Source organism: Achromobacter aloeverae (assembly GCF_004121055.1).
GTDB classification, from domain to species: domain Bacteria; phylum Pseudomonadota; class Gammaproteobacteria; order Burkholderiales; family Burkholderiaceae_B; genus Bordetella_C; species Bordetella_C aloeverae.
The window spans coordinates 1-56,667 of sequence record NZ_PYAL01000001.1; the positions used below are offsets into that span (position 1 = coordinate 1).

The 56,667-nt window shown below is 65.0% G+C and carries 55 protein-coding genes (1 of these 55 only partly in view); 30 read left to right on the plus strand and 25 right to left on the minus strand.

Annotated elements, in window-relative coordinates; genetic code table 11:
- On the plus strand, positions 1–2,303 hold a 2,303-nt coding region (locus C7R54_RS00005), incomplete at its 5' end, for an RHS repeat-associated core domain-containing protein (protein WP_275669675.1).
- A gap of 46 nt (positions 2,304–2,349) precedes the next feature.
- Here the strand turns inward: C7R54_RS00005 and C7R54_RS00010 are convergent.
- Positions 2,350–3,231 (minus strand): DMT family transporter, encoded by an 882-nt coding sequence (locus tag C7R54_RS00010; RefSeq protein ID WP_129149366.1) that lies wholly within the window; start codon positions 3,229–3,231, stop codon positions 2,350–2,352.
- Between the two features lie 175 nt (positions 3,232–3,406).
- Here C7R54_RS00010 and C7R54_RS00015 point away from each other — a divergent pair, with 175 nt between their 5' ends.
- Complete coding sequence (locus C7R54_RS00015) at positions 3,407–4,303, plus strand: alpha/beta fold hydrolase (protein ID WP_240039324.1); 897 nt, start codon at positions 3,407–3,409, stop codon at positions 4,301–4,303.
- A gap of 12 nt (positions 4,304–4,315) precedes the next feature.
- Here the strand turns inward: C7R54_RS00015 and C7R54_RS00020 are convergent, their stop codons facing one another.
- Positions 4,316–4,816, minus strand: a complete 501-nt coding sequence (locus C7R54_RS00020; RefSeq protein ID WP_129148156.1) for a hypothetical protein — start codon at positions 4,814–4,816, stop codon at positions 4,316–4,318.
- Between the two features lie 224 nt (positions 4,817–5,040).
- A complete protein-coding gene (locus C7R54_RS00025; protein WP_129148157.1) occupies positions 5,041–5,916 on the minus strand; it encodes a LysR substrate-binding domain-containing protein in 876 nt (291 codons plus the stop codon).
- A 160-nt stretch (positions 5,917–6,076) separates the two neighbouring features.
- On the opposite strand from C7R54_RS00025, the gene C7R54_RS00030 reads away from it, so the two are divergent.
- On the plus strand, positions 6,077–6,595 hold the full coding sequence (locus C7R54_RS00030) for a lipocalin-like domain-containing protein (protein WP_129148158.1): 519 nt from the start codon (positions 6,077–6,079) through the stop codon (positions 6,593–6,595).
- Here C7R54_RS00030 and C7R54_RS00035 read toward each other — a convergent pair.
- Complete coding sequence (locus C7R54_RS00035; RefSeq protein WP_129148159.1) at positions 6,572–8,614, minus strand: helix-turn-helix domain-containing protein; 2,043 nt, start codon at positions 8,612–8,614, stop codon at positions 6,572–6,574. The two genes, C7R54_RS00030 and C7R54_RS00035, sit on opposite strands and share 24 nt — an antisense overlap.
- 197 nt (positions 8,615–8,811) lie before the next feature.
- Between C7R54_RS00035 and C7R54_RS00040 the strand changes: the two genes are divergently transcribed.
- The 8 genes from C7R54_RS00040 (at position 8,812) to C7R54_RS00075 (ending at position 16,698) form a co-directional block, all read left to right on the plus strand.
- Positions 8,812–9,603 (plus strand): SDR family oxidoreductase, encoded by a 792-nt coding sequence (locus tag C7R54_RS00040; protein ID WP_129148160.1) that lies wholly within the window; start codon positions 8,812–8,814, stop codon positions 9,601–9,603.
- Positions 9,604–9,673: 70 nt separating this feature from the next.
- Complete coding sequence (locus C7R54_RS00045) at positions 9,674–10,921, plus strand: branched-chain amino acid ABC transporter substrate-binding protein (protein ID WP_129148161.1); 1,248 nt, start codon at positions 9,674–9,676, stop codon at positions 10,919–10,921.
- 92 nt (positions 10,922–11,013) lie between these two features.
- The gene (locus C7R54_RS00050) at positions 11,014–11,955 is read left to right on the plus strand and encodes a branched-chain amino acid ABC transporter permease (protein ID WP_129148162.1); all 942 of its coding nucleotides are present in this window, start codon (positions 11,014–11,016) and stop codon (positions 11,953–11,955) included.
- 4 nt (positions 11,956–11,959) lie between these two features.
- Positions 11,960–13,279: a branched-chain amino acid ABC transporter permease gene (locus tag C7R54_RS00055; RefSeq protein WP_129148163.1), complete on the plus strand. Its 1,320-nt coding sequence runs from the start codon at positions 11,960–11,962 to the stop codon at positions 13,277–13,279.
- Positions 13,276–14,031: an ABC transporter ATP-binding protein gene (locus tag C7R54_RS00060; protein WP_129148164.1), complete on the plus strand. Its 756-nt coding sequence runs from the start codon at positions 13,276–13,278 to the stop codon at positions 14,029–14,031. Before C7R54_RS00055 ends, C7R54_RS00060 begins: the two co-directional genes overlap by 4 nt.
- Positions 14,028–14,750 (plus strand): ABC transporter ATP-binding protein, encoded by a 723-nt coding sequence (locus tag C7R54_RS00065; RefSeq protein WP_129148165.1) that lies wholly within the window; start codon positions 14,028–14,030, stop codon positions 14,748–14,750. The genes C7R54_RS00060 and C7R54_RS00065 overlap by 4 nt, the downstream gene beginning before the upstream one ends.
- Before the next feature lie 70 nt (positions 14,751–14,820).
- Positions 14,821–15,762, plus strand: a complete 942-nt coding sequence (gene kce, locus C7R54_RS00070; RefSeq protein WP_129148166.1) for a 3,5-dioxohexanoate:acetyl-CoA acetone transferase — start codon at positions 14,821–14,823, stop codon at positions 15,760–15,762.
- Positions 15,763–15,792: 30 nt separating this feature from the next.
- The gene (locus tag C7R54_RS00075) at positions 15,793–16,698 is read left to right on the plus strand and encodes an SDR family NAD(P)-dependent oxidoreductase (RefSeq protein WP_129148167.1); all 906 of its coding nucleotides are present in this window, start codon (positions 15,793–15,795) and stop codon (positions 16,696–16,698) included.
- Positions 16,699–16,796: 98 nt separating this feature from the next.
- Here the strand turns inward: C7R54_RS00075 and C7R54_RS00080 are convergent, their stop codons facing one another.
- The 5 genes from C7R54_RS00080 to C7R54_RS29100 form a co-directional block, all read right to left on the minus strand.
- On the minus strand, positions 16,797–17,768 hold the full coding sequence (locus C7R54_RS00080) for an ATPase (protein ID WP_158021109.1): 972 nt from the start codon (positions 17,766–17,768) through the stop codon (positions 16,797–16,799).
- Positions 17,769–17,893: 125 nt separating this feature from the next.
- The gene (locus tag C7R54_RS00085; protein WP_129148169.1) at positions 17,894–18,112 is read right to left on the minus strand and encodes a hypothetical protein; all 219 of its coding nucleotides are present in this window, start codon (positions 18,110–18,112) and stop codon (positions 17,894–17,896) included.
- Between the two features lie 251 nt (positions 18,113–18,363).
- Positions 18,364–18,576 carry a hypothetical protein gene (locus C7R54_RS00090; RefSeq protein WP_129148170.1) on the minus strand — a complete coding sequence of 71 codons (213 nt, stop codon included), beginning with the start codon at positions 18,574–18,576 and terminating at the stop codon, positions 18,364–18,366.
- On the minus strand, positions 18,545–18,874 hold the full coding sequence (locus C7R54_RS29095; protein ID WP_240039325.1) for a hypothetical protein: 330 nt from the start codon (positions 18,872–18,874) through the stop codon (positions 18,545–18,547). Before C7R54_RS29095 ends, C7R54_RS00090 begins: the two co-directional genes overlap by 32 nt.
- A complete protein-coding gene (locus C7R54_RS29100; RefSeq protein WP_240039326.1) occupies positions 18,871–19,539 on the minus strand; it encodes a DJ-1/PfpI family protein in 669 nt (222 codons plus the stop codon). Before C7R54_RS29100 ends, C7R54_RS29095 begins: the two co-directional genes overlap by 4 nt.
- A 256-nt stretch (positions 19,540–19,795) precedes the next feature.
- Here C7R54_RS29100 and C7R54_RS00100 point away from each other — a divergent pair, with 256 nt between their 5' ends.
- A complete protein-coding gene (locus C7R54_RS00100) occupies positions 19,796–20,821 on the plus strand; it encodes a GlxA family transcriptional regulator (protein ID WP_129149368.1) in 1,026 nt (341 codons plus the stop codon).
- Between the two features lie 46 nt (positions 20,822–20,867).
- On the opposite strand, the gene C7R54_RS00105 is transcribed toward C7R54_RS00100, so the two are convergent.
- Positions 20,868–22,037 (minus strand): mechanosensitive ion channel family protein, encoded by a 1,170-nt coding sequence (locus C7R54_RS00105; protein WP_129148171.1) that lies wholly within the window; start codon positions 22,035–22,037, stop codon positions 20,868–20,870.
- A gap of 350 nt (positions 22,038–22,387) precedes the next feature.
- Here C7R54_RS00105 and C7R54_RS00110 point away from each other — a divergent pair, with 350 nt between their 5' ends.
- Positions 22,388–24,667 carry a heavy metal translocating P-type ATPase gene (locus C7R54_RS00110; RefSeq protein ID WP_129148172.1) on the plus strand — a complete coding sequence of 760 codons (2,280 nt, stop codon included), beginning with the start codon at positions 22,388–22,390 and terminating at the stop codon, positions 24,665–24,667.
- Between the two features lie 10 nt (positions 24,668–24,677).
- On the opposite strand, the gene C7R54_RS00115 is transcribed toward C7R54_RS00110, so the two are convergent.
- Complete coding sequence (locus tag C7R54_RS00115) at positions 24,678–25,541, minus strand: FRG domain-containing protein (RefSeq protein ID WP_129148173.1); 864 nt, start codon at positions 25,539–25,541, stop codon at positions 24,678–24,680.
- Positions 25,542–25,557: 16 nt separating this feature from the next.
- A complete protein-coding gene (locus C7R54_RS00120) occupies positions 25,558–25,755 on the minus strand; it encodes a hypothetical protein (protein ID WP_129148174.1) in 198 nt (65 codons plus the stop codon).
- A 115-nt stretch (positions 25,756–25,870) separates the two neighbouring features.
- Here C7R54_RS00120 and C7R54_RS00125 point away from each other — a divergent pair, with 115 nt between their 5' ends.
- Together C7R54_RS00125 and C7R54_RS00130 are read left to right on the plus strand one after the other, a co-directional pair.
- Positions 25,871–26,152, plus strand: a complete 282-nt coding sequence (locus C7R54_RS00125; protein WP_129148175.1) for a hypothetical protein — start codon at positions 25,871–25,873, stop codon at positions 26,150–26,152.
- Positions 26,153–26,166: 14 nt separating this feature from the next.
- Positions 26,167–27,036, plus strand: a complete 870-nt coding sequence (locus tag C7R54_RS00130; RefSeq protein ID WP_158021110.1) for a chemotaxis protein CheB — start codon at positions 26,167–26,169, stop codon at positions 27,034–27,036.
- Between the two features lie 299 nt (positions 27,037–27,335).
- On the opposite strand, the gene C7R54_RS00135 is transcribed toward C7R54_RS00130, so the two are convergent.
- From C7R54_RS00135 to C7R54_RS00150, 3 genes are all read right to left on the minus strand, one after another.
- Positions 27,336–27,698 (minus strand): response regulator, encoded by a 363-nt coding sequence (locus C7R54_RS00135; RefSeq protein ID WP_129148177.1) that lies wholly within the window; start codon positions 27,696–27,698, stop codon positions 27,336–27,338.
- A 51-nt stretch (positions 27,699–27,749) separates the two neighbouring features.
- The gene (locus C7R54_RS00140) at positions 27,750–29,156 is read right to left on the minus strand and encodes an ATPase domain-containing protein (protein WP_129148178.1); all 1,407 of its coding nucleotides are present in this window, start codon (positions 29,154–29,156) and stop codon (positions 27,750–27,752) included.
- Positions 29,157–29,565: 409 nt separating this feature from the next.
- Entirely contained in the window at positions 29,566–30,567 is a 1,002-nt protein-coding gene (locus C7R54_RS00150) for a Bug family tripartite tricarboxylate transporter substrate binding protein (RefSeq protein WP_129148180.1), read from the minus strand.
- A gap of 126 nt (positions 30,568–30,693) precedes the next feature.
- On the opposite strand from C7R54_RS00150, the gene C7R54_RS00155 reads away from it, so the two are divergent.
- The 3 genes from C7R54_RS00155 to C7R54_RS00165 all read left to right on the plus strand — a co-directional run bounded on the left by C7R54_RS00155 (position 30,694) and on the right by C7R54_RS00165 (position 35,736).
- Positions 30,694–31,638, plus strand: coding sequence for a LysR family transcriptional regulator (locus tag C7R54_RS00155; protein ID WP_129148181.1), 945 nt, complete (start codon positions 30,694–30,696; stop codon positions 31,636–31,638).
- A gap of 184 nt (positions 31,639–31,822) precedes the next feature.
- The gene (locus C7R54_RS00160; protein WP_129148182.1) at positions 31,823–33,898 is read left to right on the plus strand and encodes a hydantoinase/oxoprolinase family protein; all 2,076 of its coding nucleotides are present in this window, start codon (positions 31,823–31,825) and stop codon (positions 33,896–33,898) included.
- A 74-nt stretch (positions 33,899–33,972) separates the two neighbouring features.
- Positions 33,973–35,736, plus strand: a complete 1,764-nt coding sequence (locus tag C7R54_RS00165; protein WP_129148183.1) for a hydantoinase B/oxoprolinase family protein — start codon at positions 33,973–33,975, stop codon at positions 35,734–35,736.
- 26 nt (positions 35,737–35,762) lie between these two features.
- Here C7R54_RS00165 and C7R54_RS00170 read toward each other — a convergent pair whose 3' ends face one another.
- The 6 genes from C7R54_RS00170 to C7R54_RS00195 form a co-directional block, all read right to left on the minus strand.
- The gene (locus tag C7R54_RS00170; RefSeq protein WP_240039327.1) at positions 35,763–36,203 is read right to left on the minus strand and encodes a 2Fe-2S iron-sulfur cluster-binding protein; all 441 of its coding nucleotides are present in this window, start codon (positions 36,201–36,203) and stop codon (positions 35,763–35,765) included.
- On the minus strand, positions 36,200–37,966 hold the full coding sequence (locus C7R54_RS00175; protein WP_129149370.1) for an FAD-binding protein: 1,767 nt from the start codon (positions 37,964–37,966) through the stop codon (positions 36,200–36,202). Before C7R54_RS00175 ends, C7R54_RS00170 begins: the two co-directional genes overlap by 4 nt.
- A 15-nt stretch (positions 37,967–37,981) precedes the next feature.
- Positions 37,982–38,713: an ABC transporter ATP-binding protein gene (locus tag C7R54_RS00180; RefSeq protein WP_129148184.1), complete on the minus strand. Its 732-nt coding sequence runs from the start codon at positions 38,711–38,713 to the stop codon at positions 37,982–37,984.
- Between the two features lie 89 nt (positions 38,714–38,802).
- Complete coding sequence (locus tag C7R54_RS00185; RefSeq protein ID WP_129148185.1) at positions 38,803–39,705, minus strand: ABC transporter ATP-binding protein; 903 nt, start codon at positions 39,703–39,705, stop codon at positions 38,803–38,805.
- Positions 39,706–39,707: 2 nt separating this feature from the next.
- The gene (locus C7R54_RS00190; protein WP_129148186.1) at positions 39,708–41,588 is read right to left on the minus strand and encodes an ABC transporter permease; all 1,881 of its coding nucleotides are present in this window, start codon (positions 41,586–41,588) and stop codon (positions 39,708–39,710) included.
- Positions 41,588–42,709, minus strand: a complete 1,122-nt coding sequence (locus tag C7R54_RS00195; RefSeq protein ID WP_129148187.1) for an ABC transporter substrate-binding protein — start codon at positions 42,707–42,709, stop codon at positions 41,588–41,590. Before C7R54_RS00195 ends, C7R54_RS00190 begins: the two co-directional genes overlap by 1 nt.
- A 269-nt stretch (positions 42,710–42,978) precedes the next feature.
- Between C7R54_RS00195 and C7R54_RS00200 the strand changes: the two genes are divergently transcribed.
- From C7R54_RS00200 to C7R54_RS00215, 5 genes are read left to right on the plus strand one after another with little or no spacing between them, the layout of a single operon-like run.
- Complete coding sequence (locus C7R54_RS00200; protein ID WP_129148188.1) at positions 42,979–43,305, plus strand: ArsR/SmtB family transcription factor; 327 nt, start codon at positions 42,979–42,981, stop codon at positions 43,303–43,305.
- 11 nt (positions 43,306–43,316) lie between these two features.
- Positions 43,317–43,457 carry a hypothetical protein gene (locus C7R54_RS28765; RefSeq protein WP_158021111.1) on the plus strand — a complete coding sequence of 47 codons (141 nt, stop codon included), beginning with the start codon at positions 43,317–43,319 and terminating at the stop codon, positions 43,455–43,457.
- Entirely contained in the window at positions 43,454–44,245 is a 792-nt protein-coding gene (arsC, locus tag C7R54_RS00205) for an arsenate reductase (glutaredoxin) (RefSeq protein ID WP_129148189.1), read from the plus strand. The genes C7R54_RS28765 and arsC overlap by 4 nt, the downstream gene beginning before the upstream one ends.
- Entirely contained in the window at positions 44,242–44,970 is a 729-nt protein-coding gene (arsH, locus tag C7R54_RS00210; RefSeq protein WP_129148190.1) for an arsenical resistance protein ArsH, read from the plus strand. The genes arsC and arsH overlap by 4 nt, the downstream gene beginning before the upstream one ends.
- Positions 44,970–46,193 (plus strand): MFS transporter, encoded by a 1,224-nt coding sequence (locus tag C7R54_RS00215; protein WP_129148191.1) that lies wholly within the window; start codon positions 44,970–44,972, stop codon positions 46,191–46,193. The genes arsH and C7R54_RS00215 overlap by 1 nt, the downstream gene beginning before the upstream one ends.
- Positions 46,194–46,374: 181 nt before the next feature.
- Here the strand turns inward: C7R54_RS00215 and C7R54_RS00220 are convergent, their stop codons facing one another.
- From C7R54_RS00220 to C7R54_RS00235, 4 genes are all read right to left on the minus strand, one after another.
- Positions 46,375–47,787, minus strand: a complete 1,413-nt coding sequence (locus tag C7R54_RS00220; protein WP_129148192.1) for an MmgE/PrpD family protein — start codon at positions 47,785–47,787, stop codon at positions 46,375–46,377.
- 96 nt (positions 47,788–47,883) lie between these two features.
- Positions 47,884–48,864: a Bug family tripartite tricarboxylate transporter substrate binding protein gene (locus tag C7R54_RS00225; RefSeq protein ID WP_377814923.1), complete on the minus strand. Its 981-nt coding sequence runs from the start codon at positions 48,862–48,864 to the stop codon at positions 47,884–47,886.
- Positions 48,865–49,060: 196 nt separating this feature from the next.
- A complete protein-coding gene (locus C7R54_RS00230; RefSeq protein WP_129148193.1) occupies positions 49,061–49,375 on the minus strand; it encodes an AtuA-related protein in 315 nt (104 codons plus the stop codon).
- Complete coding sequence (locus C7R54_RS00235; protein WP_129148194.1) at positions 49,372–50,733, minus strand: acyclic terpene utilization AtuA family protein; 1,362 nt, start codon at positions 50,731–50,733, stop codon at positions 49,372–49,374. The genes C7R54_RS00230 and C7R54_RS00235 overlap by 4 nt, the downstream gene beginning before the upstream one ends.
- A 331-nt stretch (positions 50,734–51,064) precedes the next feature.
- Between C7R54_RS00235 and C7R54_RS00240 the strand changes: the two genes are divergently transcribed.
- The 7 genes from C7R54_RS00240 to C7R54_RS00270 all read left to right on the plus strand — a co-directional run.
- On the plus strand, positions 51,065–51,868 hold the full coding sequence (locus tag C7R54_RS00240) for an enoyl-CoA hydratase/isomerase family protein (protein ID WP_129148195.1): 804 nt from the start codon (positions 51,065–51,067) through the stop codon (positions 51,866–51,868).
- A gap of 44 nt (positions 51,869–51,912) precedes the next feature.
- A complete protein-coding gene (locus tag C7R54_RS00245; RefSeq protein WP_129148196.1) occupies positions 51,913–52,356 on the plus strand; it encodes a MaoC/PaaZ C-terminal domain-containing protein in 444 nt (147 codons plus the stop codon).
- Positions 52,357–52,397: 41 nt separating this feature from the next.
- Complete coding sequence (locus C7R54_RS00250; protein ID WP_129148197.1) at positions 52,398–53,537, plus strand: acyl-CoA dehydrogenase family protein; 1,140 nt, start codon at positions 52,398–52,400, stop codon at positions 53,535–53,537.
- A complete protein-coding gene (locus tag C7R54_RS00255) occupies positions 53,537–54,796 on the plus strand; it encodes a CaiB/BaiF CoA transferase family protein (RefSeq protein WP_129148198.1) in 1,260 nt (419 codons plus the stop codon). The genes C7R54_RS00250 and C7R54_RS00255 overlap by 1 nt, the downstream gene beginning before the upstream one ends.
- Complete coding sequence (locus C7R54_RS00260) at positions 54,793–55,296, plus strand: FAS1-like dehydratase domain-containing protein (RefSeq protein WP_129148199.1); 504 nt, start codon at positions 54,793–54,795, stop codon at positions 55,294–55,296. Before C7R54_RS00255 ends, C7R54_RS00260 begins: the two co-directional genes overlap by 4 nt.
- A gap of 34 nt (positions 55,297–55,330) precedes the next feature.
- Positions 55,331–56,347, plus strand: coding sequence for a Bug family tripartite tricarboxylate transporter substrate binding protein (locus C7R54_RS00265; RefSeq protein ID WP_129148200.1), 1,017 nt, complete (start codon positions 55,331–55,333; stop codon positions 56,345–56,347).
- A 95-nt stretch (positions 56,348–56,442) separates the two neighbouring features.
- A protein-coding gene (locus tag C7R54_RS00270) for a TetR/AcrR family transcriptional regulator (protein ID WP_192903560.1) crosses the window boundary here: on the plus strand, positions 56,443–56,667 show its start. 396 nt of this gene lie beyond the right edge of the window; the window shows 225 of its 621 coding nt (coding positions 1–225); its start codon is at positions 56,443–56,445; the stop codon falls past the right edge of the window.

Below are 56,667 nucleotides of genomic sequence, written 5' to 3' on the forward strand. Positions count from 1 at the left end.
CGTACACGCGGACCTACACCTACGACCTCGGCGGCAACCTCACTTCCCTAGGCAGCACCGATTGGACCGGTCCATCGGCCACGCGCAACCTGGTCGTGGGTCGAACCAGCAATCGCGCCGTGTCCACAGCCAGATACCCAGGCGCGACGCAGGACAACATCGACACCTATTTCGATGCGGCGGGCAAGAGCATCTGCGTGGATGGCAACGCCAACCAGCCCATGTACTGGACGCCCTTGCATCAGCTGTATTGCGTGGTCACCACCTATCGGACCTCAAGCGGGGGGAATGGCGCCTGGGACAACAGCGATCGCGAACAATACGCCTACGATGGCGATGGCCAGCGAGTGCGCAAGTACGGCAGCAGCCAGGCGGGCAGCGCCTGGAACCACGTCGACACCCGCTATCTTCCCGGCCTGGAGCTACGCAACGACACCGGCACGGGAGAGCAGCTGGAGGTCATCGTGCTGGACGACGGCGCGCGCGTGTTGAACTGGGCAGGCGGCGCCGGAAAACCCACGAACATCCCCAACCTGCAACTGCGCTATCAATACAACGACCGCCAGAACTCCTGCACGATCGAAACGGACCAGGACGGCGGCATCATCAGCCAGGAGGAGTATTACCCCTACGGCGGCACGGCGGTATTGGCATCGCGCACCACCAGCGAAGTCAATTACAAGTTCATCCGCTATTCCGGCAAGGAGCGTGATGCGACTGGCCTTTATTACTACGGCCTGCGCTATTACCAGCCCTGGATAGGGCGATGGATCAACCCCGACCCCGCGGGTACGGTAGACAGCCAGAATCTCTATTGCATGGTGAACAACAACTCCGTCACCATGGTCGACGCTTACGGAACCATCGGAGAAAAACCGCGATCCACCATTTCGCCTGTTCAGTCAGACGACGAAGGTGACGGCTCGAGTTCATGGTTGCACCCTGAGCCGGAGTTCGATCCAGAAGACGCCTGTCCCGGGCCAAGCTCGGCAGTATCGCCAACCGCCGACGATGACGTGCCGTCATACTACGCACCGGGATTCATTCCCCCTCTGTGCGCTCCCAGTACAAGCCGGGCAGCGGCATCGACCTTTGAGCAGATCCTGCCATTCCATGCACCTGGAGCGGACGCCAGTACGAGCGAATTCGAGGCAGAACGGGCAGTTGCCTTGAACGATGCGCGCGTCGCCGTCACGTCGGCGCCCGCGGATCCGCCGTCGCCCAATCCACTGTCGGCCGGTCGGGTCGCGGATGAGGAGAGAAGCTTAAGGACGCAAATGGGCGAGTTCGGCATCGATTGGGTACCTTATTACTCGCATTGGACGCGAGGGAAGGAGCCTTGGGCCTGGGCATTGCACCCTTCGGTCAGGCAAGCAATCGAAGAGGATCATGGGCGTGCCGCCGGAGAGGCATGGGACTCCTTGGTGTCCTATGTCTATGACCGTGAATTTCAAGCCTTGGATAAATCTTTCTCCGAAAGATGGGCGTTCAAATTGCTCTGCGAAATTGCAGGGATACAGGATGATAAGTGGGACGAGAAAGTGGCCTCACTTATCGAGCGCGGGATGCGCCAGGGGGGAACGGGATATGTTTCGACCCACGGCGATTTTGACGGGGCCGGCGAAAACTTTGAACAATGGATGACCGCGCAAGAAATCCGTTTTGGAACCTCGTCGCAACGGACTCCCCGCGAGCGCTATGAGTACGATTACGCAGCCGGGCTGCGCCAGACCCATATATCCAATGAACTGGTGCATTTGAAATCCATAGTCACCTCCGCGCGCTCGGAACGCGCGACTTATAGATACGAGACATTGGATCCACAGCGGCCTGGACACGAATTCAGAACCGAGATTTCCGAAAAGAAAATTCGGCTACTGACGGCGACCAGACCCCAGGACTCGCCTGAGTATTCCGCGGATGACGTTACGCTCTTTCATATGGGCAAGGCCAGGGGCCGGGGACTCTCGCTTAAAGAGGTCGATTTCCTGCAGATAGATAGCGACGCCACCGACGGTTCGTTAAAAGATCTGGTTGAGTACCGCGGCACCCATGTGCCTTTGCCCAGTCCGGCGTTCGGGATCTTTTGTGAGCGTTGGAGCCGCAACACGCCAGGGTTCGATGCCTTCATTTATCAGACGGATTTCGGAGCATACGTAAACACGTTAGTCGATCACATGGGGGCTTTTCCGACTGCGCTTTGGCGTCGTGACTACATGTTGAAGGATGATCCGAGACGCAGGACCGATCTATATATTTTTATAAAAAGGCGCGGAGGGGGCTGTCATTACTTAATGGCCTAGGGATCGCCGTTCCAACAAGCCAGAATATTCAGCATCCCCCCACTGATCACCGGCGTCGCCCCTGCCGCCTCTCGCGCAGCGCGATGTATACACCGCTACCCGCGATGAAGACCGCGCCGGCGCAGGTCGCGAGGTCGGGTTGTTCATTCCAGATGGCCCAACCCAGGAGCGTCGCCCAGATGAGCCCGGTGTAGTCGAACGGCGCGACCACGGATGCGGGACCGATGCGAAAACCCTGGGTGATCAACGTCAACCCCAGGGTCGAGCACAAGGCCACGCCGGCGAAGTAGGGCGCATGATCCCAGGCGGGCGACGTCCAGAACCAGGGCACGGCCAGGGCGCTCCAGACGCATTGCGCGGCGACGATATAGAACATGGTCGTCAGCATGCTTTCGCCGCCGCCGATGGCGCGCGCGGTGATCATCATCACGGCATACAGCAGCGCGGTGGCCAGCGGCCACAATGCGGCCATGTCGAAACTCGACGAGGTCGGCCGCACGATGACCAGCACGCCGGCAAAACCCGCGGCGACCGCCATCCACCGGGCGCCATCGACCTGCTCCTTCAGCGCGAGCACCGACAGGGCCGTCACGAACAGCGGCGCGGCGAACGCGATGGCGGTGTTCTCGGCCAGCGGCAAATGCCGCAGGCCGATATAGAAACAACTGGCCGACACCATATTGAGCGCGCCGCGCAGCAGGTGTATCCATGGGAATTGCGTGCGCAGGCTGCGTCGGCCGCCAAGCGCGGTGACCGCGGCCAGCACCACGGGCAGCGCGATGGCCGCACGCATGAAAAGGATCTGGATCGGGCTGTAGAACTGGCCCAGCCATTTGGCCTGGGCATCGCTCAAGGTCAGGCAGAAAATTCCCGCTGTCACGCAGGCGATGCCGGCCAGCGGAGAGGGATGGCGTGTGGAGACTGTCATGCCGCGCATGATAGCTGCCTATTCCGGGCCAGGGCACCGGGCCAGGGCACCGGTCCGGATCGCCAGGCCAGATCGCCAGGGCGGGCGGCGCGCTCCCGCCAGCGCGCGATTTATCCTATGATCAGCCCCCTGTGGATCCCTCCCCGAGGATCCCGCAAGGCAGTAGGAGACAGTCATGAAGATCAAAATGGCGGCATTGGCGCTGGGGCTATCCTGCGGCTTCCTGGGCACGCACGCCGCACTGGCCGCGAATGCGAACCCGAATCCGCACCTGAATGCCGACGCGGATGCCGCGCGCCATCACGTCCTGGTCCAGGCCGCCCCCGATGTCCGCATCGATGTGATCGAGGAAGGCAAGGGAACGCCGCTGGTGCTGCTGCCGTCGCGCGGCCGCGGCGCCGAGGATTTCGATGAGATCGCCCAGCGCCTGGCCGCACGGGGCTACCGGGTGCTGCGCCCGCAGCCGCGCGGCATCGGACAGAGCACCGGGCCGATGAAGAACATCACCTTGCACGACCTGGGCAATGACATCGCCGCGGTCATCCGCGACCAGGCGAGGCAGCCGGTGGTCATCGTCGGCCACGCGTTCGGCAACTGGGTCGCGCGCACGACCAGCGTCGATCATCCGGAACTCGTGCGCGGCGTCGCGATCGTCGCCGCCGCCGCCAAGCGCTATCCGGCTGGATTGAGCGAACACGTGGATCGCAGTTCGGATCTATCGCTGCCCGATGCGGAGAGGTTGAAGTCCCTGCAATTCGCGTTCTTCGCACCGGGGCATGACGCCGGCGCCTGGCTGAAGGGCTGGTATCCGGAAGTCAATGAGAGCCAGCGCCTGGCGGGCAAGGCCACGAAGCAGTCCGACTGGTGGTCGGGCGGCAAGGCGCCGATGCTGGACTTGCAGGCTGGCCAGGACCCGTTCAAGCCGGCGTCCACGCGCAACGAGGTGAAGGACGAATTCGGCGCCCGCGTGACGCTGGTCGTCATCCCGGGCGCGGGCCATGCGCTGGTGCCCGAGGAGCCAGGCGCCGTGGTCGACGCGCTGGTCGATTGGGAGCGTTCGCTGCCGCAGTGACCGTGGGGGTGTTCAGCCGCTGTTGCCGAAGCCGCCGGCGGCCCAGTCCGAGGCGCGCTGCGCGTTCAGCTTGTAGGTGGGAGCGACGCGGATCTCGGCCAGTTGCTCGCCGGATGCATCGTAGGCGCTGAGCAGGGCGTAGGGGTCGTCCTCGTCGGGAACGATGTCCAGCTTGACGGTCAAGCGCCCATCGGCGGTATCTATCCGCACGCTCTTGTGCAGCGTGGCGTGCAATTGCTGTTCATGGCGGCGCAGGACTTCATTGGCCGTCTTGACCAGGGTGAAGAACGCGGGCGGGTCCAGCGGCTTGGGATTCTTCTTGTCGCGGCCCATGGTCCAGGGCCCGACCAGGGCCGGCTCGGACTGCCCGTCCTGGGTCATTTCCACGGCCCAGCCGTCATCGTCCTCGTTCTTGATGACGCGCGCGGTCCAGCCGTCGTCGCGCCACAACCTGGCTTCCTGGATCTTGCGATCTTCGCCGGCATCCGCGTCCGGGCTTTCGATATCGTTCACTGCGGGACTGCTCCTGGATTCTTTGGTCCGTAGTACAGGCATCATACCGTGCGCCCGTGGGCAGTCGCCCGTGGCGACGCTTTCCGGAGCGGGTTCCCGGCGGCCTTGCCGCAGGTCCGGCGCGACGGCGCGCAACAGCGGCGCGTGCCGCGGCGTTCCAGGTAGCGGGACGTCAGCGCCGGGCAGCGGCGCCATATCCTCGCCTCGGCCCAGGCTGGACGGAGTCAAAGCGGCAGGTTCGCCGCCGCGCTTTCCATCACCACCTGTCGCAGCCGTGACAAGGCGGGGGTCGCGTCCCGTCCGCCGCCATGCAGGCACAGTTCGACAACCGGCAAGGGCGGCAGGCCTTGCGTCTCGCCCAGGCACTTCAACGAAGGCGGAAGCCCGGCCGCCGTCCGCAAGGTAATGCCCAGGCCCGCCGCGACGCCGGACCACAGGCTGTTCAGGCTCGCGGTGGTATAGGCCAGCCGCCACGGAATGTTCGCCTTGTCCAGCGCGGCCAGGCCGGCGCGGCGAAAGAAGCAGGGCGGGTTGTACAAGGCCAGGTCCAGGGGCGCGCGCGGGTCCAGGACCTGGCCAGCCGCGGCCGGGCCGATCCATGTCATGGGCAGCGTGGCGACAGGCTCGGCGTCGGGGCGCTTTTCATAGCCCATGGCCAATACGAGGTCGAGCTCGCCGCGGTCCAGCCGTTCCAGCAAGGCGCCGTTGCGTTCGACGGCAACCTCCACGCGGACCCCCGGATGCGTTCGCTTGAAATGCCCCAGCGCCACCGGCAACCAGGTCTCCGCGAAATCGCCGGGCAGGCCAAAGCGCACGGCGCCCGCGAGGGAGGCGCCGCGCACCGCGCGCAGCACTTCATCATTGAGATCCAGTATGCGGCGCGCGTAGGACAGCAGTTGCTCGCCGGGCTCCGTCAAGGCCAGGCCGCGTCCTTGCCGTCGCAAGAGCGGCTGGCCGACCTGTTCTTCCAGCTTGCGCATCTGCTGGCTGACGGCGGAAGGCGAACGGCCGATCTTTTCCGCCGCGCGTAGCAGACTTCCCAACTGCTGGGCGACCAGGAACGTCCTTAACGCGTCCATATCAAGATTGGGCAAGGCCATGATGCGGTTTTACTGAAGCAAGGGTGTTGAATTATCGCATCCACGCCCCGCCCGAGTGCCTATCATCAAAGGCTGCGGTACTGGGTCCCGGACCGGCATTCATGCCTGCATCGCGCCGGGACCAGGCCGCACATCCACTCGATTTGCTTTTGGAGCAGTCATGCATCGTCGAACGATTTTCAAGCACGGCGCGGTAGGCGCCTTTTTTCTTGCCAGCATCCTGTCAGGCGTGGCCGCGCAGGCGGAGCCGCGGCCTGCCCGCAGTCCCCTGGCGGGCACGTGGACCCTGGTGGCGGCGGATGTCCAGCATCCAGACGGTACGCGGGGCCGCGACTATGGCGCGGCGCCCAAGGGCTTGCTGGTCATCGACGCGCAGGGCCGCTATTCCCTGCAGATCTTCAAGGCGGAGCGCCCGCGTTTCGCTTCACCCGACAAGGCAGCGGCCACGCCGGAGGAGTACAAGGCCGCCGCCATGGGATCGAGTACGCACTTCGGCACCGTCAGCGTCGATGGGGCCGACCACACGCTGACCTTTCACATCCAGAACGCCTCCTTTCCCAACTGGGAGGGGCAGGAGCAGAAACGAAGCTATGACTTGAAGGACGGCGTGCTGAGTTATCGCGTAACGGCGCGTCCCAACGGCGACGTGCCCATTTCAATCTGGCGGCGCCTGAATTGAGCCACGGGGGCGGCCGGTAGCGGGCGCCCCCGCCACATCCAGGGTCCAGAGCCGCAAGGCAAGATGGATTTCCAATGCCCGGTGGGCGTCGTTCCAGACGGCGCCGATCAGCGCCCCGATACTGGCCAGCCGTTGACGCATGGTGTTGACGTGGATGCCCAGCTGGGCGGCGGTGACGGAAGCGTTCTGGCGGTTGTCCAGGTAGGCGAGCAGGGTGGCCGCCAAGTCGGTGCCGCGCTTGCGGTCGTGGTCGACGAGCGGGCCGATGGCCGTGTCCAGGAACTGGGCCAGGCTGGCGCGATCCTGCGTTTCGAACAGGATGGAATACACCGCCATCTCGTTCTGGGCCACGATGCGGCCACGCATGCCCAGGCGGCCCACCACGGCAAGGGCGCGCCGAAGCGCGGCATATAGCGCCGGCAGTTCCGCGGCGCCGTGCGCCGGGCGGGACACCACGCCGCGATAGGCGGTCCCCACGGCGCGCCGGGCATGGTCCTCGACGGCCGCGCGCAGCGCTTCGGCGTGCGCGGCGCCGCAGACCAGGGTCAGGACGCCGTCGATCTCGTCCAGCGCCACCCCGGGCAGCACCAGGCTGGCGCGCAGCCGGCGCGCCATGAAGCCGGCCCCGGACGGGTCCAGCTCCACCAGCATCAAGGCCAGCGGCCGCGCCAGGTCCAGCCCGAAGCGCTCGGCGCGGTCGCGCGCCAGCGCGGGCTCGCCCTGGCGCGGCGAGACCAGCGTGCGCAATAGTTCGGAGACCGCGCGGCTCTTGCTGGCCTCCATGCGTTCCTGCGAAAGCAGCACGGTGCCGATGACGCTGCTGCTACGTTCAAACGTACGGACGAAGCTGTCGCGCATGTCTTCCCGCCGGAACAGCAGGACCGCGCCCAGCACGCCGTCGCCGCCGATGACGGCGATGCCGCGGCACAGCTCGCCGTCGCTTTCATAGGCGATGGTCGAGCGGCCGGCGCGGCGGCTTTCACGCAAGGCCTGGGTCAAGTCGGCGCTATGCGCACCGTAGGGTTCGTAGCGGCGGGCCGCCGTGCCGGTATAGTCCGGGGCGTCGGCGCCGCCGATCACCTGTAGCGCCTCGTCCAGGACCAGGATGCTGCCTTGCAACAGTTGCGCGATCGACTGGCACAGTTCGCCCAGGGAAGCGCCGCGCGCCAGCAGGGACGTCAGCTGTTCGTGGGCTTCCACCGCGGCCTGGACATCGCGCGCGTGACGCTCCAGTTCGGCGCGCGCGAGGTCGGCGCGCTCGACGGCGGCCTGGGCGTCGGCGAAGGCCTTGGCGTTGTGGATGGCGACCGCGGCATGGGTCGCCAGCGTGCACAGTATGGAGACGTTCAGCGCGGTATGCGTGCGGTGGTAGCGGTCGGCGACGAAAAGCAGGCCGATGACATCGTCATTCCAGATCAAGGGCACGCCCACCAGCGCGCCCACCCCCTCGTCGCGGAAGATATCGTCCAGGTCCGCGTCGTGGGTGAAGCGGTTGTCGTGCAGATAGTCCGGCGTGGAAAAGGGCATGCGGGTCGACATGACGATGCCCGCCACGCCCCGGTCGCGCTTCGCCGTCATCCTGCCCGTGCGCGTGGCGATCGCCCCGTCGGCCACCACCACCTTGAATTCTCCTATGGCCGCATCGTAGATGGTGAGCCAGCACAGGTGCGCGCGCAGCAGGTCGCGCGCGCGGGTGACGATGGCCTTCAGCAGCTCCGGCAGGTCCAAGCGCGCGGACAGGTCCTGCGCCGATTCGATGACGGCGAGCATGCCGCGCTCGCGCTGCTCGTGCTGGTCGAGCCGGTTGCGCAGGGCCATCGCCATGCGCGCCAGCTCGATCAGGCCCTGCTTGCGCGCCATCGCGTCGGGGAGCGCTTCGAGGGCGGCAAGGCGGGTGGCGAATTCCTGCGCGGGGGCATTGCCGTTCAGCAGGGCCAGCAGCTCGCCGACCACCGATTCCGCCGGGTAGGGGGCCGGGGCGGCCATGGTCTCGCCGGGGACGGGGGAAGGAAGCGTCATGGTGGGACGGGGCCTGGGTTGGGTGGGCAGGAGAGCCAGGAAAGACCTTGCGTGGCGGCGCGGCGACGGAGGCAGTCCCTGCACAAAGTGCAAACATCATATCAAGAAGGGCAATCCTATGTGCATGACGCACATAGTCCTGGCCCGGTATTCGGTGGACACTGCTGCTACAAGATCATGGAGACAAGCAGGTGAACATGAGCGTCATCGATATGTTGCGCCCGGCGCGCGGGCTGCGTGTGCTGGTCAGCGCGGGCGCGTCGGGCATCGGCGCGGCGGTGGCCCGCGCCTTTCGCGAGGCCGGCGCGCGGGTTCACGTGTGCGACATCGACCGGACGGCGCTGGACCGCCTGGCGGCCGAATCCCCCGAAATCACGACCAGCGTGGCGGACGCGGCGGTGGCCGGCGATGTCGACACCGTGTTCGACGACGTCCGCGGCGCGCTGGGTGGCCTGGACGTGCTGGTCAACAATGTCGGCATTGCCGGACCGACCGGGCCGGTGGAAGAAATCCGCCCGATGGACTGGGAAAGAACCGTCGACGTCAACCTGAACAGCCATTTCTATTTCGCCAGCCGCGCGGTGCCCTTGCTGAAGCAATCCAGCCACGATCCCTGCCTCATCGCGATGAGTTCGGTCGCGGGGCGGCTGGGCTATGCCTTGCGCACGCCCTATGCCTCGACGAAGTGGGCCATCGTCGGCCTGGTCAAGTCGCTGGCCATCGAACTGGGGCCGCAGGGCGTGCGGGTCAACGCCATCCTTCCCGGCACGGTGGAAGGCGAACGCATGAATGGCGTCATCGGCGCGCGCGCCGCCGCGTCCGGCATATCGGCCGCGGCCATGCGCGAGGAATACCTGCGCAAGATCTCGCTGCGCCGCATGGTCACCACCGACGATATCGCCGCCATGGCCTTGTTCCTGTGTTCGCCCGCGGCGCGCAACATCACCGGCCAGGCCATCAGCGTGGACGGAAATATGGAGTACCTCTGAGGAAGATGCCCAGTGCCGGGGCGGATACGCCTGCCCCATCCCTACACCAGAAAAAAACCAGGAGACAGACATGAACAAGCGCCACTTTACGGGTATGGCGGTGACGGCGGCCGTGGCCGCGATGGGGGCTTTCCCCGCGGCGGCCGCGCCGGTGAAGATCGGGTTGGTGGAGACCCTGTCCGGCCCGCAGGCGTCCACGGGCCAGGCCTACCGGGCCGCCGTGCGCTACACCATCGACCAGATCAACGCGGCGGGCGGCTGGAACGGCGAGCCGATCCAGTTGCTGGAGTACGACAACCAGGGCGGCCCGGCCGGCGCGGCGGACAAGCTGAAAGCCGCCGCGGCCGACGGCGTGAGCATCGTCGTGCAGGGGGCCTCGTCGGCGATTGGCGGGCAGATCACCGAGGACGTGCGCAAGCACAACCTGCGTAACCCGGGCAAGGAGATGGTCTACATCAATATGGGGGCCGAGGCGCTGGAGCTGACCGGCGACAAGTGCAATTTCTATCATTTCCGCTTCGCCGGCAACGCGCAGGTCCGCACCAAGGCCCTGGTCGAAGGCATGAAGAAGGCCAATGCGCTGGGAACCAAGGTCTATGCCATCAACCAGAACTATTCCTGGGGGCAGGACATGGAACAGGCCATCGTGGACGACCAGAAGCTGGGCGGCTACACCGTGGTCGAAAAAACCCTGCACGACGTCGGCAAGATCCAGGATTTCGCGCCTTATGTCGCCAAGATCGCGGCTTCGGGCGCGGACACCGTGATCACGGGCAACTGGTCCAACGACCTGCTGCTGCTGATGAAGGCCTCCAAGGCGGCGGGGCTGAAGGCGCACTATGGTACGGTCTATCTCGACCAGCCCGGCAACATCGCCAATGCCGGCGACCTGGCGCTGGGCAACTTCGTCGCCCACACCTTCAATGCCGAGGCCAACGGTCCGCAAGGGCAGCAGTTCGTCGACGACTACAAGGCCAAGACCGGCCACGTGCCGGTATTCGTCGAGCCGCAGACCGTCTATGGCATGAAGATGGTCGCCGAGGCGCTCAAGCACACGCCCGCGAAGAACGGGGCGCTGGATGTCAACGCATTCGCCCGGACGCTGGAGACCACGCGCATCCCCACCCCCATGGGCGAAATGAGCATGCGGGCGGCCGATCACCAGGCGCAGTTGCCCATCGTGGTGTCGACCGTCTCGCGCGAGGCGAAGATCAAGGTCGACGGGACCGACATGGGCTTCAGGCCGGTGCTGCTGCTGTCGGCGCAAGAGGCGTCCACGCCGGTGCAAGCCACTTGCAAGATGAAGCGGCCGGGCTGAGGCCAGCCCGACCAAGGGTGCAACGTCAATCCGGCGGTCGCGGGCGGTCCATTGGGCCGCGCCCGCACGCCCGCGACCGCCGTCCGGATGCCATGGAACAACTTCTATTCTCCCTACTGAACGGCGTCGTCTACGGATTGCTGCTGTTCATGGTTTCAGCCGGCCTTACCCTGATCTTCGGCATGATGGGGGTGCTGAACTTCGCCCATGCCTCGTTCTACATGCTGGGGGCGTATTTCGCCTATACGCTGCAGGGCAGGATAGGATTCTGGCCGGCCGTGATCCTGTCCCCCGTGCTGGTCGGGCTGGTCGGCGTGGCAGTGGAGCGCTACTTCCTGCGCCGCGTACATCGCCACGGGCATGCCCATGAGCTGCTGGTCACCTTCGGCCTGTCGTTCATCATCGCGGAGTCGATCAAGCTGTTCTACGGCAACTATCCGGTCGACTACCGCGTGCCACAGGCGCTGGACTTTTCCGCGTTCAGCATCGGCGGCACGCAATACGCGGCCTACCGGCTGATCATGGGCGCGATCGCCATCGTCATGTTCGTCGCCATCTACCTGGTGCTGACCCGCACCCGGGTGGGCATCGTCGTGCGGTCGGCCATCCATCGGCCCAGCATGGCCGAAGCGCTGGGACACAACGTACCGCTGGTGTTCATGGGCGTGTTCGGGGCCGGCGCCGCGCTGGCGGGCTTGGCGGGCGCGGTCGCCGGCGCTTTCTATACGACCAATCCGAACATGGCGCTGGAGCTGGGCGTGATGGTGTTCGTAGTGGTGGTGGTCGGCGGCCTGGGCTCCTTGCCGGGCGCCTTGCTGGCGTCGCTGTTGATCGGCATCGTCACCTCGCTGGCCGTGGGCGTGGATCGCAGCCTGGCAGACCTGCTGGAACTGGTGGGGGCGGGCGAATGGGCGCGCGGCGTGGGCGGCCTGTTGACGCTCAAGGTGAGCAGCCTGGCCGCCACGCTGCCCTTTGCGCTCATGTTGCTGGTCTTGCTGGTGCGGCCGGGCGGACTGATGGGCGAGAAGGAATGATGCGATGAAGAACTCCCTGATCGCCTGCCTGGCGGGCGTGATCCTGCTGGTCGCCTTGCCCGGCATGCTGTCGCAAGGGCTCCTGAACGCAGCCATCCAGATGCTCATCGCAGCGCTGTTCGCGTCGGCGTACAACCTGCTGTGCGGCCAGGCGGGCATGCTGTCCTTCGGCCACGCGGCATATTTCGGTGTCGGCGCCTTCGCCACGGTACACGCCATGAACGCGCTGGGCGGCGAGGGATTGGTTCCCACGCCGCTGATGCCCTTGGCCGGCGCCGTGGGCGGCCTGCTGTTCGGCGGCGTCGCCGGGTGGTTCGCGACCAAGCGCAGCGGCACGTATTTCGCGATGATCACGCTGGCCATCGCCGAACTGGTGCATTCGCTGGCGCCCCACCTGAAAGGCGTGTTCGGCGGCGAGGCCGGTCTGTCCACCATGCGCATGCCGGCCTGGGGCCTGGACTTCGGGTCCACCACCCAGGTGTACTACCTGACGCTTGCCTGGGTCCTGCTGGCCTTGGTGCTGCTCTATCTCTACACCCGCACGCCGCTGGGCCGGCTGACGGTGGGGCTGCGCGAGAACAGCCAGCGGCTGCGCTTCCTCGGCTACAACGTGCACGGCCTGAGCACCGCCGTCTTCGCCATTTCCGCCATGTTCTCCGGCATGGCGGGCGGATTGCAGGTGATCTCCAACGAGTCGGCCAACTACGTGCTGTTCGATCCCTCCCTGTCCGCGGCCGCCGTGCTCAATACGTATATCGGCGGCGTGCAAGTGTTTCTCGGACCCGCCCTGGGCGCGGCGCTGATGACGTTCTTCGGCTATGCGGTATCGGACCTGACCCAGTCCTGGCTGCTTTACCAGGGCATCCTCTTCGTGCTGGTCATGATGTTCATGCCTGCCGGCTTGAGCGGGATCGCGGGCGTGGCCAGTCGCTTGCGCGAGCGGCACGGCACGGGACGGATGGCGGGCGTCTTCGCGCTGGCGGTGGCAGGGGCGGCGCTGCTCGGCGCCGGCACGGTGTTCCTGCTGGAATTGCTGCAACGCTTGTTCTCGCTGGACTATCGGTCCCTGGTGCAGCTCAATGCCGGCAAGCCCTGGCCCGATGTCTCGTTGTTCGACCGAGCCTGGCATCCGGGCGCGCCGCTGACCTGGATGGTGCCGGCGCTGCTGCTGGCGGGTGGCGCGCTGTCGCTATGGCTATCGCGCAGGCGCCTGGAGCGCTTGGAATGCCAGGAGGACCCGCGGCGGCCCAGCAGCGACGGCATGGCGTCACAGTCCGCGTCGGTGGGCACGGGCGCCGACGAAAGCAAGGAGGAACTGGCATGACCGCTCCCATCCTCGCGCTAGCTGGATTGCGTAAATCCTTTGGCGCGACCGACATCATCCGTGGCGTGGACCTGGACGTCCGCGCCGGCGAGCGCCATGCGGTGATCGGCCCCAATGGCGCCGGCAAATCCACGCTGTTCCACCTGATCTCCGGCCAGCTCGCGCCGTCTTCGGGCGCCATCCGTTTCGAAGGACGAGAGATTGGCGGACGGTCGCCCCAGGCGATCAACCGGGGCGGCTTGGCGCGATCCTTCCAGATCACGAATATCTTTCCCCGGCTCACCACTTTCGAGAACGTGCGGCTGGCGGTGATGCGCGCGCATGGCGTGCACTATGCGTTCTGGCGGTTCATCGACCGCGACAGGCGCATCCGCACGGAGACCGGACGCCTGCTGGACCTGGTGCGCCTCGGTCCAAGAGCGTCCACGATGGCGGGCGAAATGGCGTATTCGGAACAACGCTCCCTGGAAATCGCGATGACGCTGGCTTCCGACCCCCGCCTCATCCTGTTGGACGAACCCATGGCCGGGATGTCCCACGAAGAGACGGCCTACACCGCGCAACTGATCCGCGAGGCCACGGCCGGCCGCACGCTGATGATCGTGGAGCATGACATGGACGTGGTGTTCGCGTTGAGTGACCGCATCAGCGTCCTGGTCTATGGCCAGGTGATCGCCACGGGGACGCCGGAGGCAATTCGGGCGGATCGTGCCGTGCGCGAGGCCTACCTGGGCGACGAGGTGGCCGCATGAACGCCGCGTACACCCCATTGCTGGACGTGGAAAACCTGCACGTCCACTACGGCAAGAGCCATGTGCTGCACGGCGTGGACCTGCGGGTCGGCGGCAAGGAGGTGGTCAGCCTGGTCGGCCGCAATGGCTCCGGGCGGTCCACCACCATGAAAGCCATCATGGGCCTGGTAGCGCCCACCTCGGGCCGCATACGCCTGCGCGAACGCGAACTGGCCGGCGCGCGGCCTTATACGATCTGCCGCGCGGGCATCGCCTACGTGCCCGAAGCGCGCGAAGTCTTCGCGAACCTGACGGTGGACGAGAACCTGCGCATGGGCGAGCAAGCCGCTGTCGAGGGCGCCCACCGCTGGACGATCGAGCAGATGTTCGATTATTTCCCCCGCTTGAAGGAGCGGCGCAATACCCGGGCCGGCAGCTTGTCCGGCGGCGAGCAGCAGATGCTCACCATGTGCCGGTCGCTCCTGGGCAACCCGCTGGTCATCCTGATCGACGAACCGACCGAGGGCCTGGCGCCGAAGATCGTGGCCCAGGTAGGGGAGTGCATCCAGGACATGCATCGCAAGGGGGTGTCCGTGCTGCTGGTGGAGCAGAAGCTCACCATCGCGCTGAAGGTGTCCACGCGCGTCTGCGTGATGGGGCATGGCCGCATCGTTTTCGAGGGCCGTCCCGAAGAACTGGAGTCCAACGAGGCGCTGGTGTCCCAATGGCTGGCCGTATGATGTGCCGTGCACCGAGGTCCGTGCGCCGTTCTTCTCCGCCAACGATCACTCCTATGAAAGGCAAGCCGACATGAAGAAAAGCCAAGACAAGGTCATCATTTCCTGCGCGGTCACCGGCTCGGTCCACACGCCGTCCATGTCGCCGCACCTGGCGCTGACGCCCGACCAGATCGCCGAACAGGCCATCGACGCGGCGCGCGCCGGCGCCGCCATCCTGCACCTGCATGCCCGCGATCCGCGCGACGGCCGGCCCACGCCGGATCCCGCCGTGTTCGACGCCTTCGTGCCGCGCATCCGCGACGCCACCGATGCCGTCATCAACATCACGACCGGCGGCAGTACGCGCATGAGCCTGGACGAGCGGCTGGCCTATCCCTTGCGCGCCAAGCCGGAGATGTGCTCGCTGAACATGGGTTCGATGAATTTTTCCATCCATCCCGCCGCGCGGCGCATCCCGGAATGGCGGTACGACTGGGAAAAACCCTATATCGAAGGCATGGAGGACCTGATCTTCCGCAACACCTTCAAGGACATCGGGCATATCCTCAAGGTCCTGGGCGAGGGCTGCGGCACCCGGTTCGAATTCGAGTGCTATGACATGGGCCACTTGTACAACCTGGCGCATTTCGTCGACGAGGGGCTGGTGCAAGGGCCGATCTTCATCCAGAGCATCTTCGGCATCCTGGGCGGCCTGGGGCCGGATCCGGAAAACCTGGTCGCCATGCGGACGACGGCGGATCGCCTGTTCGGCCGCGATGGCTACCGTTTCTCCGTGCTGGGCGCCGGACGGCACCAGCTGCCGCTGGTCACCATGGCGGCCATCATGGGCGGCAACGTGAGGGTGGGCCTGGAAGACAGCCTCTACATCGGCAAGGGCAAGCTGGCCGTGTCGTGCGCGGAGCAGGTGGCCAAGGTCCGGCGCATCCTGGAGGAATTGTCCCTGGAGGTCGCGACCCCCGACGAAGCGCGCGCCATGCTGGGATTGAAGGGCCGTGAGGCGACGGCGATCTGAGCCCGTCGCCCCCATATCGAAGGAGCGTACATGAGTAAATACCTGCAGGACCGCGTGGCCATCATTACCGGAGCCGGCAGCGGCCTGGGCCGCGCCCACGCGATGGAGCTGGCGCGCCAAGGCGCGCGCGTGGTGGTGAACGATATCGCGGGCGCGCACGCGGGCACGCCGGGCCGCGCCGTGGCGGACGAGATCGTCCGGGCGGGTGGCCAGGCGCTGGCATTGGGCGGCGATGTGACGGACTACGCCGCCATGCAGGACGTGGCCGCGCAGGCCATCGAGACGTGGGGAAGAATCGATATCCTCGTCAACAACGCCGGCATCCTGCGCGACAAGAGCTTCGCCAAGATGTCGCTGGAAGACTTCCGGCAGGTGATGGACGTGCACCTGATGGGCAGTGTCCATTGCGTCAAGGCCGTCTGGGAAACCATGCGGGCGCAGCGATACGGCCGCATCGTGATGACCACCTCGTCATCCGGCCTGTATGGCAATTTCGGCCAGGCGAACTATGGGGCGGCGAAGATGGCGCTGGTCGGGCTGATGCAGACCCTGGCGCTGGAAGGCGAACGCTACGGCATCCGCGTGAACTGCCTGGCGCCGACCGCCGCCACCGCCATGACGCAGGGGGTGCTCACGCCCGAAGCGCTGGCGCACCTGGCGCCCGCGGCCGTCAGTCCCGCGCTGGTTGCACTGGTGGGGGACGATGCGCCGACTCGCCAGATCCTGCTGGCCGGCGGCGGCAGCGTGGAAAGCGCCTACGTCACCATGACACCGGGCATCTTCCTGGGTGAAACCACCGATGCGGCGGCGGCGATCCGCGACCGCATGCCGGAGATCCTCGACCGGGAAGGGGAGCGGGTTCCCGGCACCGGCTTCGAGCAGTGCCAGTTCGAACTCGCCAAGGCGGGAATCCAGATGGCGCTGCCCGGCGCCTGAGGATATATGCCCGGCGCCGCCGGCTATCGCCGCGGAAGCGGCCGGCGCATCGCCGAGCACGGTGAGATGACCCGAAGGTAGGGCGCAGGGTCATCACCTCAGAACACGATCTTGAATCGCGGCGAAGGCTGTTTGCCGGGAGTTGCTCCCAGCGGCAGACCGATTTTCGGTTCATGGGTCATGGAATACGCGATGCTCAAGTCGCCTGCCGTCGGCCGTGATTTGAGTTCGCTGACCTGCCTCGGCGTGAAACTCGAAAAGTCATGCAGCGTGAGGACTTGACGATCATCGGCGTCCGCGACTGTGCAAAAAAATCCGGAGACGCCCGGATCGACATGCGTCCCTTGGTAGCTCCCACGGACCGTGTCGGCGGCTTGTATCTGAAAACCATGCTCGGCGGCATAGGCATTGCACTGATCACGTTCGGCTTGACGTAGCTCCAATGCCTTAATCGCATCAAGGACCCATTGCTCGGGCGTCCCGGTCAGCGCGATACGAAACCGCCGGGCACCCGCGAGATGGCCGACGTCTTCCTGCTCAATGCTTGCTTGCCGTGTGTAGGGCTGCCCATCGTAGGAGTTATCGTAGAGTCGCGCATGGTCGGCGTGCTCGATTGCGGCGGGCAATAGCGCCATCGTCCTTGCATAGCGTTCGCGTGTTCTATCTTCCGGCACATCGTGGCCGGTAGTCGTCCTCGTGCGGACGCGGTACGCCACTCGTCGTACATTAATGTCGGCGTTTTTAGTGCTTATGAAAACAAGCTGCACCGCATAGCCCGCAGCGCGAAGTTCGGCGAGTTCCGCCAGCTTGGTAGGGTGGCTCATCACCGTCTCGAACGCGAACGCCTGCCCGGCTTCCATCGCCCGCTGACGATGCAGAAATGCCACCTTTTGCGCGGCGCGATCGGGATGCAGCCCTTCGGCGCGGGCGAGATCAAGCGTCTCAGGCAACTTGCGGATGACATCCGGGTTGATGATCACATTGGGAAGCGAATCCTGCGACCGCTTGCGATATTCCGCTTCAATGGCTTGTATGACCGAGGTCTTGCCGGATCCGTTGGGCCCGGCCATGATCAGGACTCGTAAAGGGTGCATTTTTGTTCTGTTTGTCGCCCCAGGGGGCGCTCTTGCCTTGGGGCGGCCCGGCGGCAAAAGAAAAAAGGGCCTGCCGGCCCCTTTTATCGGATGCGAGAATGCTATCGGATGCCGCCAACGGCGCGGATGCGTGGACGATGTCCGGCGCCCTCGGGCAATATGTTGGCATCACTGGAAGGCAATCCATGTTTGGCGGTAGTCTCCGCAAGCTGCTTCGCAAAGCGGCTGCGAATCGCTTCCTCGTCGATGCCCATGATGGTCGACGCGGAACCCTCCTTGGATTCCACTATACGGACGTGCTTGTGACTGGCTGATTGCATGGTTGCTCCCAAACGGGTGCGGCAGATGACTCAATTGTACGCTGTCAGGCCCATTAGGGCGAACAAGGCGCTTCGCATCGGCCCAAGCGGAGCTCAACGTGGATCTGCCGCGCTACTCGCTACGAGGCGCCCCTTTGCAATTGGGATCGACTCGTCTTATGGCCAGCATGAAAATGGGGCCAAAGCGACCGTCCGGGGCTAAAGGGATATGGCCGCCATATTTTAGTTACATTTTTCCAGGTAGCCCAAAGCTAGGATCCGCAGGCCACTGCCGCGGCGGGATCCTGGATCGCCCACGCGACGATGACCCCCTCCATGAACGCGGACATGCCCTCCGACGGCGACAGGTACACGGGCATGATGTCCGACGCCAAGCCGCTGTCTTGCAGCACCAGGATGCGGTCGGCCAGCGTCACGGCCTGGGCGACGTCGTCATGGAAGGGGGGGCGTGACTGGCAATTCAAGTTGAAGGGCGACCAAGGCGGCCGAGGGCGAACCGTAGCGCTGGCGGATATCGGCCAACACGGCGCTGAAGGTATCGTGCGCGGATACTGAGGGCAGGGGAGGCGCCCGTTCGTCGGCGCGGTCCGGAATATAGGTCAGACCGCTGGCCATGCGTACCGGATGCGGCGCGGCGGTTTCGACCGATGCGCGGTATGTCCGCGCGTAGGCGTCCGTCGTGATCGCCAGCACCACGTCGTCCGCGCCCTCCGCCAAGGCCGCGCTGAAGGTCTCCTTGCGCCAGAACATCAATGTGTTCAAGGCGGCGGTGCGGATATGCCTGGGCGCAAGGCGGAAGGGCGAGGCGGCGGGAGCGGCGTCCCAGCGGCAAGGCCCAGCGCCCGCGCCATGGCGAGGGCGCGTTGCCTTCCCGCAATGGCCTCGATCAGTGCGAGCGTCACCGGCACGGACGCGCTGACGCCCGTCGTGGTGACGACGCGCCCGTCCACCACATACCTTGCGGCGTCCACGCGCCGGACGGCGGGGTGCGTTTCGAACAGTCGTTCGCGGGAGTACCAGTGCGTCGTTGCCGCGCGTCCGTCCAATAGCCCCGCGTGGGCCAGCACCCAGGCGCCGTCGCAGACGCCGACGACGACGGCGCCTTTTTCCCACTGCGACCGGACCCAGGCGAGCAGGCGCGGATCGTTGTCCTCGTGCACGGCGGGTACCACGACGTAATCGGCGCCGTCCGGGAACCTGTCATCGAAGGCCGCGATATCGAGATCCGGTTGGGCCTTGAGGGCAGGGAAGAAACGCATGGGCCCAGGCTCGGTACCGACCGCCCATACTTCCGCGACTTCGGCCCGCTTGAGCAATGCATACGGAATGACGAAATCGGTAAGTTCGGTGTGCTGGTTGTGGCCGACCACGGCGATGCGGGGAGCGCGGTCGACATGACGAGGACCGGGCACGGTCGCCTCTGACATGCCGTATTCCGCGAGCGCAGGGATATCCCCGGCATCCCCCGCGGCGAGAAAAATGACGGCGCCACAGCCGCAGGCAAGCACAATTGCCGCCGCGCCCAAGAACTTCCTGTCCATGATGAATGCCGCTCCGGCGAGATGAGAGGCCGTCATGGTAGGGATAGGTACTATATGGCAGCAACGACATATCCTTGTCTATTCCTGCCAATCCCTGCCTGTCAATGTGATGGCGTTGCCGCCGAAGGAGACGACCTTGAGCATGGCGCCCGATACGCGCACGGACCGCTTGGTCATCCTGGTGTATGCCGATTTCCAGATGCTGGACGCGGCAGGCCCCGCCGACGTCTTTCATATGGCAAATGCCCTGGCGGCATCGCCCCGCTATGCCCTGCATATTTGCGCGTCGGCGGCGGGGCCGGTGGCGTCATCCGGCGCCTTGACCGTACAGGCGGAGAGCATCGATGCGGTGGATCCGCGAACGGTGGACACGCTGCTGGTGGTGGGCGGCGAGCAAGCGGGCCTGGTCGCGGCCGCCGCCGATGCGAGGCTGGCGCATTGGGTCGCGATGTGCCGGCATCGAGAGGGAAAACCGGCGCGGGTGGCGTCCGTGTGCACCGGCGCTTTTCTCCTGGGCCACTGGGGCATGCTGCAAGGTCGCCGGGCGACCACCCATTGGGCGTCGACGCGACTTCTGCGTCAGTCCTGCCCGGGCGTGGAAGTCGACGCCGACAGCCTGTTCATACAGGATGGGGATCTCTGGACGTCCGGCGGCGTCACGGCGGGCATCGATATGTGCCTGGCCATTGTCGAACAGGATCTGGGACGCGCGCTGGCCACCAGGGTGGCGAGGCAGCTCAATCTTTCCGTGCGGCGGCAGGGAAACCAATCCCAATATTCGACCGTGATGCAGGGCCAGGCGGGCCGTTACGCGGATCTGGTCGACTGGTTGCGCGCGCATCTGGGCTCATCGGTCACCACGGAAGACATGGCGCGCGTGGTGTGCGAATCCCCGCGCAGTTTTCACCGGCACTTCCTGCGGGAACTGGGCGTGACGCCCCGGGCCTTTCTGGAACAGTTGCGCCTGGAGGCGGTGCGATCGGCGCTGGACAACGGGGCGACGTTAAAGTCGGCGGCGCAGTTGGCTGGCTATGGCTCAGAGGCCGCCCTCAGCAAGGCCTTCACGCGAAAATTCAAGCTGAGTCCATCGCAGTACCGGGGGCGGGGACCCTGGATGCCAAGGCCGCAGCGGCAAGATAGTCCAGGTGGAGATCAAAGTCGCGAATGACCCACGCCGTGCCCTTCGGGTGACGGCCGCCCCCGGGATTATTCCGCTACGCCGCGCCGGGACTGTGCGCGTCCCCGTTGGCCGCTTGGGAGCGTCGGCCTGCGCTCCCCACCGCTGACGGCCGGGTCTCCGGTCCGGGCTCAGGCAGCGACGCCACGTAAAGCGTGCGTGCCGGGAAGGCAAAGCGCACGCCCAGGTCAGCGAAGGATTCCATCATGCCGATGTTGATGGCCTGCTGGATGTCCATATAGACGTTGTAGCCCGGGTCCAGAACGATATAGACGACCTCGAAGTCCAGGAAGCTTTCGCCGAAGCCCTTGAAATGCGCGCGATCGAAGCGCGTCCTTTCCTGCTGTTTGACAATCTGCTCGACGATGCGCGGCACCTGGCGGGCCTGCGCCGGCGAGCAGTCGTGAGTCAATGAAAACTGGAAGACGATGCGACGCTCCTGCAGCCGCTTGTAGTTCTGGATGGTGGCCGACAGCATGCTGGCGTTGGACATGACGATTTGCTCGCCGCCCAGGCTGCGTATGCGCGTTGTCTTCAGCCCGACATGCTCCACGGTGCCGGCCAGCGACCCCACCACGATGAAATCTCCCACCTCGAACGGCTTGTCGACGGCGATGGACAGCGATGCGAACAGGTCACCCAGGATATTCTGCACGGCCAGCGCGACCGCGATGCCGCCGACCCCCAGGCTGGCCACGAAAGCGGTGATGTTCACGCCCATGTTGGAAAGCATGGCCAGCAGCACGATGCCCCACAGCAGCACTTTCGCGGCCCATACGGAAAGGGCGGCCAATGCCGTCAGCTGATTGCCCTGCACGCTGGCGTGCCGGCGGAAATAGGAATGCATGGCCAGCAGGATCGCCTGGTGCGCCCACAGGGCAATCTGCAGGATGGCGACGACGAACCACAGGCTGCCCAGGCGCGTGGCCCAGCGTTGCGGAAGGTCGAGCACGCCCATGCCTATCAATAACGCGGCCAGGGCCAGCAAGGTGTTGCTGGTCTTCGAAACGACGTCGGCCACGATGGCGCTGACATGGGCGTTCGGCAAGCTCGCCATCGCCCGGAGGCGCCGGCGGACAAAGCTGATGACAAACCGGGCCACGAGGAAAACGACAATGGCGACGACGATTGCGAGCAGCCAGTTCGCCAATGAAATCTGCAGGAATTTGGTATCGGTAAAAAATGCATCGAGTACGGTCAAGGACATGCGTCTCCTCATTCCAGGTAAATGGAGGTTTGAATGCAGGGGAACGGCGAGGGGAGCAGCCCCGTGTCAGCGCGGGGCCAAGGATATCGCCGCGGCGTATGTCAGCCCGGGCCATGGCAGGGAACAGCACTTGGCGTTCCCGCGCGTCTAGGCCCTCGGGAGGGCTGGACGCGATAGGTGGACGCCTCATACGAGGGCGTCCTGCGTCACATTGTCTCTTTTTTGAGCCGCGCGAATCAACCCTCGGGTTATGCTGCTGGCACTGGCGTAGTGGCATGGCTACGTGCAGCAGTGCCATGTCGCGCGGATCTTCTCCATCCCTGGCTGTCGTCCTTGCAATGTGACGAACCATGCGTAATCTTCGGCTGAACATCCTGCTGTTGGCCACTACTGTCCTCGCCCTGGGCATCGGCGGATTCCTTTACTGGATCGACGCATTGGCGAGCGCGCATGCGACGTGGACGGCAGGTTCGCTGCCCGCCTTGGCCTGTACAGCCTGCAACGTGTACCGAGCGCTGGCGCGCCGCGAAATGGGGGCCGACGCGCTGGCCCTCATTGCCATCGTCGGCGCGATAGTCCTGGGCGAGGCCTTGTCCGCATGCATCATCGCGGCCATGTTCACCAGCGGGCAGGTGCTCGAGAGCTGGGCCGAGGATAGGGCCGGCCGGGAAATGTCCGCGCTGCTGGCGCGCGTGCCACGGACGGCGTGGAAAGTCGACGGTACATCCATCGTGAGCATCGACCTGGCCGCGATCAAGGCCGGGGACATCTTGCTGGTAAAGCCGGGCGACATCGTCCCCGTCGACGGCCTTGTCCTGTCGGCCACCGCTACCTTGGACGAATCCGTCCTGACGGGCGAGTCGACCGCTGTCGAGCGGCGTCAAGGCAGCAATGTCCGCAGCGGTGCGGTCAATGCGGGCGGCCCCTTCAATCTGGTGGCGTCGGAGACCGCGGAACGCAGTACGTTCGCGGGCATAAGCAAACTCATCGAAGCGGCCCGAAGCGCTCGGGCGCCCGCCGCGCGCCTTGCCGACAAGGCGGCCGCGTGGCTGATTCCGCTGGCGCTGGGACTCGCCGCGATCGCATGGGCGGTGAGCGGAGACCCACGGCGAGCCTTGGCCGTCCTGGTCGTGGCCACGCCTTGCCCCCTGATCCTTGCCGTTCCGGTGGCGCTGGTGTGCGGGATGTCGAACTGTGCCCGGCGCGGCATCCTGGTGAAAGGTGGGGGCGCCCTTGAGAACCTCGCGCGTGCGACCATCCTCTTTTTTGACAAGACGGGAACGGTGACGGGGGGCAGGGCGCGTATCGCCTATATCAAGGCTGCCAAGGGTGAAGACAAGACAGACGTCCTGCGCACCGCCGCGGCGGTGGACCAGATGTCGGCCCACATCACCGCGACGGTGATCGTAGCCACCGCGCGCGAGCGCCAGTTGCAGCTGGAGATGCCGCAAGACGTGGTCGAAACGCATGGTGCGGGCGTATCGGCCACCTTGGGCGGCATTCCGGTGCGGGTGGGCACGCCGGATTTTGTCTGCAAGACCGTGCCGTGGCCGGAGTGGGCGCGGGAATTCCTGAAAACGGTCGGAGAACAGGGCGGATCGGGCGTCTTCGTGGCGAAGGGAGATCGCGTCATGGGCGCACTGCACCTGGCGGACCAGGTCAGGCTGGAGACGCCACGCGCACTGCGCCTGCTGAGACGCGCCGGAATCCGCCGTATGGTGATGCTGACCGGAGACCGACGGGATGTGGGCGAGGCCATCGGTTCCATCCTCGGCGTGGACGAGGTATGCGCCGAACTGGACCCGGCCGGAAAGGTAGCCGCGATTGCGCAAGCGCCGTCGGCGAGCATTTCCATCATGGTCGGAGACGGCGTCAATGACGCGCCTGCCTTGGCGTCGGCAAGCGTGGGCATTGCCATGGGCGCCCGCGGCGCCGCTGCCGCTTCCGAAGCGGCGGACGTGGTGCTATTGGTGGATCGCTTCGATCGCCTGGCCGATGCGATGGAGCTGGCCAAGGCCACCCGCCGCATCGCCGTCCAGAGCGTGTCGATAGGCATGGGCCTCTCGCTGGTTGCGATGATGGTGGCGGCCTTGGGCTATTTGCCCCCCGTGTACGGCGCCGCGCTGCAGGAACTTATCGATGTCGTCGCCATTATGAATGCCCTGCGTGCCTTGCGCGCGGAACCCTCGCGCCCGACCGGGCGCCGGCTTGCCGCGGAAGAGGCACGACGTTGGCGAGACCAGCATGAAAAGCTGATGCCGGTCCTGGACCGCTTGTCCTCCCTTGGCGGCCGGGTGCTGGACATGTCAGCGGCGCAGGCGGGACCGGTCCTGCAGGAGATCGACCAGTTGATCAGCGAGAAAATCCTGAGTCATGAGCGCGAAGACGAGGCGGTCATCTACCCGGTCGTCGCGGAGCTTCTGGGGGGCGAGGATCCGCTAGCGCCCCTGAGTCGCACCCACCGCGAGATAGCGGCGCTGTCGCGGGAGCTGCACCGGGACGTCGTGGCATTCACCGAGACGGGTAGCGAGCGGGCGCTGCGCGATATCCAGCGGCTCCTTTACAGCCTCGCCGCCATCCTGGAATTGCATTTTGCCCAGGAGGAAGAAATGTACCTGGCAGTGAGTTGAAGCGACTTCTTCAGCCCGCGCCCAGCGTTGCCTTGACGGCATGGACGAGTCCGAGCATGGGATCGTCCGCGGCCGCGGGATACAGCGCTTTCTCGCGCACCAGGGGAAATTGTCCGCTCTCCTTCCAGAAGGTTCGCGGGTCGAACTGGAATTTGGCGATGAGTTTGCGCCCGAAGTCCATTTCGGCGTGCTCGTACAGCAGCTTTTGTTCGGCGCTGGAGACTTCGGGGTATTCGCCCAGCAGGTAGCCTTCCTGGATGTGCGGCCGCACGGCCTCGGGCGGGCAGACGCTGGCAAGGCGCACGATCTGGATGCCGGCTTCGGCGCTGGCGGTGATCGCGCCACTGACCTGGGGAACGCCTAGCACGAAGACGTAGGCCTTGTCCTTCGCGCGATGCGTGGCGAAGGACGCGGCGATGCGCAGGGATTGCGTGACGTCCAGCAGCGGCGTCGCGCAGACTTCGTAGTGCTGGAGGATTGCCCAGCGAAGAATGCGTTGCCGCGCCAGCCGCTGGCGTCCGATGTACTTGCGCGCCACGTATTCCGCGACCAGGGCTTTTTCCGCCGCGGCCAGTCCGGCGAAACGCTCTAGCAAGGTGCCATCCGAGGGAATCCGGTTCGGCGCGTCGGCCCGCAGCAGCGAGGGTTTCAGCGACGAATATCCCGACTTGTTCCGGTAGTCCCCCGTCTGCCCCCGAAACATGAGCACGAAATCACGGTTGTGGAACTGCAGGTCGGCCACCTTCGTCGCCAGTTCCATATAGGAGCGAACAGGGCAGGCGGCTTCCTTGCGTATGGCGCCGCAGGTCGACGGCTTGATGCGCCCGGTCGACCCCTGGAACGTCCAGATTTTCTGGCTGCCTATGGTTTCCATCGCGTCGAGTCCCTATTCAGACGCACATCATCCGCCCAGCGTCAAAGATCAGTTCCGGCGCCACGCGGGCGTCGCGACAGCCGATCACCATGATTTCTGGATGTCGGCCTTCGGTGACTTGATGAAAGCGTGCGCGTTCAGTGGCAAAGCGTCCGGTAGGAAACGCTTGGTAACCCGCGAAAGGACGGTCAGGAAACGAAGGAGTCTGCTTCATGGTGGGATGGTTTCGCGGTAGCGGCCGAGGCGGCCGAATGCTCTGTATTCTAGCGAGGCTGAGCCGCGATATCAGTGCGCGCCTACGCTCCATTCTTGCTCAGCCGGAGACAACCATGGCCAACAGTGATTCCGGACCGCTCTACCTGGACGACGCCAATCCGCATGTCGACCTGGCCCGTAATCTCATCGGACAACAGGAAATCGTTGTGACACAGATGCAGGAAGGGGGTGTCCGCTCGAAAAGGCCCGGGATTTGCCGCAGCGCTTGCGCAAGACGCTTGTGGTCTTGGAGCGGCGTTGCGGTCCAACGCCGAAAAATGCTGTGGCAGCAGGCGAGGAATCGAGTTTCGGAGGCGGTTAATCCGGGACAAGGAACCGCCCACGCCGCCAACTGACACCTGGAGCTGAAGTGGAATCAAGAAAGCCAGGGCACTACGTGGTAATCGGCGCATCGTGGGGCGGCATATCGGCGCTGCGCCGGCTGGCCGCGGCGCTACCGCCGGATTTTGGGGCGACTATTCTTGTCGCTCAGCACATCGGCGCCCAACCCAGCCAGCTTGCGGAAATGCTGGATCGCGCCGGGCCGTTGGACGCCGTGTGGGCAACTCAGGGCGCGAGGATGCTGCCGGGTACGATCTATGTCGCTCCGCCGGATCGTCACCTGCTTGTGGAGGGAAATCACCTAAGGCTAAGTGCTGGGCCTAAGGAAAACCATGCTCGCCCCGCGATCGATCCGCTGCTGCGCTCTGCCGCGATAGCGCATCGGGCGCGCTGCATCGGCGTCATTTTGACAGGGAGCCTGGATGATGGCACGGCTGGCCTGGACGCCGTGAAGCGATGCGGTGGGACCGCCGTGGTGCAGGATCCCGCAGATGCCGAGCAAGCCGAGATGCCCCGCAGCGCCATCGAAAGTGTCTATGTCGACCATATCGTGCCGCTCGACGACATTGCGCCTCTCCTGAGCGCCCTGGTCAGTCGGACCGTACCCGAAAGCAGCATGGACGTCCCGTCCGTCGATATACCGCAGACGGTCCTCCAGGAGGCCGAGATGCTGAAGGGAGACAGGATCATGAACAGGCTCGCCGCGCTGGCAAGCCTTCGGCGCTTACCTGTCCGGACTGCGGCGGGACGCTATTCGAGATGCGGCAGGCGCCGCCGGTGCGCTATCGATGTCATACGGGACATGCGTACACGCTGCGAAGCTTGGCCGCCGCCCAGAGCGAAGACGCGGAGGCCACCCTGTGGGCGGCCGTGCGGGCGCTGGGCGAAAGGGAAATGATCCTTCGCAAGCAGATGGACCTTGAGGAGGGCAGGCGTATAGATGGCGCCTTCGATCAATTCGCCGCTGAACTGGATCGGATAACCTTGGCCATCCGAACGCTCCAGGCGGTGGCACGTGGGTGGGCGGGTGACCGACGACCGGGAAATTAGTGAGCTTGCGGCTAGCAGGTAGCCCAGCATACCGCGCGCCTCTTGCTGGCCCTATATATGAGTGATGGCTTCCAGGTCGATGCCGCCCTGGCCGACTACGTGGGCCCATCGTCCGGCAGTAAAGTCGGGCGTCGAGAAGCCCACCTTTCAAGGGTTTGCAACGATCCTTTCGACCAAAGCGAGCAGTTGGTCAAGGTCGTAGGGCTTGTCCAGAACGTCGGTGAAGAGCGGCCGATTTTCACGAGCGATATGGCCCTGAGCGCCGGTCACCATAATAATCGGCAAGTCCCGCAAATCCTCATCGGCGCGAACGGCATTGGCCAGTTCAAGACCCGTCATGATCGGCATCATGAAGTCGCTGATCACAAGCGCCGGCCGGCGCTCTCGAATCAGTTCGAGCGCCCGCTTGCCATGTTGCGCGATCATCACTTCGTGGCCGGCGTCGGCCAGCACCTCGCCTAGCACTTCCGCCAACAAAACCTCATCGTCTGCCACCAATATCAACGCCATAACGGCTAGTCCTCCGAACAGTTGCCCATCGTGCCAAGTGCGCCCGCTGGTCTATTTGGTCCGGGGGGTGGCGCCAAGTCCGGCTCCAATGCCGATGCCGGCGTCGCTAAATAGCAGAGCGTGGGCCTCGGCGTTGAAGGTGCTGTCCCGCATCTTCTGTATGGCAATACTTCGGTGCAGATCGTGATGCTGCTCCCACTGTCTAACCAGGACCAGGTTGTCAAAGATGCCCGAAAATTCGAGGGGCAGCGCTCGTGCGCTGGCGTCGAGGGAACCTTGTACCTCCCAGGTGACCAGCACAGTCACATTCAGGCGGCGCAGCCTTGCGGCCAGGGCTGCCACGAACGGAATCAGGCGCTGCTTGTCCACGGCCGCGAGCGCAAAACCGTTGAGGCCGTCGATGAAAACCCGGCGCGTTCGGTTCTTCTCGACCAGGTCGAGCAACTCATGCCCGAGCTTGTCCAGCAAGTTTTCCCCGGACAAGTTGCAATGGATCTGCAACGCGCCAGAGTCTGCCGTTGGCAAGGAAAGTTTTATGGCAGACGCCTTCGCAATAAGTGCCTGGCTGTCTTCGAAGAAACCGAAGTGTAGGGCGGGCTCCTCTGGCGTGGCCACGCTCAGGAACTGCAAGCCCAGGCTGGTTTTGCCGCTACCGCTTGGGCCGGCGAGCAGGGTTACGGAAGACTCCGGGTATCCGCCATTGAGCAGCACGTCAAATTTCACATTACCGCTGCCCACACGGCGCCGACCCGGCACCGAGTCAGGCTCCGGCCAATTCAATGCTTCCAGGCGGGGATAGACGGTAATGCCGCTATCCGAAATCTCGTATTGATGCACGCCACTGATCGATTTGCTGCCGCGCGACTTGCGTACTTGCATCTGTCGGATGGTTCGAACGCCAAAAAGATGCTCGCTCAGGTCGATGACCCCGTCGACCATAGTGTATTCGGGGCTGTTGTCCTCCAGCCTCGCACTGGTCAAAAACAGGACTGTGCAGCCGACGAAAGCGGCTTGGCCCTGAACGGCCGCGACGAAGGTCTTTACGTCGAGATCGGTTGCGGCACGGTCACGGGCGTTGAGCAGTCCGTCAAATACCAGGAGCGTGGCTTGTTGACGTTTGGTTTCCTGGCGCAGGAGTTGCACTACGGCGTCCAGGCCTTCCTCGCGCAAGGTATGGAAGACGCTGACAAAAGTCACCTCGCGTCCGAGCACTTCCTCATCGAAGAAAGTAAGGGTGGCCATGCTTTGGAACAGCCGCTCATGACTCTCGGCAAGCAATGTCACGTAAAGGACCTTGGCGCCGGTGGCGGCCCGGGCGAACGCAATCTGATTCGCCAGTATGGTTTTGCCGGCCCCGGGTCTGCCCTGGATGATGTAGGACGCTCCCTCGACAAAGCCGCCGTTTAAGACCTGATCAAGGCCAGGCACGGCGCTTCGCATGCGCGCAAGATGCTTCAATGGGATTCTCCGATCGCGACGGTTAAGGCTGCGCAAATGCAGCGCGCTTATTCTAGTCTGTTCCTTTTAGGCTTTTGGACGGAGACGACAGCACCAATTCGTCTTTTCGAGCCGTGTAAATGCCGCGCCTTTCGTACGGCGTCAGCGAGCTTGAGGCTTACATGCCCGTTGGATTGTGGACGGAACAACGATTGTTCTTAGTTCAATGATTCTTGTAGTATTAAATAATGAACGAAGATCAAGCTGTTATTTTGCGAAGGCGCGGCGTGCAAGGGCCTCCAACGCCCTCGGATGCGTCAATGGCATCACCACGCTATTGGCAGGGTTCGCCAGCACCGTGGGATGGCCCTTGTCGACGCATATGGAGCTGCATGGATATGGAGCTGCATAGCGGTTGGCGGGGGGCATCCTACATCGGCTGCAGCCCCACGTCCTTGGCGATCCTGCCGAAGACCTGCAGGTCGTCACGGACGCGGGCCGTGGTCTCGGCAGGGGTGGTGACGCGTGGAATCATGCCCAGGTCCAGCACGCGCTGCTGTATCTCGGGCTTGGCGAACTGGCGCGACAGCGCCTGCTGGATCTTGTCCACGACCGCATCGGGCGTGTCCTTGGGCGCGGCGAGGCCGAACCAGGCCACAGCGGAAAAGTCCTTCAGGCCGGCTTCCTGCGCCGTCGGCACGTCTGGCAGTACGGCCAGGCGCTGCTGGCTGGTGACGAACAGCGGATGCACCTTGCCCGAGTGGATGAACGGCGTCTGCACGCCGGTGTTGTCCAAGACCGCGTTGATGTGTCCGCCCAGCAGGTCGTTCATCGCCGGTGTGCTTCCCTTGTAGGGCACCAGGTTCACCTGGATGCCGGCGGACTTGGCGAACATCAGCTGCGTCAGGTGCTGCTGCGTGCCCAGTCCAGCGTTGCCGAAAGTGATGCCGTTGGGATGCGCGTGCGCGTAGTCGACGAAATCCTTGAGCGTCTTCGCGGGGAAGTCGTTGCCGGTGACGACCACGAAGGGCAGGTCGACCAGCACGGTGATCTGCTTGAAGTCCTTCAATGGCTCGTAGCGCAGCTTGTAGACATAGGGATTCACGCCCATCGTGCCGCTGGCGGTGAGGGCGAGGGTATAGCCATCCGGCGCGGCGCGCGACACGTATTCGGTGCCCAGTACGCCGCCGGCGCCCGGCTTGGCCTCGACTATCGCGGTCTGGCCCAGTTCCGCGGTCAAGGCCTGCGCGGCGAAGCGCGCCATCATGTCCGCGGTGCCGCCGGTGGCGTACGGCAGGACGATGGTGATGGGCTTGCTCGGATAGGCGTCCCCGGCCCGGGCCGGCCCGACGGCGGACAGCGAGAAAGCCGCAGCGGAACAGGCGGCCGCCAATAGCACCTTCCGGCGGCCTGCGTGAGACTTGCTTGCCATGGATCTATTCCCCTGTGTAGTTGTCTCAGGATTTGGGAAAAGATTAAGCGGCAAGTCTTTATGTGCCAAATCAATATTTGAAATAGACCGTCATCACCCCGGGTGATGGCTGCGCTATAGTGCGGCATGCTTCCCGCCATCGACCTGAACCTGCTGCGCATCTTCGACGCCGTCATGACGGAACGCAACGTCACGCGCGCGGCCCTGGCCCTGCACATGACCCAGCCCGCGGTCAGCAATGCCATCAACCGGCTGCGCCTGACGCTGAAGGATCCGCTGTTCGTCAAGATACAGGGCGGGGTGCTGCCCACGCAGCGCGCCGAACTGCTGTGGCCTCCCATCCGCGACGCGCTGGCCCGCATCCAGGAGACATTGGCGACCAACGAGTTCGACCCCGCCCGGTCGGAGGCCGTCTTCAGGTTGGCCATGTCCGACTATGTCGCTGACCAGGTGATACGCCCGCTGTTCGTGGAGCAGCAAACCGTGGCGCCCAACGTCCGCATCCATCTGCATCCGTACTCGCTGGACAACGCTGCCTTCCAGCTGGAGAAGGGCGAGGTGGACATGGCGGCGGGCGTGTGGTCCAACGTGGCTTCGTCGCTGCGCATGCTGCCGCTGGAGACGCTGACCTATGTCTGCGCCATGCGCAAGGGCCATCCGCTGCTGGCCCAGGGGCATCTGCGGCTGGAGGACTTCCTGCGGGCGCGGCACCTGATGGTCAGCCTGCTGGGCACGGCGTCGCTGGTCGACCACGAGCTGGCGGCCCATGGACTGAAGCGCAATGTGGTGCTGACCATCAACCAGTTCGCGCTGGCGCCGCGCCTGCTGGCGGAGACCGACCTGATCTGCGTGGTGCCCCTGAACACGGTGCGGAACAGCCCGCACAGCCACCAGCTGGAGGCGGTCGAGGCGCCGTTTCCCTTCGTGCCGCGGACCGTCAACCTGATCTGGCACGAGCGGTCCGACAACGAACCGGCGCATCGCTGGCTGCGCGAGGAAATCCTGAAGATCTGCCAGGCCCAGGGGATGGTTTTCGACCACGCGCCACGCGCCGAGCCGCAGGCCTATTGATCGCGCAGGCCCGCAGCGGACTGGCCTGGCACCCGATGCGTTGGCAGGGATACGCATCATTCACTGAAATGATAACGACCAATGCCAAACTTTGATTGGAAAGCATGACGCCGCATAACTAAGATCTGGGACACATTGCCCGCGGGTTCCTGCACCGCAACCCGCTGCCTCCTGGAGATATGCGTTGACCCAGACCCTATCCGCCCCCGCGGGCCGCCGCTTCCGCGTCGGCTTCGATGTCGGCGGCACCTTCACCGACTTCACCTTGTTGGCCGAACACACCGGCGAACTGCATTACTTCAAGGTGCCGTCGACGCCGCACGACCCCTCCGTGGCCATCCAGTCGGGCGTCGAACACCTGATGCGCGAACTGGGCATCTCCGGTGGCGAATTGGTGCACGTGGGCCATGGCACCACCGTGGCGACCAATATGGTGATCGAGCGGCGCGGCGCGCGCTGCGCGCTGGTGACCACGCGCGGCTTCCGGGATGTCCTGGAGATCGGGCGGCAGGTGCGGCCCCATCTCTACGACTACAACGTGTTGAAGCCGGAGCCGTTGGCGCCGCGGGAGTGGCGCTACGAGGTGACCGAACGCATTGCCGCCGACGGTTCCATGCTGGAGCCGCTGGACGAGGCCGGCGTGCGCCGCGTCGCCGACGAGCTCAGGAGGGAGGGGGTCGAGGCGGTGGCGATCTGCTTCATGCACAGCTACCGCAATGACGAGCATGAGCGGCGGACGCGGGACATCCTGGCCGAGGCCTTGCCTGGGGTGTACCTGAGCGTGTCCAGCGAGATCCTGCCGGAGTTCCGCGAGTACGAGCGGATGTCGACCACGGTGCTGAATGCCTACGTGGGACCGCGGATGGCTGGCTACATGCGCAACCTGGTGCGATCGGTGCGCGGCATGGAAATCGCGGCCCAGCCGGCGACGGTGCATTCGAATGGCGGATTGATGTCCGTGGAGTCGGTGCTGACGGCGCCGGTGCGAACGTGCGTGTCGGGACCGGCGGCCGGGGTCATCGGCGCGGTGGAACTGGGGCGTGCGACCGGACTTTCCAATCTGATCACTTTCGACGTGGGAGGCACCAGCACCGATGTGTCATTGATCGCGGACCTGCAGCCGCTGTTCACGTCCAGCCGGTTGGTGGCGGATTATCCGGTGAAGACCCAGATGGTGGATGTCCACGTCATCGGGGCGGGGGGCGGGAGCATCGCCTGCATCGACGATGCGGGCGCGCTGAAGGTCGGCCCGCGGAGCGCGGGCGCCGTGCCCGGGCCGATCGCCTATGACCGGGGCGGCGAGGCGGTGACCATTACCGACGCGCACATCGTACTCGGCCGGTTGAATCCCGTCGCGCTGCTGGAAGGACGCATGCCGGTGGACGCGGCGCGTGCGCGGGTTGCCATCGAAGCGATGATCGCGCGGCCATTGGGCTTGACCGTGGAGGAGGCCGCGTACGGCATCCTGCGTATCGCCAATTCGAACATGGCGCGCGCGGTGCGAGCCGTATCCACCGAGCGCGGCCACGACATCCGCAAGTTCGCGCTGTGCTCCTTCGGCGGGGCAGGGGGACTGCATGCGGCCGAACTGGCGCGAGACTGCGGCATCGGCATGCTGCTGATTCCGCAGGAGCCGGGGACCATGTGCGCACGGGGTATCCTGCTGTCGGACATCTCCATGGATTTTGTCCAGACGTTGATGGCGCATGCCACCGATGACGGGTGGGCCTTGCTGCGGCAGGCGCTGGACACGCTGGCTGCGAAGGCCCGCGATTGGCTGGCCGCCGAGGGCGTGACGCCGGATGCGCAGCGCCTGTCGGGCGTCATCGACGCGCGATATCAAGGGCAGAACTTCGAAATTCCCGTGCCGCTGGATGGCATGCGGCTGATGGCGACAGCCGAATTCGTGGCGGCGTTCAGCGCCGCCCATGTACGCGAGTATGGCTACGATGCGGCCGGCCGGGCCATCGAGATCGTGAACTGTCGCGTGCGGGCGGTGGGGATGGTGCCGCGCGCACCGCTGGCGCGTGTCGAAGGCGGCGGATCCCTGGAGAGCGCCGTGAAAGAACATCGCCAGGTCTACTTCGATGCCGGTGGGTGGTTGGACACACCGGTGTACCGGCGGGGCCTCTTGCCGGTGGAAGTGCCGGTGGACGGCCCGGCCGTCATCGAGGAAATGAGTTCGACCACCGTGGTGCTGCCCGGCCAACGGGCACATGCCGATGCGTTCGGCAACCTCATCGTCGACTTGCGCCCGTGAGCGTGCCGTCGGCCGCATCACGGACCGCATCCCCATAGCGACCATATCGACCATACCGAATTCCAGAGACTGCGATGGCTACTATCACGACCCCTTCCGAAGACGTATTCGACCCCATCGAGATGGAAGTCTTCAGCAACCGCCTGCTCAGCATTACAGAGGAGATGGGCAATACGCTGATCCGCTCGTCGTTCTCCAGCAATATCAAGGAGCGCAAGGATTGCTCCGTGGCGTTGTTCGACGCCGCCGGGCGGCTGATCGCGCAGGCGGCGCACGTGCCGGTGCACCTGGGATCGCTGTCGGGGGGAATCGATGCGGTGTTGCGACGATATGGCGTCGCCGGCATTCGGCGGGGGGATGCGTTCCTGTGCAACGACTCCTATTTGGCCGGCGGCACGCATGCGCCGGATATCACGGTCGTCACGCCTGTCTTCGTGGACGGCGAGTTACGGTTCTTTGCCGCCAATATCGGCCACCATACCGACGTGGGTGGCGCGGTGCCCGGGTCGACATCGCACCACCTGAAGACCGTGTGGGAGGAGGGGATCCGACTGCCCGTCATGCGCATCGTGCGCCAGGGTGAGCTGGACCTCGACCTGCTTGAGATGATCGCGCACAACACGCGCGAGTACGACTACCGGATGCACGATATCCGCGCGCAGATCGCGACGAACGAAAAGGGCGCCCGGTTGATGCTGGAGCTGGTCGAACAGTCGGGCTTGCCGGCGGTGCTGGCGGCGATCGACGGCATCTTGCGCTATACGGAGCGGCGGCTACGGAATCGCATCGCGATGCTGCCTGGCGGGACAGTGTCCTTTGCCGAACGCATGGACGATGACGGGTTGGGCGGGGATCCGGTGGTGATCCAGGCCAACGTGCATGCGCGGGATGGACAGTTGTTCGTTGACTTCACCGGCACCGGCGCGCAGGCGCGCGGCGCTTTCAACCTGCCGGCCAGTGCGCTGCATGCCAGCGTGTATTTCGCGGTAAAGGCGATGCTGGATCCGGAGTTGATGCCCAACAACGGGTTGTTCCAGCCGATCACGATCACGGCGCCGGAAGGAACCATCACGAATCCGCGGTTTCCTGCCGCGGTGGGGGCGCGGGTGACGACCGCGCAGCGCGTGGCGGGGACGGTCATCGGGGCCTTGGGGCAGTTGCTGCCCGCGGACCGGGGCATGGCGTCCTGCAATGATGTGATGCCATCGATGTTGTTCTCCGGACCCGGTCGCGAGGGCAAAGGCACCTTCGTCTACCTTGAAACCCTGGGCGGTGGCGCGGGCGGACGCGCCCGCGGCGATGGCATGGATGGCATCCAGGTCCACGTAACGAACACCTCGAACCTGCCGGCCGAAGCGCTTGAGATCGAGTATCCCTTGCTGGTGGAGGAATATGCCCTGGTCGGCGACACCGGCGGCGCGGGCCGATACCGCGGCGGCATGGGCATCGCCCGCCAGATCCGTTCCTTGCACGACCAGATGATCTGCACCGTCCGCTGCGACGCCGCGCTGTTCGGCGCGGCGGGCTTGAACGGCGGCGGCCTGGGAGCGACGTCAAGGCTGATCCAGAACGCGGGCCGCCCGGACGAAAAGCGCCTTCCCAATAAAATTTCCGGCCACCCGTTGCCGGCGGGGCAGTCCGTGCGTCTGGAAACCCCTGGCGGAGGCGGCTACGGCGTCCCCGGGGAACGGGACCTGGCTGCCATTCGCAAGGACCTGCGCGGCGGCAAGACAAGCCGCGCGTCGGCTGAGCGGGACTATGGCGTGGCGCGGGTGAAGGAGGCCCTGGACGAAAACGGGGGAGCGCCGGAACAAGTTCGCATGGACCGCGTTACCTGAAGTCGTTTCCCCGGCGGCCTGTGGTTTCAACGCTCATCGTCTTCTTCTCCACCGAACAGGCGTTCCTTGGAGGGCGCGATGGCGGTCATCAGGTCGCGCACCAGGGGCTTGTTCGGCAAGGGCGCGACGGCGTAGTCGTGGCCAGGTTCCAGTCGGGCCGTACAGGCGTAGACCGTCTTTCCGTCCAGGCGCATCATGCATTCCTTGCAGGCATTGGCGTTGATACAGGCATAGCGGAATGCCAAGGTGTCATCCACGTGGGTGCGCACCCAGCGCAGGCCGTCCAGCAGCGATGCGGCAGCCTCGGCGGGGACGGTGTAGGTCTGCACGGCATGAGCCTGTTGCGGGACGCCGCGTTGTACGCGCAGGGTGATGGTGGCGCCATCCCTGGCTTCGCTCGGGGCATTGTTCATGGCTACGCTCGCCGCTGTGTTTCCGGCGCCGTTCTCGGGGGCGTTCGTGTTCATGCCTGCTTCTCCACCGGCGTACGCAAGCCGGATGCGACTGGGGCGACAGGCGCTTCGGACAAGCAGTCCACGGCCTGGCGGGCAAGTGTCCAATGCCCGTCACGCCAGGCGATGGTCTGGTTCAGTGTCCAAGCCGCGTCCTGCGCGGGATGATCCTCACGCTGGTGCGCGCCGCGACTTTCCTTGCGTGCCAGGGCGGCGCGCGCCACGGACTCCGCCACCAGCAGCATATTGCGCAGGTCCAGCGCGTCGAGTCGTACCGGATCCTGCGGACCGCCTGGCGGGATGCCCGTGCCGGCGCGATCCCGCAACGCAGCGATGGCGACCAAGGCCTTCCGGATACCCCCATCGTCGCGGAAGGGGCCTACGTGTCGCTGCATGACGGCCTGCAGTTCTTCGATGAGGGTGGCATAGTTAGGCCGCGCCGCCGCGTCGACCGGGCGGCTGGATCGTTCGATGACCGGCGCCGCGGCCGCGCGCAGCGCTTCGTCGGACGGTAGCGGCCCATGCGCGGCCGCGCTTCCGGCCGCCGAACGTCCCGCGCGCAGGCCGAAGGCCACGGCCTCGGTGATGGCATTGCCCGATAAGCGGTTCGCCCCATTGGCACCGCCCACGGCCTCGCCGGCGGCATAAAGCCCTGGCACATCCGTGGCGAGGTCCGTGTTCACCAGTATGCCGCCCATGTGGTAATGAGCGATCGGCGCTACCTCTATCATCCGCTGTCCAAGATCGATGCCGGCCGCGGCCAGGCGTCCGATGATCGGACCGAAGGCCGCGCGCAGCGCCGTCTCGGGCACATGGCGGAAGCTCAGGTAGGCGCCGCCGGCAGGCGAGCCCCGGCCCGCCTCGACCTCCTTGATGATGGCGTAAGTGGCCGCATCGCGTGTCGTCGTGTATTTGCCGTCTTCGCTGGCGTTGCCGTAGCGCTCGACGAATTCCACGCCGTCGCGATTGAGCAGCTTGCCGCCCAGCTTGTAGCGAAATGGGTCCCACATGATGGGATCGAAGCCGACCAGGCGGGGCGCCAGATGGCCGATCGGGAAAAACTGCACGAACTCCATGTCCTGCAGGCGGGCGCCGGCGCGCAGCGCTAGGGCGAAACCATCGCCGCCCATATTGAGCGATGCGCTGTTGCGCTTGTAAAGCCGCGTCAGGCCGCCGGTGGCGATGACGGTGGCGCCGGCACGGATCAACAAGAAATCGCCGCTATCCAGGTGCAAGGCGAGGGCGCCCACCACGCGTCCCGCGTCCAGCAACAGATCGACCACGACGAGTTCGCCCACGCGCTGCACGCCGGCCGTACGCGCCACCTGGGCGCGCAACGTCTTGGCCACCGCGGGCCCCGTGTTCAGGTAATCGACGTAGACGCAGCGCGGCCGGTCGTGACCCGGCGCGTGTGCCTGCGTCAGGTGCCCATCGGCGCGGGCCCAGCCCACGCCCCAGCTGTCCAGCAGGCGGATGGCCTGCACGCCTTCCTCGCAAAGGATGCGCGCGAGCGGTTCGCTGCACAGGCCGCGACCTGCAGCCAGGGTGTCTTGGTAGTGATGGGTCCAATGGTCTTCAGTCTGTTCGCCCAGGGCGGCCGCGACCGTCATCTGCGCCATGATGGTGGCGCCACCGCGGCCGATCAGGCTGCGATCGGCCAGCAATACGCGGGCGCCGGTTTCCGCGGCGGCGATGGCCGCGCTCATGCCGGCGCCGCCCGCGCCGATGACCAGTACGTCCGTATCGACAATGGGGAGTAGGGGAGTCGGTGCGTTCATCATTCCGTCCATGTTTCAGGCCGCGCCAAGATAGGCTTTTTGTACCGCGGAATCCTTTGCCAGGTCGGCGGCGTTGCCCTGCAAAACGACATGGCCGTGTTGCAGTACGTAGGCGCGATCGGCCAGCTCCAGGGCAATACGTGCGTTCTGTTCGACCAGCAGGATGGTCTGCCCCGCCGCTTTCCAACGAAACAGCACCTCGTAGACGGCATCGACGAAGCGGGGCGACAAGCCCATCGACGGCTCGTCGATGCAGACCAGCTTGCCGCGCCGCAGCCAGGCCCGGCCCAAGGCCAGCATCTGCTGTTCGCCACCGGACAAGGTACCGGCAAGCTGCTTGCGGCGCTCGGCCAGGCGGGGAAAGGTCCCGAAGACTTCGCCCAGGTCCTGAGCGATTTCCGCCTTGTGCTTGCGACGCGGATAAGCGCCCAGCAGCAGGTTTTCCTCGACCGACATATCGGGAAAGACGCGGCGGCCCTCGGGCACGCTGGCCACGCCCAGGTCGATCACGTCGGCCGGCGCGCTGCCCTGGATGTCGCGGTGCTCCAGCACGATGCGGCCTTGCGTGGGGGTCACCAGGCCCAGCACGGATTTCAGCGTGGTCGATTTACCCGAGGCGTTGCCGCCCAGGACGGACACGACCTCGCCCGCGTTGACATGCAGACTGACTCCATGGAGCGCCTGTACCGAGCCGTAATGCACGTCGATCGCGTCGATCGACAGAAGGGCGGGCTTGGAGGTATTCATGAGGGAGACGAAGACGGTTCACAAGGCACGCGCCGCGCAAGCGAGGCGCCACGGAAGAGGGGCAGGGCACGGACGAGATGGCATGCAGATCAGCCAAGGTGGGCATCGGATTGGGCTGGGCGGGTCCGCGTGCGTCCAAGATAAGCCTCCACCACTTCGGGATGATCCAGCGCCTCGGCCGGCGTGCCTGTCGCCAGGACACGACCCTGGTTGAGGACCACCACGCGGTCGGCGATGCGCCGCACCAGCGACAGCTTGTGCTCGATGACCAGCAGGCCCAGCGTGGGCTGCTCCGCCCGCAGGGCAAGCAACAGGTCGGTCAGCTCGGCCGTTTCACTGGGGTTCATGCCGGCCGCCGGCTCGTCGAGCAGAACGAAGCGTGGTTCGGCCGCCAGGACTCGCGCGATTTCCAGCCGGCGCCGGTTGGCGTAGGACAGGCTGAACGCCGGCTGGTCGCGGCGCGGCCAGAGCCGGTCGCCGAAACGCCTGAGCGCCATTTCGGCGCGTGCGTCCGCTTGCGCGCGGCGCCGGCGCCAGCCAGGCAGGCCCAGCAGTTCGCCCGCGATTTCGGACAGCGGATTGGCGAGCCGGCCATGGCGAGGGCCCGGGTCCGCATGCGTTTCGGCGCGATGACGCAGCAGCCCCGCCTGCGTGCCCAGGCGCACGCTGTCCCAGACCGTCAAGGCGGGAAACACCCGCGAAGTCTGGAAGCTACGCCCCATACCCAGCCGGGCGATACTTTCCGGCCGGCGTCCATCGAGGCGTACGTCACCAAGCAGGATACGTCCCGCGGTGGGTGTCTCGACGCCGCTCAGGAGCTGGATCAAGGTGGACTTGCCCGCGCCGTTGGGACCGACCAGCGCAACAGTCTCGCCAGGCAAGAGGTCGAAACTCACATCGTCGACGGCCTTCACGCCGCTGAAGTGTCGGCTTAGCCCCTGGACGTGCAGGCCTGGCCGCGCGATGGCCGGCGTATGAAAGGAATGGACCATATTCAGCGGGCTCCAAGCAAGCCGTTGGGACGCAGGCGCAGCATGAGCAGCAGCGCCACACCGTAGGCGATCATGCGCCATTCCGCGAAGGGCCGCAGCAGCTCCGGCAGCAAGGTCAGGGCGAAGCCCGCGAGCGCGGCACCGGTAACATTGCCCAGCCCCCCAAGGACGGCCAGGGTCAGCAGCAGAATGGATGCGCTGACCGTGAAGCTTTCCGGGCTGACTACGCTTTGAACGTAGGCGAACAAGGCGCCCGCGGTGCCGGCGAGCAATCCCGACAAGGCGAAACCCAGCAGGATGTAGCGCCGTACCGGCAGGCCGGCGGCATGCGCCGCCAGGCGGTCTTCGCGGATACCCCGCCAGACTCGGCCGATACCCGAATTCAGCAGCCGTTGTGCCAGTGCCAGTCCGACGGCGACGACCAGCGCGATGAAGCAGAATTTCCCCGGCAGGCTGGCAAGCGTGTAGCCACCGAACAGGCCCAGCCTGGGCGCCGGGATGCCGATGAAGCCCATGGGACCACGCGTGACATCCAGCCACGTCATGAACACCAGATAGCCGATCTGGCCCACCGCCAGGGTGCCCAGTGCGGCCGTGTGGCCGCTCAGTTTCAGCAAAGGCAGGGCGGCCACCATGGCCACGATGGCGGTGACGGCGGCCGCGCCCGGCAAGGCAGCGTCGGCTGGCCAGCCATGGTTGCGCGCCAGGATGCCGACGGCGTACGCTCCCACGCCATAGAACGCCATGTGGCCGATCGACAGGATGCCAAGCGAGCCCGAGACCAGCGTGACGCTGGCGACGAGCAAGGCGAAGATGATCGCGTAGGCCACCGCCTGCAGCACATAGGCGTTCTGCGTGGCGAGGGGCAGCAGGGCGAGGGCCAGTCCCGTGACCAGGAAACCCCAGGGTGGCAGTTCGAGGACGCGTGTGGCCTTGCGTTGGCTCGACGATGACGACAGCAGGCTCGTACTCGGCATCGCGCCGCCCGCGCCGCCGACGCCGCCCAGCGCGTCCAGTCGGCGGTCGCCCAGCAAGCCTTGCGGGCGGAACACCAGGAAAACCAGGACCAGGGTGTACGCCACCAGGTCGCGGTACCCTTCGCCGACATAGGCGCTGGCAAAGGTTTCCACGATGCCCAGGAGCAAACCGCCCAGCACCGCGCCCGGCGTGCTGGCCAGGCCGCCCAGCAATGCCGCCGCGAAACCCTTCAGGCCATATGGCAAGCCCATCTGCGGGAACACGCTTTTGAAGTACAAGGCCACCAGAATTCCGCTCAATGCGCCCAGTGCGCCGGCCAGGCCAAACGCCAGGCGTTTGACCTGGCTGGTTCGCACGCCCAGCTGCGCAGCGGCGTCACGATCCTGGGCCGTTGCACGTAGTGTGCGGCCCATCCAGGAGCGGGACAGGAACAGCGTAAGCGCGAGGGTCGCAGCGGCGCCGAAGCCGAAGATCAGCAGGTCGGTGCTGGTGATATAGGCCGCGCCGAAGAAGTAGGTCTTCTCCTCGAACGGCGCGGGAAAAACCTGTCCTTCGGGCGACCAGATAATCTCCGCGAGCTGGTCGACGATCAGGCTGATGGCCAGCGTGGACAGCACCGGCGCGATGTAAGGGGCGTTTTCCAGGGGCCGCAAGGCCAGCCGTTCGAGGAGTATGCCCAGCAAGGACACGATGGCCACTGACAAGACGGCGGCCGTCGCCAAGGGCAGGTGCAGCGTCGTGGCGCCGGTGTATGCGATGAACGCCCCCAGCATGAACAACGCGCCCTGCGCGAAGTTGATCAGGTTGGAGACGCCGAAGACCAGTGAAAAGCCCAGGGCGATCAGTGCATAGACCTGACCGATGGCCAGGCCGTTGATGATCTGGCTGGCGAAGAGTTCGAGCATTATTGCGGCAGCAGCTGGAACGCGCCGTCGCGCACCACGAGGAAGGTGGGCGCCTTCTTGACGTTGCCGTTCTCGAACTTGGACACGCCCGTCACGCCTTGGTAGGCGGGGCCGTTGGCCAGCTCGTCGCGCACAGCCTGGCCTGTCAGCGGCTTGCCGGATTGCACCACGCGGCTGATGGCGGCCACGCCGACACCGGCGGCGTCATAGGCAAGCGCGGCGAACTGGTCGGGCAGCTTGTGATACTTGGCCTGGTATGCGTCGACGAACGCCTTCTTCGACGGGTCGCCCGCGAAGAAAATGCTGTGCACCACCACGCCTTCGGCCGCCTTGCCGGCCAGCTCGATGAACTTGGGCGAGGTCAGCGGAATGCCGCCTCCGGCGGGTATGTTGACGCCGGCCTGGCGCAGTTGCTGGATGAAGATCGAGGCTTCCTGGTAAGGCAGGGCGATAAAGACGCCGTCAGGATTGGCCGCCTTGATCTTGCTGATAAGGGGCCGGAAATCCTTGGACCCGGGAATCACGGCTTCCGTCAGCAACACCTTGCCGCCATCTTTCTCGATCGCCGCGGACGTCGCCTTGACGGTATACACGCCCCAGTCGTCCTGCGAATAGGGAATGACGATGCGGTTAGCCTTGAGCTTCTTGTGGATGGTGTCGGCGTTGTACTGCGCCAGCACGTCGTCGGTATTGTTCTGGCGGAACTGGAAGGGGCTCTGGCGCGTGAAGTCCGGATGCGAGGAGGTCGGGCTGATCTGCGGGATTTTCGCTTCGGCGAAGATGGGCGCGGCAGCCAGCGATGCGGTGGTGGACCACGACCCTATGGTCAGCACCACGCCGGGTGTCGCGACGATCTTGCGCGCCACGGTGGCGGCTTCCTGGGGTGAATTGCGATCGTCCTCGACGACCAGCTTGATCGGACGGCCATTGACGCCGCCGTCGGCATTGACCTTGTCCAGGTAGAGCTCGACCGCGTTCTTGAAGCTTGCGCCGTACTCGGCGAAATTGCCGGACAGGTGGGAGAAAAATCCGACATTGATGGGATCCGCGGCGTGCGCCGGCGCGGACAGGATGGTCAGCGCAGCAGCGGCGGTCAACAGGCGAGCAAAACGTACAGACATGGACGTGGTATCCGATATGGTTTTTTTGCGCGGGCCGACAGCAGCCCCGCGAGAGCTATGTACGTTATTGTTTTGTCTATAAAACCTCAACGTAATGTTATTGATATGCTTACTTCAAAGGCATATATGCGCGTCCGAGAGGAGCTTGTCCTGTCTTCCGAGGTGATGACGCGCCTGAACCGCCTCAGCCATCGGCCAGTTATGGGAACGGCTGCGGGGTCGGTTAGCGGCTCTTGCACATAATTCAATAGTTATTGTATTATTAAATAATGAACGAAGATCAAATTGTGTCTGCCCTTGGCGCTCTCGCTCACCCCCATCGGCTGCGCGTGTTTCGCACACTGGTGGTGGCGGGAGAGCAGGGGCTCAATCCGAGCGTCATCGCGGAGCAATTGGGCATTGCTCGCAGTGCCCTGTCCTTTCACCTGAAAGAACTGGCACATGCGCAATTGGTAAGCGCTGAACAGCAGGGGCGCAACCTGATCTATCGCGCCGACTACAGCAGCATGAACGAATTGCTGGGCTATCTGACGGAGCACTGTTGCGAGGGAGCGGCGTGCGAAACGCCGCGCGCCGGCGCATGCGCCAATTGCTAGGAGAAGGGCACATGAAGCGCTTTCACGTACCCCTGCACGTCGATGACCTGTGCACGCCCGTCTACGGCGCGTCTCACACCGACGCGGCGGCTGAAGCACCCTCGGCATGCTGTGATCCTGGGCGCGCGAGCGCCACCGAGGAAGCGCAGTGACGCCCATCACCATCTATCACAACCCGGACTGCGGTACGTCGCGCAACGTGCTGGCCGCGTTGCAGGCGCTGCGCCTGAATCCGATGGTTATCGAATATCTGAAAGCCCCGCCGGACGCCGGCACCCTGAAGTCGCTTATCACGGCAGCGTCGATGTCCGTGCGCGACGCGATCCGCGTCAAGGGCACGCCCTACAAGGAGTTGGGATTGGATGGCGCCGAGTGGAGTGACGATGCGCTCATCGAGCAGACGGTGCGACACCCCATTCTCATCAATCGCCCCTTGGTGGTGACAGGCAAGGGCGTGCGCCTGTGCCGTCCGTCTGACGTGGTGCTCGATCTCGTCGATACGCCGCACGGAATACGACTGGAAAAAGAGGAGGGCGTTCCATTCCTGGGCGACACGCTGATTTCCTCCGAGGCAGTGGCCGCGGGGCAGGCTACACCTGTCCAGTTTTATGCCTACCGCGCCACGGACGGGGCCGTATTGGCGCATGCGAGTGTCGCCCTTCAAGGCACGCACGCCCTCGTTCATACGCTGACGGTCGATGCCGCCCACCGAGGGCAAGGGCTGGGCCATAACGTGTTGGCCTTGCTGTTGCGCCGGGCATTCGAACAGGGCGCACGCCGGGCGTGGGTCAGCAGCGATACTGCAGGTGCGTTCTTCGGGAAATCGGGTTTCAAGACTATCGATCGCGGCCAGGCACCCTCGGCCGTCCTGGCCGCGGGCCCGCCGATGGATACCAATGCCAGCACGCCGACACTTTATACCCGCCAGATTTCGTTATGACCGACGCCGTGAACCGCATCATTCCGGATTTACCGAACCTCGACGGCACGTTGGCCGACTTGGACATGGTTTGCCGCTTCCCAGAAGCAGAGGGCCGTCCACCCAAGGTATTGTTGCTTTATGGCTCCTTGCGCGAACGCTCCTTCAGCCGCTTTGCCACGGAAGAAGCGGCGCGCTTGCTCCGCGCGTTCGGCGCTGAAACCCGGATTTTCGATCCGGCGGGGCTGCCCCTGGCGGATGGCGCACCGGAAGATCATCGAAAGGTGGCCGAGTTGCGCGAGCTGGTGCAGTGGTCGGAGGGCATGGTGTGGTGCTCGCCGGAGCGTCATGGCGCGATGACGGGCCTGATGAAAACGCAGATCGACTGGATCCCGCTGAGCATGGGCGCGGTCCGTCCGACGCAAGGTAAAACGCTGGCAGTGATGCAAGTCAGTGGTGGCTCGCAATCGTTCAATGCCGTCAACCAGATGCGCGTGCTGGGCCGCTGGATGCGGATGTTCACCATCCCGAATCAATCGTCGGTTGCCAAGGCCTGGCAGGAGTTCGATGACGAGGGCCGGATGAAACCATCGGCTTATTACGATCGTATCGTCGACGTGATGGAAGAGTTGGTGAAGTTCACCCTGCTTACGCGCGATATCGCGCCGTACCTGGTCGATCGTTACAGCGAACGTAAGGAAACCGCTGAAGCGCTGTCCAAGCGCGTGAACCAACGGTCGATCTGATGCGTCTGAACAATCGCCGCGGCATTATTCTCGCGTTGGGCACCACCCAGACGCTGGCCTGGGCGTCGAGCTATTACTTGCCTGCGATGCTCGCCGCGCCCATGGCGCGCGACCTGGGCGTTACGACGCCGACGGTGTTCGCCGCCTTCTCGGTCGCGCTCCTGGTTTCGGCGCTGGTCGGCCCGTCTGCCGGACATGCCATCGACAGGTGGGGAGGGCGGCCGGTATTGATGGTCACGAACCTCATCTTTGCCGGGGGACTGACCGGCCTGGCTGCCGCGCAAGGTCCACTGACGCTCTTTTCGGCGTGGGCATTGCTCGGCATCGGAATGGGAAGTGGCCTTTATGAAGCCGCGTTCGCTGCCCTGGTGCGGCTTTACGGGAAGAATTCCCGCAGCGCGATTTCGGGCATCACGCTGTTGGCGGGGTTTGCCAGTACCGTGGGCTGGCCCTTGTCCACGTATATGGAACTGCACTGGGGGTGGCGGGGGGCGTGCCTGACGTGGGCTGTATTGCATGTGATCCTGGCGCTACCGCTTAACGCGATGTTGCCCACGCCAGCGCAGGTGGACACGCCCAAGACCACATCCGCGGCCAGACCCGCACCAATAACGGCCAATGCATCGGCACCTGACGACGTGCCCGAGACAATCTGGCCTTCGATCCTGCTTGCGGTGGTTTTTGCCGTGACCTGGTTCTCCAGCACCGCGATGGCCGCGCATCTACCCGCGGTCTTGATGGGCGCGGGAGCGACGTTGGCGGCGGCCGTTGCGGCGGGTGCCTTGGTCGGTCCCGCCCAGGTGGCAGCACGAATCGCCGAATTCACACTGCTGCGCAGGACCCATCCTTTGCTTTCCGCCAAGCTGGCCAGCCTCGGCCACCCGGTGGGCGCCGTGGTGTTGCTCGCCCTGGGAGCGCCGGCTGCCTCGGCTTTTGTGCTGCTACATGGCGCTGGCAACGGCATCCTGACGATTGCGAAGGGTACGTTGCCATTGGCGATCTTTGGGACAGGCGGCTATGGCCTGCGGCAGGGTGTGCTGATGGTTCCGGCCAGGCTCGCGCAAGCTTCCGCACCATGGCTATTCGGGATTTGCGTCAACCGCTGGGGGGCAGGTGCGCTGTGGGTCACGGCGATCCTAGGGCTGGCCAGCTTTACGGCGCTTCAGCTATTGCGGCTTCCCGCAGGGCGCCTGAGCGGCTCCGCGAAAGTGGCGCCGCGTTGAACGTCAGCCACCAGCGCCGCGATCAATATGAGACTTTACATAATATACATTATGCGTCTTGTGCCAGCACTTCGCCTTAGTGCGTCTTAGGCAGATGAACTTTTTTGTCCCGCCCAAGGTCTCCGCCCGCGAATGGCCTTCGCCGACGACAACGCCGGCGCGGGCCGCGGACATTCCTCCTTCAGGCGGCGCCGGCTTGCAGCCACGCGGCGCTGGCCTTCATGTCCTGCACCTGTTCCAGCGCCCACAGCTGCTCGAACAAGGCATCGGCCTGCCCGGCGGGCAGCACGCGCTGGCTGCAATCGTCGAATTTCGCCTTCAGCTCCGCACGGCTCATCGGGCAACTGCCGTCGCGGGACACCATGTTGGCGATGCGTTCGGCATGGCGGCTGCCATCCTTCAGGGTGACGATGATCTCGGTTCCCCATTGCGGTCCGCCCTCGCCCATGCCGGGATGGGGAACCGCCTGGGTCAGCCCGAGCAGGCGCTGGATCTCGGGCTCCAGATAGGCATCGTTTTCGAAATCGCGCAGCCGGACATTGCCGCTGACCAGCGCTCGCGCCACTACATACTGGACGCTGAACTTGGCATCCAGGGACGATGCCGGGTAAGGCTTGTCGGTGTGCTTGAGCCGATGCCGATTCGGCATGATCTCGATGCGCGCCACGTCGGCGGCGCGCAGGTCGTGGCGTTGCGCCAGGTTCAGCGCGGCCGCGATGGAAGCGTGGGTACTGCCGCAGCAGGGAAATTGCTTGATGCCTATGGTGGGACCGGCGATTTCAAGCGGATGGCCCCAGTCCTGCAACACGGCGTCCGGGTTGAAATTCCCGGCGCCGTTGAAGACCTGGAAATAGCCTTGGTGATGTTCAAGCAGATCCGCGGCTCCTTCGTAGCCTTCGCTCGCCAGCAAGGCGGCAAACAGCCCGCTGCGCCCGCAATGGCCCACATGCAGGGGCTTGGTCATGGTGCCAAAGCTGGCCTTCAGGCCATTGGCAAGCGAGCCCGCGATCGCCAGCGCCATGGTCGTGCGCGCCACGTCCAGCTTCAGGTAGCGCGCCCCCGCGGCGGCCGCGCCGAACACGCCCAGCGTCGCCGTGGGATGCCAGCCCTTGTCGTAATGCACCGGATGGGCCGCGCGCGCCAGGCGGATCTCCGTTTCGACGCCTACCGCGTAGGCGGCCAGGAAATCGCGGCCCGTACCGCCCCGCTCCTGCCCCAGTGCCAGCAGCAAGGGCACCAGCGGAACGGAGGGATGGCCGCCGAAATCGCCCGAGATGTCGTCGTAGTCGAGCGCGTGGGACGACGTCCCGTTGACCAGCGTCGCGTCCAGTGCGCTGGTCCTGATGCCGGTTCCCAGGATCGTGCACGGGCCGGGCGCCTGCGCCACGCCAGGCACGCGCAACAGGATACGCGCGCAGGCTTCCTGCGCGCCTGCCAGCATGACACCTATGGTATCGGCGATGCAGGCCTTGGCCCGGGCCAGCGCATGGCCTTCCACGCGGTTGGCGTCGAACGCGACGATGTTGCGGGCCAGCTTGCCCAGCAAGGTGTCCCTGGCGCCGGCGGCGTCGCGATCATGGGTGGGTTCAGTCATGGATATCCTTCCAATCAGCAAGCATCAACATCGAGCATCGAGCACGGAAAGCGGCGCGGACCGGCCCGGTGCGTCCCGGCAGCGTCTCGCGCCGCCTCAATTCAAGGTGATGTGGCGCTCCTTGATGATCTGGCTCCAGGACGCGGACTCCTTGGCCATGAATTCGCCCAGCTGCTGGCGCGCCTGCGGCATTGGCGTCAGACCCTGCTGGGTCAGCTTGGCCTGCACCTCCGGCGTTTTAAGCACCTTCACGATCTCCCGGTTCAATTGATCGAGCACCGGCACGGGTGTCTTGCCTGGCGCTACGAAGGCGTACCAGTTCGTGGCGTCGAACCCGGGAAAGCCCGATTCGGCGACCGTGGGGACATCCGGCAGCAGTTCCGTGCGCGCCAGGCCGGTGGTCGCCAAAGCCACCAACTGGCCCGACTTGATATAGGGCAAGGCGGTGGACGGCGTGGCGTAATACGCCGCGACCCGGCCCGCCAGCAGGTCCACGATAGCCTGGCTGCCGCCCTTGTACGGGACGTGCACGTTATTGATGCCGGCTCGCTGGTTGAACATCTCGCCGGCCATGTGCGAAGCCGACCCTATGCCGCTGGATGCGAAATCCAGTTCCTTGCGCTTGGACAGCGCGATGTAGTCCTTGAGGGTCTTGACACCCAACTGGGAGCCCACCACCAGGACATTGGGAAAATCGACGCCCATCGTCAGCGGCTGCAGGTCTTTCAAGGGATCGTGCGCCAGCTTCATCAGGTGCGGATTGATCGTCAGCGAACCGATGGAGCCCAGGAAGATGGTGGATCCGTCCGGCGTGGCCCCCGCCACGTAATCCTGCGCGATATTGCCGCCCGCCCCCGGCCGGTTCTCCACCATGACCGATTGCCCCAGGTTCTTCGCGAGCTGGTCCGCGACCACGCGGGCGGTAAGGTCCAGCGCCCCGCCGGCCGCGAAGCCGACGAGGATGGTGATGGGCTTGTTCCTGGGTAGCTCCTGCGCCGGCGCGGGACTCGCGAAGAACGCCACGGCGGACAACGAGAGCAGTGCCGCGAAGCGCGGCATGCGGGATGCGAGAAACATGGACTGCCTCCTTTGGTTTTCGCGTATGCGATTACGTGGATCGCATCCGTCGGTGCATCGATCTTCGTGTAGGGGCGGACCTGCTTTTGCATCGTCCGGGCCGCGCTACATGAGTCTAGGAGGCTTGCCAGCCAGCCACAATTTGCGGAGCTGTATTTCTCTATAACGAAAGAGAATAGATCGAAGGCTCGTCCTTTCAGCCCTCATCGACTTCCAGCCGCAGCACCGCATACCCCAGCGATTTCGCGGTCTGGTCGAAGCGCAGCGTCCGGGTGGCGCCGCCGCCCAGGGCGTGCTCCATAAGGACTAGACAGCCATCGATGTTGGGCATGGGATAGACCTGCACGTCACCACGCGCCCAGTCGCCGAACAGGGTCCGAACCCGCTCGGGCGTCACCGACCGCAGGACCGCGGCGTAGTCTTCCGGCCGCCTGGCCAGTACGCCGATCGAGACGTTGTCGCCCTTGTCGCCACTGCGCACATAAGCGATCTGTTCCAGCAGTCGAGTCATGATTCGATCATTTCCATGGTGCTTTCGACGAGTTCCCGGGCGATGGTGGTGGGCCACAGGCTCACCGCGGGTCGGGCCTTGAACGGGGCGCCGAACGACGTGCCGCCCGGCCCCATGATCCACAAGTGCGTGCAGGCGCGGCGCACCTTCTCGGCTTCCTCCTGGGTATGCGTGCGTACCGCCACGCGCAGGCCCACTTCGCTCATGTCGTCCGCGGCCGGCCAAGGCGCGGCGGGCCCGTGCAAGGTATTAACCCCCACATAGGAAAACAGCACGTCCTCGGCGGCCAGCCCCATGCGCTCGAAGCGTTCCGACAAGGTTTGTTCCGCCTTGCGCGCCCGCTCCAAGGCACGCGGCCAGGGAAACAGCATCAGCCCTTCCCCTATCCAGCCATCCGCATAGCCGATCAAGAGCTTCAATTGCCCGGGCCGTCCCGCGCCCTTGCAACCGCTGACACGCACGCGGTCCGGCGCGATTTCGCGCAAGCGTGGGGCGGTGAAGTCCGCGATACCGTCGGGCGCGGCATAGCTGCGCGGATCGCCGATCTCGTAGACCAGATGCTCCTTGACGGTGAACTCATCCACCCTGCCCCCGGTCCCGCGCAGCTTGGTGACCACCGCGCTGCCGTCGGATTCAAACTCGATGATGGGAAACCCAACCCGGCCCATATGCGGCATTTCATCGAAGCGCGAAGACATGCCGCCCGTGCATCCCGCGGCGCATTCCGCGATGTGGCCCGCGGTGATCGCGGCGGCGACCAGGTCGGGATCGTCGTAGCCCTTGCCCAGGCGCTGCAGGATGGGGCCGACGAACAGCGCGCTATCGGCCACGCGGCCCGTCACAACGATGTCGGCGCCGCCCTGCACCGCTTGCATGATGCCTTCCGCGCCAGCGTAGACGTTGACGCACAGGATGCGGTCGCGCAGCGGACGCAAGTCGCCCTCTCCCGTCGCGGTATTGACCAGCGGCACGCCTTGCGCGATCAGGCCGTCCAGGCGGTGCATCAGGTCATCGCCGGCGACTACGCCGATCTTGACGCCATGGTTACCCGCACGCCCCAAGGCGTCGGCAATGACCCGGCCGGCAGCCAGGGGGTTGGCACCCCCGCCATTGGAGACCAGACAAGTCCCGCGGTCGCGCGCCAGCGGCGCCAGGCTGGTCATGAAAGGCAGCACGTCGGCGACGTAGCCCGCGTCGGGATTGCGCTTTTTCTGCCGATGCAGAATCGCCATGGTCAATTCGGCGAGAAAGTCGAAGCACATGAAATCCAGCTCGCCCTGCCGCAGCAGTTCCTCCGCCGGATCGTAGGCATCACCCCAGAAGCCGCCGCCAGCTCCCAGTCTTATCGTCGTGCTCATTGCGTCTTTCCTCGCGTAGGGGGAACTCGCGCCTTGTTGCGCCGCGGCAAGGCCAGAACGGCTGCACCCGGTGCGATCAAGCGCTGGTCAAAGAAGCATCCCTTCATTAAAACCGTCTATCTGGTCGGTTTATTTTATGGAGTACCTACTATGTCGTCAATGACGCTGATTTTCCGTAAATAACCTACATATAAGGGATTACGCCCATACGGATCCGATTGACGAATCCTCAAGACGGTTTATGATTTTGCGAAAACAGACCAAGTAGTCGGTATTTTTCGCGTCGCTGGAGCGGCGGCGACTGACATGCCGAACACGACGGAGGAGACAGATGGAAGATGCCTTCGATGCAGACGCCGAGGGACAGGTGCTGCTGCGGCGTGACGGCGCGATCGCGACCGTTACGCTGAACCGTCCCGAACGGCGCAATGCGCTGTCCCTGGCCGCGAATCGACGGCTGCACGCACTCTGGGGCGAGATAGACGCCGATCCCGGCATCCGCGCCGTGGTGCTCACCAGCGCCGACTGCGGCACGTTCTGCGCCGGCATGGACCTGAAGGAAGCGGCGGCGCTGCGCGCCACCACCGGCAAGGATATCCTGGACCTGCTGGAAGACCCGTTCTACGAACGCATGCGTGCGGTCCGCGTGCCCGTCATCGCGGCCATGACGGGCCATTTCACCGCGGGCGGCATGGTGCTGGCCTCCAACGCCGATCTGCGGGTAGGACTGGCCGGCACAGCAGGCGCAATCACCGAAGCCCGTGTTGGCCGAGGCACGCCCTGGGCGGCGCCGATGGTGCCCATGCTGCCGTTAGCGGTGCTGATGGAGATGGCCGTCACGGCGCAGATGATGCCGGTCGAACGGTTGTACGCGCTGGGGTTCGTCAATGCGGTCGAAGCGACGCCCGATGCCGTGCGCGCGAAGGCCGCCGCCTATGCCCTGGCAATCGCCGCCAACGCACCGCTCTCGGTCGCGGCGGCCAAGGCGGGCTTGGCGGCCAGCGTCGACCTGGGCGCGCATGCCGGTTATGCCCTATCCAAGGTCCGCCACCGGGAAGTCTATGCCAGCGCCGACGCTATCGAGGGTCCCCTTGCTTTCGCCGAAAAACGCCCGCCCCGCTGGCTGGGGCGCTGAGCCAGCTTGCCCGGCCCATCCTCTCACACGGAACCTCATATCCCATGATCGACCAGCCCTTTGGAGAACTGTCGCTCGGCCAACGCCGCCGGTCACATGGCCGCACGATGACCGAAACCGATGTCGTCAACTTCTGCGGCCTTACCGGCAACTGGCTGTCCATCCATGCCGACGCGGAATTTTCCAAACGATCCCTGTACGGCCAACGCGTCGTGCAAGGCGGACTGGTGTTCGTGGTCGTCAACGCCCTGCTGGGCTTCGACTCCAGCCTGGTCGAAGCTTTCTATGGCGTGGACCAACTGCGCTTTCTCAAGCCCACCTTCATCGGCGACACCCTGCACGCGGAAAGCGAAATCATCGAATTACGTGACAAGGGTGAGCACCACGGCGTGGTGACTACGCGGCTTACCGCAATCAACCAACGCCAGGAGGTCGTGCTGAGCTGCGAATTCAGCCTGCTCATACGCCGCCAGCCTCTGCTGTCCTGAGTCTTTCCAACGAGAACTCGCATTGTGAGAAGAGAACCAACATGGACTTCCTGAACGATGAGCAAATGCTGTGGCGCGACACCGTGGCACGGGTGATGGAAAAGGAAATCGGCTGCGATTACGTGCGGCAGTGCGACATGGACCGCAGCTATCCTTATGAAGCGTACGAGAAGGTGGCCAAGCTGGGCTGGCTGCGCCTGCTGATACCGGAGGAAATGGGCGGCGACGGCGGCACCATCTTCGATTACGCGCTCATGTGCGAAGGGCTGGCGCGCTATGGGTTCGACTTCGCCACCGCGTTCATGGTGTCGACCTTCACCGGCATGAATATCGTCAAGTTCGGCACGCCGGCGCAACAGGAACGCTACCTGCCCGCCTTCATGCGGGGGGAGCTGCGCTTCTCCATCTCTATTTCCGAACCCCAGGCCGGTTCCGACGCCGCCTCGACGCGCACGCGCGCCGAGCCGCGCGACGGCGGCTGGACGATCCGGGGCCAGAAACTGTGGTGCTCCGGCGCGGCGGCCAGGAATGTGGTGATCGCGATGCTGGTGCGCACGGATAAGGAGGCCAGGAAGCACCAGGGCCTGTCGGTGCTGCTGGTGCCTAACGATACGCCGGGCCTGGATATCCGTCGCCTGCCGACGATGGCGCGCCGCGCTACCGGCACCACCGAAATATTCCTCGACGACGCCTGGGTCCCCGAGGAAAACATGATGGGCACGCCGGGTGGCGGCTGGAGCATCATCACGGACCACCTGGAACTGGAGCGGATCGCCGTGTCCGCCGCCTACGTAGGCAACGCGCAGCAGGCCGTGTCCGATGCGCTGCGCTACGCGCACGAGCGCATCCAGTTCGACCGGCCCATTTTCGAATTCCAGGTCATACGCCACATGCTGGCCGACATGCAGACCGCCGTCGACGCTTCCCGCCTGATGGTCTATCGCGCGGCGGATATGGCCTCGCGTGGCCTGCCCTGCTCACGCGAGGTAAGCATGGCCAAGCTGATGGCCTCCGAAACCCTGCAAACCGTGACACGCCAAGGCATGCAGATCCTGGGGGGACACAGCATGCTGCCGGAATCCGACATGGAGCGCTACTTCCGCGAGGGCATGCAGTCGACCATAGGCGGCGGCACTTCGCAGATCCAGCGCACCATCATCTCGAAGGCGATGCATCCGTGATGACCGACCCACACAAGCGCGACACGCTGCCGCTGCAGGGAATACGCGTACTGGACATGACGCGCATCCTGGCGGGGCCATGGGCCACGCAGAGCCTGGCCGACCTGGGCGCCGAGGTGATCAAGATTGAACATCCCGGCGGCGGTGACGATACACGGCGGATGGGGCCACCGTTCATCCGCGACGCCGCCACGGGCGCGGAGACCGATGCCGCCTATTTCCTCTGCTGCAATCGCGGCAAGGAGTCGGTGGCGATCGACATCGCCACGCCCAGTGGCCGCGACCTCGTCCGCCGGCTCGCCGCCGAGTGCGATGTGCTGATCGAAAACTACAAGGTGGGCGGCCTGTGCAAGTACGGCCTGGACTACCAGACCCTGCACGCCGAGCTGCCGGACCTCGTGTATTGCTCGGTCACCGGGTTCGGGCAGACCGGGCCGTACGCGCAGCGTCCGGGCTATGACTACCTGATACAGGGCATGGGCGGCCTGATGAGCGTGACCGGCGAGCCCGATGGCGTGCCGGGCGGAGGACCCCAGCGCGCGGGCGTCGCGCTGGCCGACATCCTGTCCGGCATGTATGCCGCGCTGGCCATCCTGGCGGCGCTGCGGCATCGCGACCTGGGCGGCGGCGGCCAGCACATCGACATCGGCATGCTCGACGTACAGGTGGCGGTGCTGGCGAATCAAGCGATGAATTACCTGACCACCGGCAAGGCGCCCGGCAGGATGGGCAACGGGCATCCGAATATCGTGCCCTACCAGTCATTCCGTGCGTCCGACGGCCACCTGATCCTGGCGGTCGGCAACGATACGCAGTTCCGCAAGATGGCGCAGGCGATGGAGCGTCCGGATATCGGCGAAGACCCGCGCTTTCAGACGATTGCCCTGCGCGTTGCCAATCGCGGTGTGCTGGTGCCCATGCTGGCGACGATCATCGCGTCGCGCACCATCGCGCAATGGGTGGAAGCGATGGCGGCGGTTGAGGTTCCCTGCGGACCGGTCAACACGGTGGACCGTGTGTTCGACGACCCCCAGGTGCGGGCACGCGGTGCCCGGCTCACGTTGCCGCATGCAGGCGCCGGCACGGTGCCGTCCGTGGCCAGCCCGATACGGCTGTCGGAATCGCCGCTGCGCTACAAGGCGGGGCCACCAGTCTTGGGCCAGCATACGGCCGGCGTCTTGCGGCGGGTGCTGGGCCTGCCGGAACAGGAAATCGCGGCGTTGGCCGCTGAATGCGTGATCAAGGACATCAAGCCATGAAGCACTCCGCGGAAAACCCGAGCCTGGATCCCGCCTGGCGCGACGCCCCCGTGATGGGTCTGGGACTGCACTGGAACGACGTGCAGGTCGGCCAGCGTTTCCAAACCCTGGGCCGTACCGTCACCGAAGCAGATATCGCGATGTTCGTCGGCGTCACCGGCATGGTCGAGGAGATGTTCACCAACGTCGAATACATACAGCGCGAATCGCGCATGGGCGCGCGCCCGGTCCCCGGTTCGCTGGTGTTCTGCGTCGCCGAAGGCCTGCTGATGCAATCCACCATGCAGCGCACCGGCGTGGCATTCCTGGAATGCGACTTGAGGATACTGAAGCCAACCGTGGCAGGCGACACGCTGCATGTGTGCGTCGAGGTCGTCGAAGCTCGCGCCACGAGCAAACCCGGCAGCGGCCTGCTGCGCACGATGAATCGCGTGGTCAACCAGCGCGATGACGTGGTGGCCACCTATAACCCATTGCGCATGGTCAAGGGCCGACCCTAGTGATCGCTCGCGCAAAATAACGAGGAGACATCCCATGCGGGTTTTTACGACGATGAGGGGCGTAGTATGGGGCAAGGTATTGCTTGGCGCGTTGGCCTTGGCCGGCATGTCGCCGGGCCACGCCCAGGCACCTGCCCGGACAGCCACCCCGGTGGCGGACTATCCAAACCGGCCTATCACCATCGTGGTGCCGTTCGCGGCGGGCACGACCACCGACCAGACCGGGCGCTTCCTGGCCAAGCATATTACGGACGCCACCAGGCAGCCCGTGATCGTGCAGAACCTGCCGGGTGCCGAAGGCTTTATCGGCCTGCAGCATGTGCTGCGCCAGCCCGCCGACGGCTACACCATCGTCATCGGGTCGAATACCACGCATGCGGCCAATGTCAGCCTGTTCAAGAAACTGCCGTACGACCCCGTTCGTGATTTCGTGCCGGTCACGGGCATCATCATCGGCGGTGTGACGCTGGTCGTGCGACCCGATTCGCCCTATAACAACGTGCAGGATCTCGTCGCGGATGCCAGGAAACAGCCCGGCAAGCTCTCGTTCGGGTGGGGCAATTCCTCATCCCGGTCCGGCGGGGAGGTGTTGAAGGAATTGACCGGCATCAATATCCTGTCGGTGCCATACAAGGCGCTGACCACGGCCATTACCGATGTCATCGGCGGGCAGATCACCATGGTCTTCGGCGACGCGCCCGCGGTAATGCCCTTGGTGCGCGCCGGCAAGCTCAAGGCGCTGGGCGTGTCCACAACGAGTCGCATGCCGGGGTATGAAGACATTCCGACCATCGCGGAACAAGGCATCAAGGGCTATCAGGCCAGCGGCTGGCTGGCGGTGTTCGCGCCGAAGGGCACGCCCGCCGATGTGGTCGCCAAGTTGAACGCCATCATCGTGCCCATCATGCGCACGCCGGAGGCGGCGACATTCTTCGGCCAGAATGCCTGGAAGCCCTTCCCTGGCACGCCGCAGGAACTCGCGCAGTTCCAGCAGCGCGAGATCCAGCGATGGGCGGAACTGGTCAAGTCCGCCGGTATCGAGCAGCAGTAGGATCCGCCAGTTCAATGTCCGGTGCGGCGCGACAGGGCAGCGGCGTTTGCCGCTATCATATGCGCACTGGCGCAACGTCCTTGTCTTCATCGTCCATGGCAGAAAAGAAACCCGCAGCGAAAAAGCGCGGCCGACCGGCCGTACACCGTACACCGCGCAAGGAGGAAATCCTGGAAACGGCGGCGCGGCTTTTCGCGGATGAGGGCTACAACTCGGTTTCGCTACAGGACATCGCCGATGCGGTCGGCCTGTCCAAGACTGCGCTCTATCACTACTTCGACCGCAAGGAAACGATACTCGGCACGATCGTCGTGACGACC

Coding starts and splice junctions, on each gene's coding strand:
- C7R54_RS00260 (WP_129148199.1), top strand. CDS start 54,793: ATGAAGCACTCCGCGGAAAACCCGAGCCTGGATCCCGCCTGGCGCGAC.
- C7R54_RS00100 (WP_129149368.1), top strand. CDS start 19,796: ATGGCGCCCGATACGCGCACGGACCGCTTGGTCATCCTGGTGTATGCC.
- C7R54_RS00230 (WP_129148193.1), bottom strand. CDS start 49,375: ATGACTCGACTGCTGGAACAGATCGCTTATGTGCGCAGTGGCGACAAG.
- C7R54_RS00015 (WP_240039324.1), top strand. CDS start 3,407: ATGAAGATCAAAATGGCGGCATTGGCGCTGGGGCTATCCTGCGGCTTC.
- C7R54_RS00035 (WP_129148159.1), bottom strand. CDS start 8,614: ATGACGCTTCCTTCCCCCGTCCCCGGCGAGACCATGGCCGCCCCGGCC.
- C7R54_RS00190 (WP_129148186.1), bottom strand. CDS start 41,588: ATGCTCGAACTCTTCGCCAGCCAGATCATCAACGGCCTGGCCATCGGT.
- C7R54_RS00075 (WP_129148167.1), top strand. CDS start 15,793: ATGAGTAAATACCTGCAGGACCGCGTGGCCATCATTACCGGAGCCGGC.
- arsH (WP_129148190.1), top strand. CDS start 44,242: ATGACCGACGCCGTGAACCGCATCATTCCGGATTTACCGAACCTCGAC.
- C7R54_RS28765 (WP_158021111.1), top strand. CDS start 43,317: ATGAAGCGCTTTCACGTACCCCTGCACGTCGATGACCTGTGCACGCCC.
- C7R54_RS00125 (WP_129148175.1), top strand. CDS start 25,871: ATGGCCAACAGTGATTCCGGACCGCTCTACCTGGACGACGCCAATCCG.
- C7R54_RS00170 (WP_240039327.1), bottom strand. CDS start 36,203: ATGAACACGAACGCCCCCGAGAACGGCGCCGGAAACACAGCGGCGAGC.
- C7R54_RS00060 (WP_129148164.1), top strand. CDS start 13,276: ATGACCGCTCCCATCCTCGCGCTAGCTGGATTGCGTAAATCCTTTGGC.
- C7R54_RS00225 (WP_377814923.1), bottom strand. CDS start 48,864: ATGTTTCTCGCATCCCGCATGCCGCGCTTCGCGGCACTGCTCTCGTTG.
- C7R54_RS00115 (WP_129148173.1), bottom strand. CDS start 25,541: ATGGAAACCATAGGCAGCCAGAAAATCTGGACGTTCCAGGGGTCGACC.
- C7R54_RS00200 (WP_129148188.1), top strand. CDS start 42,979: ATGAACGAAGATCAAATTGTGTCTGCCCTTGGCGCTCTCGCTCACCCC.
- C7R54_RS00180 (WP_129148184.1), bottom strand. CDS start 38,713: ATGAATACCTCCAAGCCCGCCCTTCTGTCGATCGACGCGATCGACGTG.
- C7R54_RS00195 (WP_129148187.1), bottom strand. CDS start 42,709: ATGTCTGTACGTTTTGCTCGCCTGTTGACCGCCGCTGCTGCGCTGACC.
- C7R54_RS00240 (WP_129148195.1), top strand. CDS start 51,065: ATGGAAGATGCCTTCGATGCAGACGCCGAGGGACAGGTGCTGCTGCGG.
- C7R54_RS00165 (WP_129148183.1), top strand. CDS start 33,973: ATGGCTACTATCACGACCCCTTCCGAAGACGTATTCGACCCCATCGAG.
- C7R54_RS00135 (WP_129148177.1), bottom strand. CDS start 27,698: ATGGCGTTGATATTGGTGGCAGACGATGAGGTTTTGTTGGCGGAAGTG.
- C7R54_RS00155 (WP_129148181.1), top strand. CDS start 30,694: ATGCTTCCCGCCATCGACCTGAACCTGCTGCGCATCTTCGACGCCGTC.
- C7R54_RS00045 (WP_129148161.1), top strand. CDS start 9,674: ATGAACAAGCGCCACTTTACGGGTATGGCGGTGACGGCGGCCGTGGCC.
- C7R54_RS00235 (WP_129148194.1), bottom strand. CDS start 50,733: ATGAGCACGACGATAAGACTGGGAGCTGGCGGCGGCTTCTGGGGTGAT.
- C7R54_RS00215 (WP_129148191.1), top strand. CDS start 44,970: ATGCGTCTGAACAATCGCCGCGGCATTATTCTCGCGTTGGGCACCACC.
- C7R54_RS00025 (WP_129148157.1), bottom strand. CDS start 5,916: ATGGCCTTGCCCAATCTTGATATGGACGCGTTAAGGACGTTCCTGGTC.
- C7R54_RS00010 (WP_129149366.1), bottom strand. CDS start 3,231: ATGACAGTCTCCACACGCCATCCCTCTCCGCTGGCCGGCATCGCCTGC.
- C7R54_RS00250 (WP_129148197.1), top strand. CDS start 52,398: ATGGACTTCCTGAACGATGAGCAAATGCTGTGGCGCGACACCGTGGCA.
- C7R54_RS00065 (WP_129148165.1), top strand. CDS start 14,028: ATGAACGCCGCGTACACCCCATTGCTGGACGTGGAAAACCTGCACGTC.
- C7R54_RS00255 (WP_129148198.1), top strand. CDS start 53,537: ATGACCGACCCACACAAGCGCGACACGCTGCCGCTGCAGGGAATACGC.
- C7R54_RS00110 (WP_129148172.1), top strand. CDS start 22,388: ATGCGTAATCTTCGGCTGAACATCCTGCTGTTGGCCACTACTGTCCTC.
- C7R54_RS00220 (WP_129148192.1), bottom strand. CDS start 47,787: ATGACTGAACCCACCCATGATCGCGACGCCGCCGGCGCCAGGGACACC.
- C7R54_RS00150 (WP_129148180.1), bottom strand. CDS start 30,567: ATGGCAAGCAAGTCTCACGCAGGCCGCCGGAAGGTGCTATTGGCGGCC.
- C7R54_RS00185 (WP_129148185.1), bottom strand. CDS start 39,705: ATGGTCCATTCCTTTCATACGCCGGCCATCGCGCGGCCAGGCCTGCAC.
- C7R54_RS00080 (WP_158021109.1), bottom strand. CDS start 17,768: ATGGCCGGGCCCAACGGATCCGGCAAGACCTCGGTCATACAAGCCATT.
- C7R54_RS00085 (WP_129148169.1), bottom strand. CDS start 18,112: ATGCAATCAGCCAGTCACAAGCACGTCCGTATAGTGGAATCCAAGGAG.
- C7R54_RS00120 (WP_129148174.1), bottom strand. CDS start 25,755: ATGAAGCAGACTCCTTCGTTTCCTGACCGTCCTTTCGCGGGTTACCAA.
- kce (WP_129148166.1), top strand. CDS start 14,821: ATGAAGAAAAGCCAAGACAAGGTCATCATTTCCTGCGCGGTCACCGGC.
- C7R54_RS00050 (WP_129148162.1), top strand. CDS start 11,014: ATGGAACAACTTCTATTCTCCCTACTGAACGGCGTCGTCTACGGATTG.
- C7R54_RS00265 (WP_129148200.1), top strand. CDS start 55,331: ATGCGGGTTTTTACGACGATGAGGGGCGTAGTATGGGGCAAGGTATTG.
- C7R54_RS00105 (WP_129148171.1), bottom strand. CDS start 22,037: ATGTCCTTGACCGTACTCGATGCATTTTTTACCGATACCAAATTCCTG.
- C7R54_RS29100 (WP_240039326.1), bottom strand. CDS start 19,539: ATGTCAGAGGCGACCGTGCCCGGTCCTCGTCATGTCGACCGCGCTCCC.
- C7R54_RS00245 (WP_129148196.1), top strand. CDS start 51,913: ATGATCGACCAGCCCTTTGGAGAACTGTCGCTCGGCCAACGCCGCCGG.
- C7R54_RS00030 (WP_129148158.1), top strand. CDS start 6,077: ATGCATCGTCGAACGATTTTCAAGCACGGCGCGGTAGGCGCCTTTTTT.
- C7R54_RS00175 (WP_129149370.1), bottom strand. CDS start 37,966: ATGAACGCACCGACTCCCCTACTCCCCATTGTCGATACGGACGTACTG.
- C7R54_RS00055 (WP_129148163.1), top strand. CDS start 11,960: ATGAAGAACTCCCTGATCGCCTGCCTGGCGGGCGTGATCCTGCTGGTC.
- C7R54_RS00040 (WP_129148160.1), top strand. CDS start 8,812: ATGAGCGTCATCGATATGTTGCGCCCGGCGCGCGGGCTGCGTGTGCTG.